Origin of the sequence: Seinonella peptonophila (assembly GCF_900129355.1) — a bacterium.
Taxonomy (GTDB): domain Bacteria; phylum Bacillota; class Bacilli; order Thermoactinomycetales; family Thermoactinomycetaceae; genus Seinonella; species Seinonella peptonophila.
In genome coordinates, this window is sequence record NZ_FQVL01000001.1 from 461,373 (window position 1) to 519,043 (window position 57,671).

Sequence of the window (57,671 nt, forward strand, 5' to 3'; positions counted from 1 at the left end):
TAAGTATTCCCCAACCAAAATCCCTGCCGCACCTGCATTTTTCATTCTCAGGGCATCAGCAGGAGCATGGATTCCACTCTCAGCAATAACGGGTTGTGCACTTGAAATCATCGGCAACAGTCGTTCCGTTGTCTCTAAGTTCGTTTCAAATGAATGCAAATTACGATTATTAATGCCGATTACATCAGCTTCACAACTGAGCGCTGCTTTTAGTTCTTGCTCATCATGAACTTCAACTAAAACTTCTAGCCCCAATTGATGAGCATGTTGAACCAAATCTTTTAGCTGTTTCTCCTCTAAAATCGCAACAATGAGTAAAATCGCATCTGCGCCCATTTGCAAACTTTCTTCGATCTGAATGGCATCGATAATGAAGTCTTTTCTTAAAACAGGCAATCCTACAGACGCTCGAACATTGATTAAATTTTCGGCACTACCCTGAAAGTAGGTGCGATCTGTTAACACAGAGATCGCAATCGCTCCTCCACGTTCATATTCAGTTGCAATTGTGATTGGATCAATCTCAGCCTGAATCACTCCTTTTGAGGGCGAAGCAGGCTTTATTTCAGCGATTATGCCAAATGAGGTAGCAAGTAAAGCAGCAGAAAGAGATCGAGGAGTATTTTTAGCTAAAGACAATACATGATCCTGCTGTCCTTTTTGTTTCAGAATATCTATTTCTTTTTGTTTTGTGGCCACAATTTTTTTAAGAAACATGTTTCACCCTCCGTGAAGATTGAATGGCTTCGATTAGTTTTGCTTTCGCTTTTCCTGTATCAATTATTTTTTGTGCCTCAGATACGCCTTCTTGAACTGAGCCCACTCGATCAGCAAGATAGAGAACAGCACCAGCATTAAAAACAACAATATCACGAGGTGCTCCGTTTTCGCCTTCTAAAACACGACGAATTATTTCTGCATTTTGCTTGGCATCTCCGCCTTTTAACGCTTCTAGAGGGTGTGAAGATAAGCCAACCTCTTCCGGTGACAGTAGATAGTTAAATATCTGACCATTACGTACCTCACTAACTCTTGTCGACCCGCTTACTGTTAACTCATCTAACCCATCTAAACTGGCGACAACTAAAGCACGCTCGACTCCTAATCCTACTAATGCCTCTGCAATAATCGGAGTGAGGGAGTGATCAAACACACCTAAAAGCTGTCGCTTAACGTTGGCGGGATTAGTCAAAGGGCCTAGCAAGTTAAAGCATGTTCGAAACCCTAATTCTTTACGAGTTGGCATTACATGTTTCATTGCTTGATGATAAAGTGGCGCGAATAAAAAACAGATATTCGTCTCTTGTAACATTTGTCTTGCCATCTGTGCATCATGAGCCACATTCATACCTAAGGCTTCTAACACATCAACACTTCCGCATTTGCTCGAAGCTGCTCGGTTCCCATGTTTTGCAATTGGTACGCCTGCGGCAGCCGCAACAAATGCAGCAGCTGTTGAAATATTAAATGTATTGGCACCATCACCGCCTGTGCCACATGTATCAACAGCATCAACCAAAGAATGCTCTACTTTGATCGCATAGGAACGCATGCCCTCAGCAAAACCTATTAATTCCTCCGCAGTCTCTTCTTTTATGCGAAGGGCTGTGAGTAGACTAGCAACCTGTACATTGGTCCATTCACCGTTCATCATCTGATGCATAAATTGACGTGCTTCCTGACGTGTTAGATGCTGCCCAGAAATCACCTTTTGAATACCCTCGTTAAACATAGCTCTCTTCCTTTCTCTTATTGGATAAGAGATAAGAGAGACAGAAGAAACGATAAAAACCAAAGCATGAGCTTTGGCTTTCTCTCCCTGTTCCTTCACTCTGCTCCTCTCAACTCAAACCCACTCATCTCTACTCTACTAAAAATCTCTAATTGTCTATAACTCTACTGGAAACATGGTTAACTGTCAATCAATTAGCGGTCTAAGTCAGGTCTCAGTACGATGGCATCCCGTAAATACACATGTTCCATTTGTTGTTGTGTACGGGTCGTGTTAACCAAAACTAATAAGCGAATACAACGTGCAAGTCCACCAGGGACATCAATTTCACTCCCACACAGGAGTGGTACAAACTTCCATCCTGCTAATTGACGAATTGCTTTTGCAGGAAATGTTGCATTTAAATCATGGGTCATTGTAATCGTTATTGAAGCAACATCTTCAGCAAACACTTCATTTTTTTCGATTAACTCCAAAAAACATTCTTTAGTAGCTTCTAATATTTGCTGAGTGTTATTTTCTTCCACGGTGATCGCACCACGAATCCCCCTTACTTTCCACTCCACGCAATGTCACCCCCATATCTGTGTTAAAACGTCTTCTACATCTGATGTAGAAATTTCATGCACAAGTTCTACTTTCCCAAGCCCTGTAGTCAATACAAAATTAAGTTTGCCATTTCTCGCTTTTTTATCGCGCCGCATCGCTTGAACTAACTCATCCATTGACCAGTTTTCATCAATGCGAGTCGGCAGACCAAACGAGTTTAATAAAGCTTCTGTTCTTTCTACAATCTCCATTGGCAAAGAAAAGTATTTTTGGCTTAATCGCACTGCGCCTGCAATGCCAATCGCAACAGCTTCACCATGCTTATAATGCTGATAATGCGAAACTGCTTCTAATGCGTGTCCTATGGTATGACCATAATTTAAGATTGCTCGAATCCCTTGTTCGCGTTCATCTTGCGATACTACTGCTGCTTTCACCTGACATCCACGATAAATCGCTTCAATCAAGTGTGTGGGTTCTAGCTGAAGAAGAGAGTCAACATGTGTTTCTAACCATGACACAAAATGGACATCCCAAATTAATCCATGTTTAATAACCTCTGTAAAACCATTTCTCACTTCACGTTCAGGTAATGTTCGCAGAGAATCAACATCAAAAACTACGAGCTCAGGTTGATGAAAAGCACCGATATAATTTTTTGCCTGTGGATGATTGACTCCTACTTTTCCGCCCACACTGCTATCATGTGCTAATAGTGTAGTGGGTAACTGAACAAAAGAGATTCCTCGCATATAACTTGCTGCTACAAACCCAGCTAGATCACCTACTACGCCGCCTCCCAGTGCTAGAATCACACTCCTACGATCTAGGCCAGCTACAATACATGCTCCAATTAACCGTTCAAGTTCTAATAAATTTTTGCTATGTTCACCTGCAGTTATTTCTGCCAAATGAACTACATATCCAGCTTCACGTAATGTTTCAACAACCGTGGAAGCATGAAGTTTTCCAACCTGATTATCAGTGATGACCATCAAACGACGATCCTCAGTAATCCCCTGTTGCAGGAGTAAAGTTGGTAAACGTGAAAAAAGCTGACTCCCAATATGAATTGGATATGACTGATCCGATAAACGAATTTCCAAGGTTCGCTCTTTCATCAAAAAGCCACCACTCGTTTACGATATTCTTCCACCTGCTCCACTAACTCATCTATGGTATCAGCAGGGAATTTTTCTAACAAAGCTTGAGCGATTTCCCAAGCAACGACATTCTCTGCTACCACACTAGCCGCAGGAACAGCACAGCTATCTGAACGCTCAATGCTAGCGGCAAATGGCTCTTTTGAATCAATATCGACACTCATCAATGGTTTATATAGTGTAGGAATCGGTTTCATAACACCACGAATGATAAGCGGCTCACCTGTTGTCATACCACCTTCAAAACCGCCAAGACGATTTGTCTTCCGATAAAATCCACGTTCTTTTGACCAAGCAATCTCATCATGAACCTGCGAACCCAATTTCTCCGCCGCCTCAAAACCGATACCAAATTCAACACCTTTAAATGCATTGATACTTACAATTGCTTGCGCAAGTCGACCATCTAATTTGCGATCCCATTGCACATGGCTACCTAATCCTACAGGAACACCTTCAACCATTACCTCCACTACGCCCCCAAGTGAATCCCCTTCTTTTTTTGCAAGATCGATCAAATCCATCATTGCTTGCTCAACAGAGCGATCCATACATCGTACAGGTGATTGATCAATTTGTTCGATCATCTGCTCCCAAGGCGTTTCTAAAATACGTTCGGCTGTCACTTCACCAATTCTCAAAACATGTCCAACCAACCGAATTTGACACAACTCTAAGATTTGCCTTGCGACTGCACCTACCGCTACCCGAGCCGCTGTCTCGCGAGCACTTGAACGCTCTAGTACATCTCGCATATCTCGATGATTATATTTTATGGCCCCATTTAAATCTGCATGACCAGGTCTTGGTCGTGAAATTCTTCGTTTTTCTTCATCTTGGGGATCAGGACTAGGGGTCATAATTTTTTGCCAATGTGTCCAATCTTTATTTTCGATCACTAATGCAACCGGAGCGCCAGTTGTTTTACCAAACCGTACTCCACCCACAATCTCAACTTGATCACTTTCAATCTGCATTCTTCTACCTCGACCATGTCCTTTTTGCCTCCGCGAAAGCTGATGGTCGATTTTTTCTTTTGAAAATGGTAATTGACTTGGTAAGCCCTCAACAATCACAGTTAATTGAGGTCCATGGGATTCGCCCGCTGTCAAGTATCTCATTTAAAATCACCTTTTCTTTATCTTTTCTTATAGGATATTTTATCGCATAAAAGCACAAAAGGGCAAAAGCACCTTTTATCATCATAACATATCTTAGCATACAGACTGCTATATAAATGAAATAATCCTTTGCTTATTTCAACACACGAAATAAAAAGATTCAGCCGATTGGCTGAATCCATTATCTAAATCACGCTTAATAAATCCATTGATCGATAGTCTTCTCATATGCCACTTTCTCTTCCTCAGAGAAGAAAAGACCAATTTCACGTTCAGCACTTTCTGGTGAATCAGAACCATGAATAATATTCATCGCTACTTGCACCCCATAATCACCGCGGATTGTTCCCGGAGCTGCATCCGCTGGATTGGTAGCGCCCATCATCTGTCTAGCTGTAGCGATCACATTTTCTCCTTGCCAAACCATTGCAAAAACAGGACCTGCTGTAATAAACTCAACTAATTCTCCAAAGAAAGGTCTTTCACGATGCTCTGCATAATGCTGCTGAGCGAGTTGTGAACTAATATGCATCAATTTCGCTCCAACTAATTGAAAACCTTTCTGTTCAAAACGTTTTACTACTTCGCCTACCAAACCGCGTTGAACTCCATCTGGTTTAACCATTAAAAAAGTCTGTTCCATCAATACTCACCTATCACTATGTATTTATTTTCCTTCCAAGACAGGAATTCTTCCAAATTGTATCAGCGATCATGAAAGGAAGCAAGTAAAGGGAGTGTTCGTTTAATAAGTTCGCTTTACGATAAACTCAGCAATTCTTTGTAAAGAATCACGTTCTTTCTGTTTCGGCAATTTGTCTAATACAGCTAATGCCTTGTGTAAATATCGATTTGCTAATTGATTAGCAAATTCTATACCACCCGATGTTTTCACGATTTCTAAAACTTCTGTTAGATTATCAGATTGTCCTTTATGCGCTAAGTAATCAACAATCTGCTTTCGTTTAACTGGATCTAGATGTTTTAATGCATAAATGACAGGCAACGTCACATTACCTGTCTTCAAATCACTTCCAGCCGGTTTTCCTAATTCTTTATCAGTTCCAGTAAAATCTAGGATATCATCTATCATTTGAAAGGCCATTCCAATATAGTATCCATAGGAACGTAAAACTTGTTCGACCTGTTCCGAAGTTTGGCTCACCATTGCTCCAAGCTGACAACTAACCATAATTAATAAAGCTGTTTTTCGTTTGATACGTTGAAGATATCGATGAATTGTTAACTCGGCTTGATAGAGATCACGAATTTGCTCAATCTCCCCTCGACACATTTCCAACATTTCATGTGAGAGAACACGATGAATTCGCTGATCCTGAAATTTACATAGCTCCTGTAACGCACAAGCAAGAATATAATCTCCTGAAAGAAGAGCAATTCGATTATCCCATTTCGCCTTTACGGTCGGCTTGCCCCGTCTTGTCTCCGCATTATCAATTACGTCATCATGAACCAAAGTAGCCATATGGATTAATTCTAGTACAATAGCAATGCTTTTGAGTTGTGCAAAAGAAGGGGAACCAAACTGACCTGAAAGCAACACAAAGACCGGACGAATTCTCTTTCCCCCAGCATGCAATAAGTGATGTGATGCTTCCTGTAACTCAATGTGATCTGATTTCAATGCCTCAAATAGTCCTGTTTCAATTTCTCGTAAATTTTTTTTCATTCCCCGATAAATGGTCTGCAAATTCATATAACTGCACTCCCCCTTTCATCATCCACAAGTAACCAGACTTCAGACTCAAATCTCCAATGTCTGAATCGGTACACTCTCTGAGAGGTAGCCCAGCTCATAAACCAATTGGAAATAAGTAGCCAATCCGTCCTGTTCTGATTTACCAAAATCATAACATAAACCATGAAAATAGGATTTCCAAAAATCAGTTGTTCCCCCTAATTTTAAGGCATACTGCACCGCTTTTTCCAAATTTTGCACGCCAAAATATTTTGCTTGAAGAAAACGTTTCGCTACCTCTGATACATCATCTGGCTGTTCATTTAGTAATTCTTTGCGCACAGCCCAAACAGCATAAGTCATCCCCAACCTTGTGTATTTCAACCATTCTTCTCCTAAATCAAATCGTTTTATCTCAGGGTGATGCCAAGCAGATAAAATCGCATCATCACCAATTAGCAATGCAGCTTTGGAGACTTTTAACATTTCATGAAGGTCTGGGGTCATCACATGATAATCCGGTTGAACGCCAACATATTTCTCTAAAATCACTTTCAATAGGTGGATAGAGGTTGCTGAAGTATTCGTTAAAGCAATTGGTTGACGATCTAAATCTTCTAGCCGATCAAAAGAAGAAAAGAGAAAAATTGAGCCAACTGCACCATGAGAACTAATTGAAATATCTGGAATCAAATCATATTTATCATAATGTTGCCCATAGGCAAAAGCTGAAACGGGTGCTATATCAATTGTTCCTTGCTGCATAGATCGATTTAGCTGTGCGGGAACAAGCGGACACCACTCAATCGATAATCCTGTTTCATCAAATGCTGTAAAGATAGGCAGTACATTTGTATATGCTATTTTTCCAATGCGAATTGTCTTCATAGTTGTCCCTTCTTAAATGCTCATTCACCACAAAATATCAACCATAGCAAATAAAAAGACGATTACGCTTAATATCCCGTTCATCGTAAAAAATGCCGTGTTTAATCTTGATAAATCGTTTGGTGATACAATCGAATGTTCATAGATTAAAATTAGAAAAGCAATGGCAATTCCAATTCCAAACCAAAGTTGTAATTCTGTCATGAGTAAAAGCGCAACTAAGCCACAAATTGTAACCAAATGCATAAGCGAAGAAATCCACAGTGCCGCACGAATTCCAAATCTAGCAGGAATAGAATGAAGACGTTCTTGACGATCAAAAGATACATCCTGACAAGCATATATAACATCAAACCCGCCAATCCAAAGTGCTACGGTGATAAAAAGGATAATAGCCGTTAAGTCAATACGACCAGTTATGGCAATCCAACCACCAAGTGGACCCGCAGCTGTGGAAATACCAAGAACAAAATGACATAACCAAGTAAATCGTTTTGTATATGAATAAAAGACTAAAATAAAGACAGCTAAAGGAAGTAAATAAACAGTTAACCAGTTCAGTTGCAGGGCGGCAAAGAACAATAATACAAATGAGAGGACAACAAATCCCCATACAAAGGTTTCTGATAATAAACCTGCTGGTAAAGCTCGATTACTTGTGCGTGGATTTTTTGCATCAATTTTGCGATCAATAATCCGATTTAGCGCCATAGCAGCACTTCTCGCACCGACCATAGCTAAGGTGATCCAGCCCATTTGTACCCAAGTTGGCAAATGCCCAGTATCCTCTAACGAACCTAAAATAGCTCCTAAATATGCAAATGGTAAGGCAAAGATGGTATGTTCAAATTTAATCATTTCAAATACTATTTTCAATTTGCTAATCAATACGTTCATGATTTACTCGCTTCTTTCTTTATGACCAATGTGCAAAGCTGCAATTCCCTTAAACAATGGAAAAACATCAACATGAGCAAAGCCAATCTCATCAACCATTTGCTGTTCTAATTCACGATAATCTGGGAACAATCGAAGAGATTCAGGCAACCATTTATATTGTTCATAGCTATTCGCAAATAGCTTCCCAAGCCAAGGTAATATTTGTTGAAAATACAAGTAGTAACATCGACGAAATAGAGGAGAGATCGGCTTAGAAAGTTCTAATGATACAACTTTACCACCTGGCTTCACAACGCGCTTCATCTCATGAAGAACTTGCAAATGATCAGGCACATTGCGTAAAGCAAAGCCAATTGTTACAAAATCAAAACTATCATCAACAAATGGAAGATGCATTGCATTTCCTTCGACGAGTTGAATCTGCTCTGAAAGTCCTAATTGTTGAATCTTTTGTTGTCCCACTGACAACATATTCTTACTAAAATCAAGGCCAACTACTCTACCAGTTTTTGAAGTTTGTGCAATCGATATTGCCCAGTCACACGTTCCACAACAAACATCAAGTGCCGAGTGACCCATTTGAACATCCATTTTTCGCATAGCAAATTTCCGCCAACGCTTATGTTGCCTAAAGCTAAGCAATGTATTCATTCGGTCATATCGATCAGCTATTGACTCGAATACTTCGTGAACATATTCTTCTTTGGTAGTCTTTGACGTTTGAGTAGGCATCTCATCTTTTCCCTCCGTCATAAATGTTGATTCACCCAAGGAGAGAGCTCATCAAAGAGGCTTTTTAATTCAGCAATTGCAGAATCATGTTCATGCTCAATTTTGTGAAATGCTGCTATCCACTTTTGGCAAACCAGCTTTCGTAACGAATCACTTATTTCCATATACCAATCTGGACGACTATAGAGGAAATAAACTAAAAGCAATGGTGGAATCACTTCATCCCAATTGTAGGAGAATATCTCCTTAACATGAAAAAAGTCGGCTAATGCCGCAAATAAACCGCTTGTAAATTTAATCAAATCATCATAAGATCCATGCGGCAAACGATTTTCACGAAGCATACTAAGGTGAAGATTTAATCGTGATTTATTGATTTCACCGACTCGATCACTAAAAAATGCAATCGCCTTTAACTCACCATGCAACGAGAAAAGTCGATAATACCGACTGCTATAATAATCACCTGCCAAGACTAGCAATTGCCGTGAGGCTGTATGGGCAGATGACGAATCTGAATGAACCGGAATTTGATCATGTACCTCAAGTCCCATTTGCAATAATGTAACCCCAATTGCAAATCTCTTTTTGCGTTCGATATCTATATCACAAGAATCTAATAATAACTGTATGACTTTCGTAAAAAACAATGGTATATTGGCTTCGCCAATCATTGATTCTACAAGAGGTTCTGTTGCATGTGATTTCAGTTCCTCTATCCATTTTTGATCTGATGTATGAACAGACATTATAATCATGTCACCCCAAAAAACCACCCATGATCAAGTAAGTATAGCATAAGCAAATGACCCCTATTGTGCGGTCATTGGTAACCATGTGAACATTTTTTGTAGATACTCCTTACTTGATAGATGGTTAATATTTTCCATCATTGGGTCTTGTCTTAATTGTGTACGATGTGCAATTAAACGAAAAGAATCGATAGGTTTCTTCATATAAATTTTCAATTGAATTGTTTCTACTTTAGAAAAGGTTCGAAATAGATTTTTCAATAATACAAAACAGTTTTGATAAAGTTCTATCTCTGAAATCTTTACAATTGGTGAAGCAGTAAAAAAAAGTGTTTCCCCTCGCCAATCCACCTCTTGCAAATTTAAATTTTCATAGTTAGAAACAAGCTCTACAAGTGTGGCTTCACTTAATTGCGTTGGCTCTCCTGACACCATTACTTCATTTGATGACTCCTGATGTTTCACTTGAAGGATTGGAATCAGTGACAATAATAGCACGAGCAATAGAGATAATACACCTGTTGTAAAAATCCGCTGAAAAAATCCCTGCATCAAAGTCACCCTTTCCCCGCTTTTTCTTTCATTCTATTCCTAGAAAGGGTTCTCTGATGCCAGATTTTCAAACGTCATTCGTTTTAATTTCTGCAAACGAGGTATAGATCGTCGCTTTACCTCTCACCTTAATTGCAGAAGTATGTTCAGTGAATTGGGCAACCATCACTTCATGCTGATCTAATTTCTCTGAGTGGTGAAACTTTGTATCCTCACCCCGTGTTAGTCCAATGACGCTCACACCATTTTCATGTGCTTTTATCACAACAAAATCCGAACTCACATTTTTACGCAAAAAAGCGTCCCGCCTTTCCTGATCATCTCATAAAATTTGATGAGGTATGATTGTAGTTTATCATAGTTCTAGAAAATAAATAAGACTCTCCCATTGGAGAGTCTTGATTGGTCGGGCTAGCCAGATTTGAACTGACGACCTCTTGCGCCCCATGCAAGCGCGCTACCAAGCTGCGCCATAGCCCGTTAATACTTGAAAATTATATATCTTTCACTTGGTAGCTGTCAAGAGAATTTTATTGCATTTTAATAAGCTTTAAAACTTCGAATCGTATGTCCGATTCTTCTGCCATTCTGCCACGTACAGCTGTAGTTACAGTCTTAGCACCTGGCTTTTTAATTCCACGCATTGTCATACACATATGTTCTGCATCGACAACCACCATCACACCATATGGATCTAATTTTTCCATAATTGATTCAGCAATTGTAGATGTTATTCTTTCTTGCAATTGTGGTCTTCTTGCAACTGTCTCAACAGCTCGTGCTAATTTCGAAAGACCTGTTACTCTACCACTGCGTGGAATATATGCAACATGTGCATGGCCATAAAATGGAACCAAATGATGTTCACATAGCGAAAAAAAAGGGATATCTTTGACTAGAACTAACTCTTCATGTTCCTCACTAAATACAACATCAAAGTGCTTTCGCGGATCCTCGTCCATCCCTTGAAATAATTCTTCATACATTCGCGCAACCCGTGCCGGTGTACCAATTAACCCTTCACGATCAGGATTCTCCCCAACTGCTTCTAATATCATTCGAACCGCTTGTTCGATTTTTTGTTGATCAACTCGCATGGAAACCCATTCCTCCATTTTTGGCAATACCATGTTGATAAAATATAATGCCTCAAATGCTATATTTCATATATTCTTTATATCCAACCTAATTTATCATGATAAAAACAGGTCCACCAAAACGGGGACCTGTTCGTACAGGGGGTTATGTAATCCAACGTACTGAAAGAGAACTAATTATTTACTGCCGCTTTTAGTTGTTTACCAGGTTTAAACGCTGGAACTTTGCTAGCAGGAATCTCAATCTCTTCTCCTGTTTGAGGATTACGAGCTGCACGTTCACGTACTTCAAAGTTACCAAAGCCAATCAGTTGAACTTTGTCCCCAGTTTGCAAAGCTCCTGAAATCGCCTCTAATACAGCTTCGACAGATTGAGTTGCCTCTTTCTTGGTCATGCTTGTAGCTTCTGCTACTTTCGTGATTAGTTCGGTTTTATTCACAACCGCACCTCCTGTTCAACTCCGTGCAACGAACATAAGTATTGCACGCAACAAAGATATAGTAATACAGACGACCAAAGGATTCAAGTATATTCTCTTGATCTATAAAAAACAATTTTATTTTTCTACAGATTGAATCAAAAAAAGCACTCTTGTTAAAGAGCGCCCTAATGATTATTTCTTTACAAAATAATCGCTATCAGCCCACCAGAACCTTCGTTAATAATCCTCTCTAAAGTCTCTTGTAGTTTATAGCGAGCGTTCTCTGGCATCATCGATAATTTCGCTTGAATCCCTTCTCTTACAATGGAATTGAGTGATCGACCAAATATATCCGATTCCCAAATTCTGAGCGGATCACTCTCAAAATCTCGCATCAAGTAATTGACTAACTCCTCACTCTGTCTTTCAGAACCGATAATGGGTGAAAACTCTGAATGGACATTTACTCGAACCATATGAATCGATGGAGCTGTCGCCTTTAACCGAACACCAAATCGTGATCCTTGTTTGATTAATTCCGGTTCATCAAGTCTCATTTCTTCAATGTTTGGTGGAGCTACTCCATAGCCAGTAGTACGAACCATTTTCAATGCTTCAGCTACTTTATCATATTCCTTCTTTGCTATACTAAATTCTTGCATGAGCTCTAGCAAATGGTCTTTCCCTTTGATCTCTACTCCAACAATTTCAGTTAAGACTTGATCATAAAGATCATCAGATGCATATAAATCAATTTCAGCAATACCTCGACCCATATCCATATCAGATAGGTTAGCCTTCTCAATAAACTCGAATTCAACAAATTGTCCAACTACTTGATCTACATCACGTAAACGACGAATATCTTTCACAGTTTCTCTGACTGAATTCTCAAAGTGATTGCGCAGCCAATGATCCTCTTCCAGAACCATCACCCATGAAGGAAGATTTACATTTACTTCGTGAACTGGGAACTCATATAGAACCTCACGGAGAACACCTAGAATATCATCCTCGTTCATGGTTGCTACACTCATGGCAAGCACTGGGATATCATACTTCTCTGCCAATTGTGATCGAAGTTCATGTACTGACTCACTGTGTGGATGACTTGAATTCACCAACATGATAAACGGTTTTCCAACTTCCTTTAGCTCTTCGACGATTCGTTCTTCTGCTTCCTCATAAGCCTCACGTGGTAGATCAGCAATCGATCCATCTGTAGTCATCACGATCCCTAATGTCGAATGTTTTTGAATCACTTTACGAGTGCCGATTTCAGCTGCTTCTTGAAATGGAATCGGCTCTTCAAACCAAGGCGTATTGATCATTCGAGGACCACTTTCATCCTCATATCCTTTTGCACCCTCAATTGCATATCCTACACAATCAACCAACCGGATATTTACATTTAAACCTTCTTCCACATGTACATTGACTGCTTGATTGGGTACAAACTTAGGCTCAATTGTCGTAATAGTTCGCCCAGCACCGCTATGAGGCAGTTCATCTACTGCTCGATTCTTCTCATGCTCGTCCGTGAGATTAGGGATAACAGCCTGTTCCATAAATCTCTTAATAAATGTTGATTTACCCGTACGAACAGCACCGACAACACCTAAGTAGATATCTCCGCCGGTACGTTCAGCAATATCTTTTAGTATATCGACTCTTTCCATGCAATGCCCTCCTTCAAGTTTCCCCTTATGCTGCTAATAAATATATGAACCGAAACTTTTAATATGATTAAAATGAGTCAAAGAATTTTGTCTCCTCTATTCATCTATCAAGTATTTCCACTTAAAAACAAAAAATGGAAACCGTGTTTATTTTGGTTTCCATTAGATTCATTTCATTAAAAACTATCCTTTTTGTAGACTTTTCATGACAGCAGGATCTTTCTTGCGTTGTAGTCGTATATGGAACCCAGTAATATGAATGGATCGGGATAATCGACCTAAGATAAATGTTGCGGGAATGACTAGCAAATCAATTAAAAACTCTCGCATCAGATCATTCCTCTCTGCTTTTGATACATTGTACGTATCTTAACTCAAGAATATTCTACTCAATGAACCTCTAAAAAGATGGGTTCACCTTTTTGCCATTGCATATTTGGAGAATAAGCAGGCACGAATAGAGATTCTTTCGCTAACCACAGCTTCATATCACTTCCATTTTGCGGCTGTTTCCCTGATTGTTGAACCATTCTCATTACAGAAAAACGATAATCGATATAGATATGACCCCATTTATCAATGATGAGGCTTAGCTGATTATTTGGATCGTATGGGTTCGAAAGATGAATGGAGTCAACTCCTAATTTTTTGTAATCAATTTCATAATAATCTTTTGAGATAGGCTTTCCTAATGGCCATTGTTTTTTTTCTTCATGATAAAGACGTACCTCTGTTTCTAATTTGCTTACCTGATCAGAAACTCTCATATCAAACAATCGAACCAAAGGTTTTCTCTCTACATCAACTAAAGCAAACAAATAATACCCACCTTTTTCAAATGCACTAGGCGGAATATCGTTTAAAAAACCGCCTAATTTCCCCAGATCAACTGTGTATTTAGTCGCAAATTTCCGTTCATCTTCTTGATATCGATAAGGCAAAACCTTATTCTGTTTCAAATATGTATCAACTGCCGCTTGGACATGATTAATGTGTTCTGGTAACTGGTTTAACTGTAATCGCTTATCTTGTGGATAGAAGCAACCAACACAAAAAAACAACAAACAAAAAATACTCAGCTTCCTCAACATTCTTCTTCTCTCCCTAAATAATTGCTTTTAGCCCAAAGAGGAAAGAGGGCAACAATAACAATCCAGCGATAATAAATAATGTGATTCGCAACCATTTTCGTTTTTGTAATCTAGCGAGTGTGACTAAAAAGTTAATCAATATTAATAATGTTATCACAATCATTAAGTTGATCATGTTATCAACTCCATTCTAAACAATCACAATGAATTCCATGTTCGCCTATCATAGACAGGGTCATTTGTCCAGTTCAGCCCTGTAGACAGATGCATAAGATAAACGGACAATAGCCCGACAAATGACAGGAGGCTTATATCGGATGAAACCAAGACAAATGCGAAGGAAGCGGATGAATCCTGCCGCACCTCTACTTACCCCGCCGTACAAACCTGAAAAAAAGGGGATCACATCATTACTTCCCAAAGTTAGTGCTGCTCAGGTTGTAAAAGCAATTAACCATCTGCTTACAGTCAGAAATACAGTTAGAACGGTAAGTTCCTCGATTCAACGTATTGAAAACTTTGTAGATTCTACATGCCAACTCTTTGAAATAGCGAATAATTTTATCGATATACCAAAAGATCAAACATCAGCCCCTGCACAAAAAAAGAATCCTGGATCAAAATTACCTTTTAAAGACGAAGAAATACCTAAAATCGATCTCCCAAACAATCCACCAGCTTCAGGACTCGGTCAGATGCTAGGTCGAATCGATCCTAAAGCCTTATTAGGCATGTTAAATCGACTACTTGGCAATACACAACAAGCCGAGGCTCAAGTCAGCACATCTATATCTTCACCATCGGATTACAACCCTAATGAATACTATGATGAATACTAACAAAAAAAGGAGGGTAGATGCAAGAAGCATCACCCTCCTTTTGATCATAATCCCTTGTCCTTCGTTTCGATGTTCAATAGCATAAATTTGACTGAAGCTATTACAAACTATGTACCAATCACGAATCTGGCAACAGGTAAACAGCCTATTTTAAGATTTACGAAATCCTCTGATCTCATCTAGTTCATTTGTTCGCCCACGATTCATCAATTCTGATACAGCTTGTTTTGGATGCTTCTTCTGAAATAAGATCGAATATAATTGATCAGCTATTGGCATCTCTACTTGATACTTCCTAGCAAGCGAATAAGCAGCTTGGGTTGTTTTAACTCCTTCTACTACCATGCCCATTTCTGTTAAAATCTGTTGCAATTCTTCTCCTCTCCCTAATAAATAGCCGGCTCTCCAATTACGGCTATGTTGACTTGTACAAGTTGCGATCAAATCACCAATTCCTGCTAGTCCTACAAATGTTAATGGATCTGCGCCCAGTTGAATCCCCAATCTAGCAATTTCAGCTAAACCACGTGTCATTAGAGCTGCTAGTGCATTATCGCCATAGTCCAGTCCTGCTGCAACACCCGAGGCCAACCCAATAATATTCTTTAAGGCTCCTCCTACTTCGACTCCGATCAGATCTGGATTTGTATACACACGAAAATAAGAATTCATCAATACACTTTGCGCTTCTTCAGCTACCTGATTTGATTCTGATGCTACTACAACCGTAGTAGGTGATCGTCGCACTACTTCTTCTGCATGACTTGGCCCTGAGATCACGGCCAATCGCTCTTTCCAATCCACACATTCTTCAATGAGTACTTCTGAGATTCGTTTATATGTCTCCAATTCAAATCCTTTAGAGGCATGTAAGATCATTGCATTCTCTTTTACATAAGGACAAACTTCCTTTGCTACAGTTCGAACAACTTGTGACGGGACAACAAACAAAATAATATCCCGATCGATAACAGCATCACGAAGTGAATGTGTTGCATGAATCGAAGCGGGTAAAATTTGATTTGGTAAATATTTTTGATTGGTATGATGTTGATCAATTTCTTCTGCTAGTTCTTTTCTGCGTGCCCATACCATCACATTACAACCATTATCCGCCAACACAGTGGCCAACGCCGTCCCCCAGCTTCCAGCACCTAATACAGCTACTCTTTTATGTACCACTAAATCTTTCTTTCCTTTCCTTGGAAAAGTTGAATCATATTTTGACGATGTTGAAAAAGGGCCAATAAAACAATAAGTAGACTCATCCAAAAATAGGAAGGAGGACCGATGTGTAAAATGAAAATCATCAAAGATAGGGTTATTGTATAAAGCAACGAACCCAAAGATACATATCGAAACAAGAGGATAACTAAAATAGCAACAACTGAAGCAACTAAAGCTGCTTGCCAAGCGATCACAAAAGAGGCACCAATTGTAGTCGCAATCCCCTTACCACCACGAAAACCAAAGAAAATCGGCCAATTGTGCCCAATAATTGCCAGGATACCTCCAAGAATCGACCATGTCGGATTATCAGTCATCCAAAGCGTTAAGATGACAGCTAAAGCTCCTTTTAGTGCATCCAAAAGCAAAACGATTGTTGCGGGTCCTTTTCCCAGTACACGTAAAGTATTGGTTGCACCAGCATTTCCACTCCCGTGATCTCGAATGTCCACTTTTTTTAATTGTTTGACTAGGATATAGCTAAAACTGATTGAACCAAGTAAATAAGAACAGAGCATAGCGATCAAGAAAAAGCTCCAATGATTCACTGGTTCTCCCCTCTCCCTCTCTAAATTCCAGTTTCATGATCGTTTATTACGTAAATGTAAACGAATCGGTGTACCTTCAAAGCCAAATGTTTGTCGCAGCTTGTTATCTAAATAACGTACATAGCTAAAATGCGCCAATTCTGGATTGTTCACAAAGAGAACAAATGTAGGCGGTTTGACGGCAACTTGTGTTGCGTATTGGATTCTTAACCGTTTACCACGATGCGACGGAGGCGGCGTTACCATGACCGCATCTTGAATCACTTGGTTTATGACAGAAGTTGATATACGCAATGCATGCCGTTCGGCAACATCCATTACGGCCGGTAAAATTTTCGTAAGACGTTGTTTGGTTTTTGCAGAAACATAAAGAATCGGGGCATAATCCATAAATGAAAAATGACCTCGAACCAACTTACTAAATTGATTCATAGTCTGATCATCTTTCGTTACCAAATCCCATTTATTTACTACAAAGATAGAAGCGCATCCAGCCTCATGAGCATATCCTGCAATTCTTTTATCCTGTTCTGCAATGCCTCTTTCCCCGTCTATAACAATTAAACAAACATCTGATCTTTCAATCGCTTTCAAAGCTCGTAAAACACTATATTTCTCAATTGATTCATACACTTTACCCTTCTTACGTACACCAGCTGTATCAATTAGCGTAAACTTTTGACCATCTTGTTCAAAATGGGTATCAACAGCATCCCGTGTCGTACCTGCAACAGGGCTCACAATTACTCTCTCTTCTCCAAGCATCGCATTAAGCAATGATGATTTACCCACATTCGGTCTGCCAATCAAGGAAACACGAATCGTATCCTCATCCAATTCCTCTTCTGTCTCAGGAGGGAATCGTTCCACAATTGCATCTAGCAAATCACCCGTTCCAGTACCATGTAAAGAAGATAGCGCAAAAATTTCTGTAAAACCTAATTGATAGAAGTCATAGCTTAGATCCAATTGTTTTGGATGATCAAGTTTATTTACACCAACCATTACTGGCTTATTGGTTCGATATAGCATTTTTGCAACTTCTTGATCAGAAGCTGTTACTCCATCGCGACCGTCAACCATAAAAAGAATCACATCGGCTTCTTCTAAAGCAAGTTCAACTTGATTTTTTATATGTGTCAAAATCTCATCTTGCTTCCCGAACTCTAAACCACCAGTATCAATCAAATGAAATTCACGTCCATTCCATTCACTACGTGAATAAATACGGTCACGTGTAATTCCAGGTTGATCTTCAATAATGGCAATACGTTGACCTGCTAAACGATTAAATATTGTTGATTTTCCAACATTCGGTCGTCCGACAATAGCTACTACAGGTAGACTCATATTACTTCCTCACTTTTTGTTTTTCCGAACATCCTTTTCATCTTATCGATTTCTCTGGCGCTTATCAACTCTTGATGAACTCCTTTCATTCCACCATAGTTGAATGGAATGAAAAAAGAGCGAAACATAACAGAGAAAAACCATATGTACAAGCAAATCGTTATCTCCTATTATTAACGGGCTTATTCGTTCATGATAGACAACTATCATAGTAAGTGAAAAGACGAATAGTGTACTAGCGATATAAGTAATCCGCAATAATAGCGACGGTAAAGTAAGTTGCGCTATGGATAACACAGTCAAACTCTCTAACAATTTAAATTCTAGATTATCCCAATCACCAGGCAAAAAAAGAAATGTTTGTAACATAAATAATCCCATAACTGTTGATAAGGAATAGGTAAAAAGAAGCTGTTGTTGTTCCCTTGTTACATAACGGATTAATAAGAGGATAGCTGTTAAGAAAAGCATTACCCCTACTGTAACTTGAACTGTTGCATCACTTGGAAATGGAGGTAAAAGTAAGGATATAAGAAGCAAAAGTATAAATAGAGGAATACTTGTTGTCTGAGCGTGCGAAAGCTCGGATAATGATTTACGAAACCAACCAAATAAAATTAAAATACTAAAGAGAAGTAGATATATACCCAAGGGAATCCTCCTCTGTTTTTGTTATTATTAGCCTAATAACTAAAAAAATGCTCTGGATTCTCCAGAGCATTTTGCAAAAAATTTACTTTAGGTTACGCAATTCTGGATAAACATCACCCAAAGTAACATTTAAACCAGAAGAAGCATTCGATTGATTTTCATTTTCTTTACTTGGTTTTTTCTTCTCTTCACGAGCTGGTGCTGCTCCTTCTACTTCTTTGATACTCAGACTAATTCTCTTTTGATCCAAAATAATGTCTAGTACCTTGACTTTTACCTCTTGTCCTTCTTTAAGTGCCTCTTGAGGAGTCGCGATATGTCGGTGAGAAATTTGTGAAATATGAACTAACCCCTCAACTCCTGGAAAAACTTCCACAAAAGCTCCAAAAGAAACCAAACGTTTTACAGTCCCAGTGATTACATCACCAACTTGAATCTCTTTGCTTACTTGTTCCCAAGGACCTTGAGTTGTTTCTTTAATGCTCAAACTAATTCGTTCCGTTTCAACATCTACATTAAGGACTTTAACTGTAACTTTATCTCCCTCAGTTAAAAGATCTCGTGGATGTTCCACACGATCCCAAGCCAATTCGGAAACATGAACTAAACCATCAACGCCACCAATATCAACAAAAGCACCAAAATCAGTTAATCGTTGTACGGTTCCTTCTAATACTTGCCCTTCCTCAAGAGAACGGAGTGTTTCATCTTTACGCAACTCAGCTTCTTTTTCAAGAACAGCTTTTCGCGAAAGAATCAATTTATTCTTCTCTGGATCAATTTCAATTACCTTTAAAGAGAGTTCACGACCTTTGTAGTCGGAGAAGTCCTCTACATAGTTTAATTCCACTAATGAAGCAGGTATAAAGCCACGAACTCCTACATCTACGACAAGACCACCTTTTACAATATCAACAACAGTTGTAGTCAATGTTTCACCAGATTCATATTTTTCCTGAAGTTCCTGCCAAGCTTTTTCAGCATCGACAGCTTTTTTGGAAACAATACATTTCTCTTCGTCATCTTGTAATCGAAGTACTCGAACCTGGACCTCATCACCTTCTGATAAGACATCGGATATCTTATCAATATGCAAACTTGATACTTCTGAAATTGGCATAATTGCATCATACTTATAACCAATATCAATAAATGCTTGATAAGTATCAACTTTAATCACTTTCCCTGTAACCACTTCTCCTTCTTGCACTGTTGGAACCTCTGATAATCCAGACTTCATTTCTTCTGACATACAAAAAAACCTCCTCGTCCTAAACTTAACAACGATTTATAATTATAAGATCGTTATCGCTTGATAATGATCGAATTACCCATTGTTGACCAGCGAATGAATACGATCCATTATTTGCTGGGTTAATTGTTCAATCTGCTCAGACGATACTTTTTTTGGCGCATTGACCGCTGTTAAGATCGGTTCACCAAATACGACTCGAACTTTACGAAATGGTCGATAGGAGCCTATCACTGCAGTTGGAATAATAACTGACTTTGTTTTAAGAGCGATAACAGCAGCACCACGATGCCCTTGTTCAATTTCTCCACTTTGAGAACGGCGTCCCTCTGGAAAAATCCCAAAGACTTTTCCACTACGCAAAGTTTCCATTGCTTCTCGTAATGCTCTTGTATCAGCTCCCCCCCTCTTAATAGGGATTGCCCGGATATTGCGAAAAAACCAGTTCCAAAAACGATTTTTAAACAATTCCGCTTTTGCCAAAAAATGAATCGGTCTTGGACAAGCACTACCCACCATAGGGGGATCTAGATTGCTAATATGATTGGAACAAATCATCACGCCACCTTCATTTGGTATATGTTCCAAGCCTTGTATTTCATAGCGAAATAATATTTTTAGGAAAATTTGGCACAAGGTCCTTAATGGGGCATATAACATAGCTTACTCTTCACCGCCCATTTTTGTGCAACAAATCGTAACAATCTCATCTACAATTTGCTGGACACTTCGCGAAGTAGTATCAATACGTACTGCATCTGAAGCTTGTCGAAGTGGGGAGATTTCGCGCGTTTGATCTTGCTCATCTCTTCTTTCAATCTCCTTCATGATAAGCTGAAGATCACCATCATAACCTCGCTTTTGCTGTTCATTCAGTCTTCGTTTCGCTCGCTCCTCTACAGATGCTGTGAGATAAATTTTCACATCGGCATGCGGCAAAACATGGTTTCCAATATCTCGTCCATCCATCACAACATGATTTTTTGATGCAATTTCCTGTTGTTTAGCAACGAGAATTTTCCGCACCCCTATAGTTTTCGCTACATTTGATGCATATTGGGAAACCTGGGGAGATCGTAATAAAGAATCAATTCGTTCACCATTGATAAGCCAACCATTTTTGTCTAACTGAAAATGTAGCTCTTTTGCAATCTGTTCAATTTCAGTATCATTATGAAAGTCTGCTGACTGGTTTAATGCTTGCCAAGCAACAGCACGATACATTGCTCCTGAATCAACATAGGTAAAACCAAGATGTTCAGCTACACGACGTGCCACTGTACTTTTTCCAGAGCCAGCTGGCCCGTCAATCGCAACAGAGTAATATTTCATAAATCGATAAGTCCCCTCCAGTGATAGCGAAAAACAATCGAGCAGGCCGTGCCTGCTCGATGGCGGATGAACTTCATTCGATTCCACTCGTTCAAAGTCAATCCTTATCGAAAAATCTCGACCGATTGATAAAAATGCAAGCTTATGTATGCCTTTGTTTGAATAGAGCTTTTATGTCCTTGCATCTTTGTATACTTTCACACAAGCAAGCAGGGAGTTGTTAGGTAATTCCGGTTTGATGGAATCACCCTAGCATCCCTGACGTCTCACGGATGAAGATCTATCGCTGCCCTAACCCGTCTCTTTTAATCTTGGTTAGACTAAGTATCTAAATGCTACCAAATGAGCGCGTGTTTGTAAACCTTCTTTCTAAAAAAAGTCAAATAAGTAAGAGAGGAAGAACCGCCCTTGATTGTGCGAAATTCTCCCTCAAAAGATTTAAACTGCTTTTTCAATTCGTTCAATCATTTCTTCATCAAGCGTTTTAGCGTTTATAAAAACCCGATACTGTTTTCCTTGCATACGCCCTAAAAACTCATAACAGAGTACTCCTTGACCTGCTTCATTGTAGATATAAGCCAAGTTACTCCGATCCACTTTTACATGACGACTTACTTTCTTGCGAGCCTCTTGTTCGGAAACAGCAGGTTTTGTTGGAATAGATGACTGTCGATTAAATACAAACTCATCTGCTTGAACTCCAATTACTTCACCATTATCAAGCGCGATTTTGATGGAAATTGCCTCTGGGTAAACTAGAACTTGATCAATTTGATGAACCATTTGTAAAGAAATAGCATGTCCTGATCGGTCATGAGAAATAATCCGCATCTTTCCATATCCATGATTACGAGCAAATTGCAACGCTTTTAGTGATGCTTGTTGATTACTCAAACGATTTTTCGCATAGGGACGTTCTTTCATCATCCAGACTAAATGACCGCCCACCACTGTCCAATCTGCATTTACTTCATGTTTACCTTTATGCCAGTAACTACTATAGGTTTGATAATCTCCCTTTTTGTTTAACGTGACTCGAATGTCACGGGTCGATTTTAACCCTAATAATTTAGCGGTTCGTTTCTTAATTTCTGCTGAGCTTACTTTAGGACCTTTTAATTTATGATATTTTTCTCTCATTTGAACATGAAGATTATTAACAGTTGGTCCCCAATCTACCTCACGGTATTGCTCAACTGTTTTATTTACTTTTTTAAAGCCATCGACAATGGTGTTATCCATTTTTTTGTTTTCTGTAGACAAAGCTGACTCTACATCCATCCAACGCAAATTCTTATTCAGTACTTGATTCTGCAAAGAACCTAATCCATTGCGAATCTGCTCTGAATGTTGATAAAGTGCTTGAAGACGTTTTCTTTCTGCTGAATCAAGAGGCTGTTTTTCAAGATTTCTAGTACTCATCTGATGAGCAAAACGACCAATATTTGCTACAAATTCTTCAGCCTTATCAAATGGCATCAATGTAAGTGGCAATTGACCAATATCTTCTTGCGCCGAATAAGCTAAACGCCAAACATTATTCATAGATTCGCCCATCTGCTTACTTGAGTTAACTGCCAGCGCTTTACCCATTTCACCTTGCATCTTATCAACATGATTGTTTAAATCATGAAAAGCTCTTTGATATTGGTTTTCTGCTTTAATCAAAATAGAATTTTTCTCTTGATTTTCTTGATATCCCCATACACCTACCGCAATGAATGCAATCGCGGTAATTGGGAATAGAATAGCAGCCAATCTTCTATACATATCCTTCACCTCTCTTCATCGACAGAAAATATGTTTTCCTATTTTCTTTACCTGTGGTCGTGACCAAATCCATTTTGATGTAGCCGTTTGTGGATTAAAGTAGTACAAACATCCAGTGCTAGGGTCCCAACCCTTGATTGCATCTAATACAGCCCTTTTGGCCGTTGCATTTGGAGTTAACCAAATTTGGCCATCTGCAACTGCCGTAAATGCGCCTGGCTGGAAAATAACACTAGAAATAGAGTTTGGAAATTTTTCGCTTTCTAATCGATTTAAAATAACGGCTGCTACAGCAACTTGCCCTACATAAGGCTCACCTCTTGCTTCTCCGTATACGGCATTGGACATCAACTTGATATCATTTGCTGAGAATCCTCCAGAACTTTTACCTGCTTGCGCTGCTTCACCCTCTTGTGTTCCTCCAAATAGAAGTACCGTACAGATTCCCCCAACGAGCAAAAACCATCTTCTGAATCGAGTCAAATCCTTCAACCCCCAATCTAACAATATTTTTTCTAGTGTTGGCGAGGGCTGAATGAATTATGTAATAAGTTCATTGCGAATTTCAAAATCATGGTCATTATCACAAAGGCACCGTTTAAAGCCTGTCTCAATTTTCCCTTTCCTCATCCGACCTTTTAATTGGAAATGTTCACCACATTTTCGACAGCTAATCCGTACAATATAAGAATTCTTTTCGTTCATTGTTTCCCTCCGAATCTTCATTTATTTTCAGGATGCCCTTTTTCTATTCCACTATGCGACCATAAAAAAGACCCCCAAAAAATGGAGGCTTCAATGAGTAATATATATCTTCAAATTGTTCAATTACTAAACCCATCCGCGGAATCGAGAAGCTTCAGCCGTTTTACGTACACCGATCATATATGCAGCTAAACGCATATCGACTCGACGAGATTCTGCGGTATTGTATACATTATCGAACGATTTCACCATAATTTCTTCAAGTTTTCTTTCCACTTCTTCTTCAGACCAATAATATCCTTGATTATTTTGAACCCATTCAAAGTAAGATACGGTTACTCCACCTGCACTTGCTAATACATCTGGCACGAGCAAAATTCCTCTATCAACTAAAATTCGGGTTGCTTCTAATGTTGTTGGTCCATTAGCTGCTTCTACAACAATGTTTGCTTTAATATGAGGAGCATTTTTTGCTGTAATTTGATTTTCAACTGCTGCAGGAACCAATATATCGCAATCCAACTCTAACATTTCACGATTTGAAATAGTTTCTTTAAATAATTTTGTCACTGTCCCATGTGAGTCACGGCGATCCAACAAGTAATCAATATCTAATCCGTTTGGATCATGTAAGGCACCATATGCGTCTGAAATCGCAATAACTTTTGCTCCTGCATCATGCATAAATTTAGCGAGATAACTTCCTGCATTACCAAAACCCTGTATAATGACCCGTGCACCTTTAATCGCTAATCCTTTTTTGCTAGCAGCCTCACGGATCATCAATGTCACACCTTTGGCTGTTGCTGTTTCCCGTCCACGAGAACCACCCAACACTAAAGGTTTACCTGTGATAAAGCCAGGAGAATCAAATTCGCGAATTCGACTATACTCATCTAACATCCAAGCCATGATCTGTGAATTGGTAAATACATCAGGTGCAGGGATATCTTTTGCAGGACCGACTAGTTGGCTAATCGCACGTACGTAACCCCGTGAGAGACGTTCTAATTCCCGGAAAGACATGGTTCGAGGATCACAGATAATCCCGCCTTTTCCACCACCATAAGGCAAATCAACAATCCCTGCTTTTAAACTCATCCAGATTGACAGCGCTTTCACTTCTGACTCAGTAACTTCCGGATGAAATCGTACACCGCCCTTCGTTGGACCAACTGCATCATTATGTTGTGCACGATATCCAGTAAATACTTTAACCGACCCATCATCCATCCTTACTGGAATCCGAACTGTAAGGACTCTGAGCGGCTCCTTGAGGAGTTCATAGACTTGTTCGGGATAGCCTAATTTATCGAGTGCTTTTTTGATTACTGTTTGCGTTGAAACTAAGACATCTAGATTTTCTATTTCTTCATTCGGTTGACTGGTTGTAACTGACGGCTGTTCCATCCTAACCACCTCTACGTGAAAACTTATTCGATATGAACCTCTCGTCATAAACGGCGAGCTTTACGTATCATTGAGTCGATCCTTCTTAGACTCTCCACGAAGGATAGTTCCTAGCCTGAGTAGATCGTCGAATTTACAAGCATCTCATTATAAAAATTACAATACTCAAACTCCGCTTGCACATCCAAGGTCACTTTACTACAATCTATCAGTTGAATCAATCTCTTAATTCGCTAAAAAAATCAAAAAAACAGCACTTCCCTGAATTGGAAGTGCTATATATCTATCTTAACCAAAATACGTTACCAATTGGTTGACTGCATCATTCGCAAATACTTCTTTCCCATATTCCTGCAATACAGCAGCTGTCACAGTAGAAGTTTCACCGAACTCGGATAAGATCGCCACAACGGTCTCTAGATGATCGGTCTCTAGATCGCTATCAAAGATGAGATAATAGTCATCTTGGTAAGCAAAAACTTTACCTCCGCGCTCCACTTGGGATTGAATACGTATTGCTGCTTGAATTAAATCTTCAAACTCAGAAAATCTAAAAATGATCTCGTCTGTCTCTTCCATAGTCACTTCTAATTCATAAATGTCTGAATGATCAAAATCACCCTGTTCATGTTCTATGGAACGACCTCGAGTTACTACTACTACCATTCCTTGTGCTGGTAAAGCAAATACTTCCACGGCAACTGGACCAGCTACCTCAAACCCCAGCTCTTGATATGCATGTTCCATCATATCATTAAAAAGTTCATGTACTTTAGGGATATCACGCCACATTTCTTCCTTCTCAATCCCGCGATCAATCAGATCGTCTAAGGTTAAAAAGAAGCGTATTTTATCTCCCCCTAGACGCTCGACACGCATGGCTTACCCTCCCTTGTTGGAGACATCCATAGACATATAATATGTGGATGAAATGAATTTCGTTACGAGATCTTTACCTCTCTATTCAGTCTATCACAATGATACACAATTTAACAAGATTGCTACAAGAAGTCCTCCATTAGAGCTGGTGTTTATGTTTCTATGCAACTTTTATCATAAACTGCATATTATATCAAACCAAAGTTCCATTGCTTTTTTCAATTTTTAAGCATTCACTGCTTACTATCTCTTTCTGTCTTGCAATTAACGGTAAATCGTTCTAAAATGATTTTTGGAAGTGAACATGAAATAGGGGTATTCTATGTAGGAGGTGAATCCTGTTACACGAAAACATGGGAACGTGGATAATTAACAATTTTTATTTTATAGATGGGTTTCGGTGTTTTTGGTAACAGAACCAATTATGCGCACTTGGGTTGATAAAGATACTTGCATTGCATGTGGTGCTTGTGGGGCAACAGCACCTGATGTTTACGACTATGATGAAGATGGCATTGCCTATGTAATTCTTGACGATAATACTGCTACAGCCGATGTTCCAGAAGAGTTTCATGATGACGTACGTGATGCTCAAGAGGGCTGCCCTACAGACTCAATTAAAGTTGAAGAATAATAACATGGCTGCCCCTTATGGTGCAGCCGATTTTTTATTTCAAATGTTTTTGGATAGCTACGATACCACCCTCAATATTGATCACATTTTCATAACCTTGTGCTTGTAAATATTCCGTTACGCTCGCACTTCTCATGCCATGCGCACACATAACATAGATATTTTTTTCTTTCTTCAGCTCATCCAAACTCCCCGGAATCTGTTGCATGGGTATATGTACAAAGCCCTCCAAATGCTCTTCCTGCCACTCACTTAATTCACGAACATCTAAATAGATTTCTCCATCCTCACTTTGCTGCTGATATTTGTTCGCAAACTCTTCTGCTGCTATTCTTTTGATCTTCTGTTGGTCCACTATACTCACCTCTCTTTTTCCTTTCATTGTAAACTTTTTGATTGAAACTATGTGCAAAACCACATACAATGACATAGAGATGTCAAATGGAATCTTTCTAGCATCTTGATACATATTGCAAGGAGGCATTACATGTCAAAGGAACTAATTGTTGATGCGTTTATCGAAATTCCCACTGGAAGCCAAAATAAATATGAATTTGACAAAGAAGCGGGTGCCTTTAGACTAGATCGTGTCCTTTATTCACCTATGCATTATCCTACTGAATATGGTTATTTAAAGCAAACACTAGCTGAGGACGATGATCCACTTGATATCCTCGTTTTGACCAGCTTCCCTACTTTCCCAGGCTGTGTGATTTCCAGTCGGGTAATTGGTGTATTGGTCATGTCCGATGACAAAGGACAGGATGAAAAAGTACTCGCTGTACCTGTAGACGATCCTCGATATAATGAGGTTCATAATTTAGATGATGTAGCACCTCATCTATTAAAAGAAATCGAACATTTCTTTAAAGTTTACAAAGACCTTGAAAATAAAGAGACTGTTATTGAAGGCTGGAAAGATGCAGAAGCCGCTCGTAAGCTCTATCATGAGTGTGTCGATCGTTATCAACAAAACCAATAAACTACCCAATTTCTGGATTTGACACGCTCATTCTTCCATGCTAGAGTAGGACTCAAAATTACACAATCAAAATCAAAGATGGAGCCAAATATCAATCAATGAACTCTCAGAGAGCCGGAGGTTGCTGCAATTCGGTAGTTCAATTGATATGGAGCACTCCGGAGTGACTTGTTGAAAGACAAGTGAGTAGACAAGTCCGGTTATGTACCGTTACAACTTGATCCCAATAAGGATCACTGAGGCAACCAAAGAGAGTATGGTTGTGAATTAGGGTGGCACCACGAGCTTCTCGTCCCTACTATAGGGGGAGAAGCTCTTTTTACGTGCTTTCGATTAAGGAGGGTAATTATTTATGGTTTTTCAAGATAAGTTTCAATTGAGAATTCCGGGACCTACACCAATCCCACCAAGTGTACAACAAGCAATGAGTCGACCTATGATTGGGCATCGTAGCAAAGAATGCTCCGCTATCATACGTCAATGTAGTGAAGATCTAGGTCACATCTTCGGCACCAACCAAACATCACTTATTCTTTCCAGCAGTGGCACTTCTGCACTTGAAGCTGCGGTGATTAATGTACTGTCTCCAGGAGATGAAGCGTTAGTCGTTACAACAGGAGTATTTGGTGAACGTTTTGCCAAAATTGTTGATCGTTATCAAATGACTTGTCATCGTCTCGAAGTTGAATGGGGAAAAGCTTGCGACCCTGAACAGTTAATCCAAGCATTACGACAGCACCCTACTGTCAAAGCAGTCTTTTTTACGTACTGTGAAACGTCCACCGGCGTACTCAACCCCATTCATACACTTGCACAGACTGTACATGAACATTCTGACGCTCTTGTTATCGTTGATGGCGTTAGCTGTATTGGAGCTGTTCCATGTCAAATGGATGATTGGGGAATTGATATTCTAGTCACAGGTTCACAAAAAGCATTTATGTTACCACCAGGTTTAGCTATGGTCGCAGTTAGTGAGCAAGCCTGGAAACGAATTGCCAACAATCCATCACCTCGCTTTTACCTTGATTTGCTTTCATATCGTGAAAAGATGGAGCAAGAAACAACTCCCTTTACACCTGCTGTTTCGCTTCTATTTGGATTACAAGAAGTGCTCCATTTATTAGCTGAAGAAGGAATGGAAGCTGTCATTCGCCGGCATCAACTGTTAAAAGAGATGACTCGAGCAGGGATTCGTGCATTGGGTTTAGAGTTAATGACAAGCGATGAAGACGCGTCACCCACTGTTACTTCAATCCTCGGTGGTGGAGATGAATGGAGTTCTGAAGCATTACGTAAAGAATTATCTGCCATTGGGGTAATTGTAGCTGGCGGTCAACAACATCTAAAGGGGAAAATTTTCCGAATTGGCCACATGGGCTATTGTGATCCGCTCGATATTTGCACCATTCTTTCTTCATTAGAAGTCTCATTGCATAAAATCGGTCGCCCCGTGTCTTTGGGACAGGGTGTTCAAGCTGCACAGGAGGTTTGGATTCATGCATAAAGTTCTCATCACAGATCCACTAAGCGATCATGGAATTGAAAAGTTATTGCAAGCACCAGATGTGGAAGTGATTCGTAAAACAAATCTTTCTCCAGATGAGTTATTATTAGAGATCGAATCGGCCGATGCGCTATTGGTGCGGAGTCAAACAAAAGTAACAGCAGAAGTAATTGCCAAAGCAGTCAACCTGAAAGTGATCGCACGTGCTGGAGTAGGTGTTGATAATATCGATATATCTGCTGCCACCGAAAAAGGGATTATTGTTGTCAATGCACCAGATGGTAACACCATTTCTACAGCTGAACATACATTTGCAATGTTAATTTCACTTTCTCGTAATATCCCTCAAGCGTATCATTCTCTTCTTCAAGGTGAATGGAAGCGAAAAGAATACGTAGGAGTAGAATTAAACAGAAAAACCCTAAGCATCATCGGATTAGGTAGAATCGGCTCAGAGTTAGCAAAACGTGCTAAATCTTTTCGGATGGATGTTGTTGCCTTTGACCCTTATCTAACAGACCAACGTGCTGTTGAGCTTGGTGTACAAAAAGCAACTTTTGAAGAGGCAATTGCAGTTGGAGATTATATTACTGTTCATACACCGTTAACAAAAGCGACAAGACACTTAATCAATCGTGATATTTTCCAACAGATGAAGCCTGGTGTACGAATTATGAATTGTGCCCGTGGTGGGATCATTGATGAAGAGGCACTGTATGAAGCGATTAATGAAGGTATTGTTGCAGGAGCTGCACTTGATGTTTTTGAAGAGGAGCCACCAAAGAATCACCCTTTGCTCACTTTGCCACAAGTAATTGCAACACCTCATCTGGGTGCTTCAACAGTAGAGGCTCAAGAAAATGTAGCAATTGATGTCTCTGAAGAGGTTTTACACATTTTAAGAAATGAACCTTTTAAAAATGCTGTTAATCTTCCTCCTATTCCAGCGGAGCTTCAACAAACATTACAGCCATATCAATCACTTGCGGAAAAACTAGGATTATTTGTAGCACAGACCCAAAAAGGTGCTCCTACACAGATAAAAATTACTTATGCTGGTGATTTGGCTGATCTTGATGTTGCTCCACTTACTCGTATGGTACTCAAAGGAGCACTCTCGCATCATTTGAGTGATGTAAATTATATCAATGCACCTGATTTTGCTAAACGTCGTGGGATACAAATTATCGAACAAAAACAATCCAAAAGCTATGGTTTTACGAACTATTTACAAGTGCAAATCGAAACAAATGAATCAAAACAAAGTGCAGCCGGAACTTTACTAAATGGCTTAGGAGCTAGAATTGTTAAAATTAATGAATACCCCATTGATGTAGTACCAGAAGGTCATATGCTCTTGATCAAACATCAAGATCAGCCAGGTGTGATTGGAAAAGTTGGTACTGCTTTAGGTGATCATAACGTCAACGTAGGAACGATGCAGGTAGGACGACAAACAATAGGTGGACAAGCTATTATGATGCTCAGTATTGATAAGCCAGCTACACAGGAACATTTACAGGCATTAGAAAAAATCTCCTTTATCCAATCAATTACAGATATTGTCCTATAGATAAATAAAACAGCTCCTCTTCATGAGGAGCTGTTTTGTTGTTTTGCTTCTAAAGGTAAAATAACAGAAAATGAAGTACCCTTGCCCAGTTGACTGCTAACATGAATATCACCGCCATGTGCAGTTACCAAATGCTTAGCGATTGATAATCCTAAACCTGTACCGCCCGATTCATTTCGTGTTCGTGCTTTATCTGCTTTATAAAATCGTTCGAAAATAAATGGAATATCTTCTACTGGAATCCCTACTCCTGTATCACTTACATTCAATTGAACATTGTTTTGTCCTATTTCATAAAGTAACGAAAGGTTTACATGTCCATCCTTAGGTGTATGCCGAATTGCGTTGCCTAACAGATTGGTTAAAACTTGTTCAATTTTATCTTCATCCCATCGAACTTCTGGAATCACTTCAGGCAGCCGTTGTTCAAGTATAATCCCTTGTTCTTTAGCCAATGACTGGAATTTTCGGGTCATCCTTACAAATAGTTCTCGAATATCAACGAGCTGAAGATCAATTGAAATGTGACCCGCCTCCATACTTGCCAAATCGAGCAATTCACTTACGAGTCTGCCCATTCGCTCCGATTCTTCATTGATCACCAAGGCTATCTCGCGCCGCTCCTCAGGGGTCTCTGCTACATCATCCTTTAAAGCCTCACTATACCCTTGTAGCATGGCTAAAGGTGTCCGTAATTCATGTGATACGTTGGTAACAAAGTCCTTTCGCAGCTTATTCAAACGACGAGCTTCTGTGACATCACGAATCACTGCCACTACTCCCCTCACTTGCTCCCGCTCGTAGAGTGGTGACATCACAACAGAGAAAATATTACCTTGAATTTCCATATCTCCTCGTTGTTGTGTACTACCCGCTACTACCTGCTGATACAGATCATCTAGTGGTTGAGGTAGATATCGCTGATCCTCTTTTCGCTGAGTTTGATTAAATAATTCAAGTAATCTTTCAGCAGGAGGATTGGTTAAAATCACTTTTCCCTCAGCATCAAGCGAAATTACGCCATCAGACATACTCTGCAATACACTGGAAATCTTCTCTTTTTCATGCGATAGCATCTGAATAGAATCTTCTAAGTGACCTGCCATGCGATTAAAAGCAATCGAAACATCGACGATCTCATCTCGCTCATGGATTCGAACCGGTAAACGAACTGAAAATTTTCCTTTTGCCATTTGCTCGGCTGCTTGTTTTAGTTGGATTAAGGGCTGTGTTATACGGGACGAAAGAAAAAAGGCAAAAACTGTTGTTAAGATAATGCCAATACTGGCTGAATAAAAGATCCACCATTTGATATCATTTTCACTCAACTGATCTTGTGCTTGATAAAGTACAATTGCACCTACTAATTGCTTACCATGATAGTAAGGGGTTGCAACCATTAAAACATCATTATGAGCTAACCAAGATGGCTCAAGCTGATTTAAATTTTTTAACAATATTTTTTTATTCAGAACAACTGTTTCACCTCGAAAGATTTGCTTTAACTGATCTTGATCCATCAAAGCTTTCTGTAATGCTACATTCATATGATTAGAAGGTGCAGCAGATGTCTCTATCTTACCTTGACGGTTTAAAATCAACACATATGTATGAAACAATTCCGAGACTTGAAACATTGTTTTAATATAATCAGCTTGCTCCTTTGGAGAGGTATGCTCTAGTGTAGTACGCATTTCAGTAGCGAGTTGTTTTAAGCTCTTTTCATGATCTAATGTATAACTTTTATCAACCTGCATATTTAAAAATAAACTAAAAAAAGAGAGGACAAGCGCAACTAAAACGATAATCGTCAGCCACAGCTTTCCGACAATGCTTCGGATAATCACTCTTTTGGAACCTCAAGTTTGTAACCCACACCCCATACAGTGGTGATCATTGCTGCTGCCTCAGGTGAAGTGCGATTTAATTTTTCTCGCAATCGTTTTACATGGGTATCAACCGTTCGCAAATCCCCAAAAAATTCATAGTTCCATACATCCCGCAACAATGTTTCTCTTGTAAATACCTTATCTGGAGTACGAGCAAGATAATAGAGCAATTCATATTCTTTCGGTGTGAGTGAGACTGTTTTTCCACCTGCTTTCACTTCATGTGCATCATGATCAATCATAAGCTCAGGAAAAACAATTACATTATGCGTCTCTGTCTCTGTCGATAAGTAAGCAGTGGCCGACGTTCGTCTCAAGACGGCTTTTACTCGATGAACCAATTCACGGGGGCTAAATGGCTTGACAACAAAATCATCAGTACCCGCTTCAAATCCTTCTACACGATTTCCTTCTTCACCTCGTGCAGTCAGAATAATGATCGGCGTAGCCTTTTTTCTTCGAATTTCATTACAAACATCGAGTCCATCCATTCCGGGTAGCATGAGATCTAATAATATGAGATCATAGTTGATTTCTGATGCTTTTTCTAACGCTGATTCACCATCAGCTGCCTCGTCAATACGGTATCCTTCACGTTCAAGATACATTCTTAACAGACGGCGAATTCTTTCCTCATCATCAACAACTAAAATATGAAATTGTTTTTCCATCTATATCACCCTTTTACGCATAAGAATGCAAACCAGCAATCACAAAATTAATGACAATCAGATTGATCATAATGACAACAAATCCTCCTACAGCCAACCAAGCGGACCGTATGCCTAACCATCCTTTTGAAAGACGTAGATGTAAGTACGCACTATAAAACAACCATGTAATCAGGGCCCAAGTCTCCTTCGGGTCCCAGTTCCAAAAACGCCCCCAAGCCTCATGAGCCCAAATCATCGCAAAAATTAACGCTCCCAAGGTAAAGATCGGAAAACCAATCGCAATCGCACGATAACTTAGCTCATCTAATAATTCATGGTTTAAGTTTTTTACAACTCGATGCAAGAGTAAACTAAGTCTCTTACGTATAATGAGGCGTATGATCAAATAAAGAAGAAGCCCACTGAAAATCGCCCAGATGGTCGTATTCAACTTACTAGCTGCTTTCTCTCCTTCAATCCATGATGGAACATTAAACAGCGGTTCTTTCCAACCACTCGATGAATTCGATACTTGACCTTTATAGGGCCCAATTAAAGGAGGCAATTTATATACTTGTTCTACTTGATTTCCATCGATCATGTGGGTAAATGTGGTCTGATAACCAACCGCTTGAGCGATAAAACTAACCATACTAAAACCTACAAACATAAGTAATATGACCAAAACCATTTCAAGATAAAATGGTTGCCGACCTTTTTCTTCCCCACCAACACGATGGAGCAGATAAATTAAACCTGCAACAAAAGCAACAGTAAACAATCCTTGTCCCAAAGCAGCTAATGTTACATGAATTCCTAGCCAATAGCTTTGCAGCGCTGGAATTAAAGGCTGTATATCCTTGGGAAAAGCAGATGCATATCCTAGCAGTATAACTGCGATTGGCATCACAAATGCTCCAAGAATTAATGTTCGATACATAAAGTAAATCACAATATAGGCTAAAACAGAAGCAAAGCATAAAAATGCTACAAACTCGAACATATTACTGGTAGGGAAATGACCACTTATGATAACTCTCATAATAATAAATACTGCCTGAAATACAACACCGATAATCGCCAACCAAATTGCGATTTTTCCCCATCGGTTCGCCTTTTTATTCGCAACCTCTGCATCCGTATTTTTCCCAGTTAAGCCCATCATAAATGATATGGATGAAAATAGATATAATAAAAATGTGCCTAACAAAAAGCTTTCCATTATCTTTTCCACTGCGTTCTCCTCCTAATCTCTCACCAACTGTATATCGAGAGGACAGCCTTTTGCAACTTGTTGAATTTCTCGTTGTAAGCTATACCAGTTTTTATTGGTATGAGCCCCTAGATAAAGTTTGTTCTCTTTGACCCGTATCCAAATGCGACGATGTTGCCAATAAAAGCCCATCGCTAAACCAATGAGACAAATGAGACCTCCCACGAAAAGAAATGGTAAGCTCTTATCCGTTCTCACCATTAAACCGCTCTTATTAACCATGACCAAGCCTGCAAGATCTATTGCAAAACGATTATCTTTTGTAATTTGATCTAGATTTTCACCTGAAATCACCCAGATCTTTTCCCCAGATTGCTGACCTGGTTCTAACACTTCAAATATCAAAGCAGGTCGATTTGGCTCCTGTGATTTTGTAATGGGTTGCTGATTTTCATCCAGAGCAAAATCGGGATAATATTCAAGTAAGCGTACTCTTAAATCACCCACCCGATATTGTTGATTAACTGCTAACTGTGTCAGTTTAACCAAAAATGCCCCTTTTTCTTGACCTGTTTTTCGGTCCATTACCTTTAAACGAATACCGCCTAATTCGGGAATTAAACTTGATTGAAAAAGCTGATAGTCCTTATACTTTAATGGGTGGTTGACAAGAATAGATTGACGATGTACAGGATGTAAATTACCATTTTGATCTGGTGCATAGATTACGGCATCTGTTTGGTATTTTTTTACAACGTTTTGATTTAGATACATTTCAGCGAATGAACGCTCATTCTTAACATAGTAATTGCTAGTGGGGATTTTTTGCATTTCTCCTTCTCGAACCCAAACAAAATCCTCAATCGCCCATCCAGGAACCCAACGAAGAAGTGCAGTTAATAAAAATATGATGAGTCCTACATGATTGATATAGGGTCCCCAACGACTAAATCTTCCTTTTTCAGCAAGTAGTGCATCTTTCTCGCGTTTTACATGGAAATTTTTTCTTTTCATCGCAGCAACCAAATCTGATAACAATTGCTCCTTCTGAGTTGGATCAATCTCCTGCTGATGTGTTACTCTTTGCCTTTCAATAAACTGAATATCTTTCATCACTTTTTGATTTTTTAATGCCTTATAAAGCGGAATAATCCGGTCTAAACTACAGATCACTAATGAAATCCCAATCATCGATAATAAGGCAAAAAACCACCAAGAATCATACATATCGGATAATCCTAAACGATAAAACCATTCACCAAGTTTTCCATACTGTTCCTGATAATAAACTTCAGGAGTCGTCGAATTGATGAAATCCTCTTGGGGAAAAATCGTGCCAATTCCTGCAACAACTAATGTAATCAAAATAAGATAGATCGCAATTTTCACAGATGAAAAGAAGCTCCAAATATGGTCGATTATTGATTTTTTTCCTGCTTTTTGTGACCATCGTGCTTTTCCTTCATAGCGCATTTCTTTATCAATAGAACTTTGTTCTGCATTGTCTTGCTGCAATGGTCGTCCGCAATACTCACACAAGATAGTACCAAGTGGATTATTATGCCCACACTGACATTTCGTATTTTCAATCATCCCGATAACTCCGATCTCACCTTGAGAAGTTATATTCGCCCCCTATTATATCCTTCTCTTTTTACATGCGATTTGAAGATTGTATGAAATTCACCATCTGATATAGTTTTATACGTTCTTCTTCTTTGCATTGACGATATGTGCCTTGCTTTAATCCCTTTAAGGTAAGAAAACCAATTTGATCACGTTTTAAACGAATGACTGGATGTCCGATTGCCTCACACATCCTTCTTACTTGACGATTTCGTCCTTCACGAATTACAATCCGTAATGTACAGATACTCTCTGTCGCTTTGATCCGCTCCACTTTTGCTGGCTGAGTCCATCCATCGTGAAGTTTTACGCCTTGTCGCAACTGTATGATCGCTTTTTGTGAAGGAATGCCCTTCACTTCTGCCACATAATGTTTTTCAATTTTATATCGTGGGTGGGTAAGTCGATTCGCTAATTCCCCGTCATTTGTAATTAATAACAAACCAGATGTATTGTAATCAAGTCTACCCACTGGATAGACACGTTCAGACACATGATGAAAAAAATCAGCCACTGTTTTTCGTCCTTGTGGGTCTGACATGCTTGTAATGACACCAATTGGCTTATGAAATAAAAAGACTTTCTTTATTTCCACTTGTAATCGTTTCTCTGCTACGAAAATCTCATCTACTAGAGGGTGCACTTTCGTTCCAAGTTTCTTAACGATTTGTCCATTTACCCTTACTAATCCTTCTAAAATTAGACGTTCACACTGTCGACGTGAAGCGATTCCAGCTTGTGCCATCACTTTCTGTAACCGTTCCAATTCCAATACAATTCTCCTTCCCCTTTACAAAGCTGACCTTGATTGTACAGCTTCTTATTTCCTGACTCAAGATACGTTATTTTTTGACACGATTTTTATAACCTAAGCTATAATGGAGTGATAAAGAATAGAATTGTGAGGTTTTTATTATGCAAAAGTTGAAATATTTCCCATTGTTTTTATTATTATGTGCTTTTTTCTTGAGTGGCTGTCAAGAACACCAAGCCCAGAAAAATCCACCGAGCAAAGAACAAGTGCTCCAACAAACGATACAAGAATTACAGAAACAGGGTACATATAAGCTTAAATATCAGCAAACCACCGAATCCCAGCTAACAAATCAAAAGAAAGCTACAACCAACAATCAATACACATTTGGTTATAAAAATGAGCAGTCATTCAGTTTATCCATTTTAGAACATCTACAATCCCCTACATATAAGAAAGAAATGAAGTTTCAAAAAAATTACCGTGTTGATGGAGAAAGCGTCTACGAAGATAACAAGCCAAAAAAATCCAGAGAATTAATTACTTATATAACAAATAATTATCTTGAAAAACAACCAATCCGTGTACCTAGCCTATTACTCGCACAATTACCACAATGGAAATCACAAATTACAATGAAACCACAAGGAAAAGAGTTTCAGCTTCACTATGAGACCAATCAGCCGGAAACAATCCAGAAATTTTTAATATTACCAGCAGGCCGAACTGTAGGAAAAGAGTTGAAAGTAGATATTACTGTTTCACCAACATTTCAGATCAATTCTGTAAAAAGCACTGCAAAATATATGAGTATCGAAGCTGCACAAAAACTTGAAGTTATGCGCAATGATACATGGAAACTAAATTAAACACATATAAAAGCACTTCTGAATAAAATTTTCAGAAGTGCTTTATGCATGAAATAAGTCTATTGAAAAATTAATGAGCAGAATAGGATGGAAAATACAAACCCAGCTAAGTCTGCCAAAAAGCCAACCTTAATCGCATAGAGAGAGTTTCGAATTCCAACTGCCCCAAAATAAACTGTTATCACATATAACGTTGTATCTGAACTACCTTGAATTGTAGAAGCTAACTTTCCAAGGTAAGAGTCGGGGCCATATGTTTTCATAATACTTTCAACAAAGGCAAGTGAACCTGTCCCCGAAATCGAGCGTAGAATTCCTACAGGAACAACTTCGCTTGGGATGTGTAACCAATTGATCAGTGGTGTCAAAAATTGTAGATAAAACTCTAGTGCTCCTGTATCTCGAAAAACCGCTACTGCAACCATCATCGCAACTAGATGAGGGATTAACTGAATAGCTGTGGGAAACCCATCTTTGGCACCATCAACAAAACTATTATAGAGTGGAACTTTACGAAAGAGACCATATAGCGGAATAGCCACCAGTAAAGCAGGAATCATAAACTTTGAGATGAGTGACATGGCTTCAAACATAGGTGACTACCTCCTCTGTCTCTTTTTCGTTTCCCGATTTCGAAAATACCGATCAACGATAATCGCAAAAGAAGTGGCACAGATCGTTGCTAATAGCGTTGGACCTATCACATCAGTAGGATTGATTGAACCATGCTTCATTCGAATTGCAATAATCGTTGTGGGAATTAAGGTTAGTCCAGAAGTATTAATCGCGAGTAGTGTACACATTGCGGGTGTGGCCGTTTTGGGATCAGGATTTAACTTTTGTAATTCTTCCATCGCTTTTAAACCAAGTGGTGTCGCGGCATTTCCTAATCCAAATAAATTTGCGCTCATATTGGAAAGTAGATACCCCATTGCTGGATGATCCGCAGGAACACTAGGAAATAGGAATCGAGCAAATGGGCCTAACAAATGGGCCAATTTTTTTAATAACCCGGCATCTTGGGCGATTCTCATAATACCTAACCAAAAAACAAGCACACTAATTAAGCCAATACAAACAGCTACAGCATCTTTAGCGCCATTTAATACAGCTTTCGTCACTAACTCGACATCGCCTTGAATAATCGCTGCCACTACACCACTTACAATCATAAAAAACCAGATATAATGAATCACTTGAATCCCCCTCTACCTGGCACCAAAAATGTTAAAAACACCTCTTTCCAGCGATAAACAAAGCTAGGTGGATCACTCCAACTACTGATAAGCGGAACGGCACCTAAATATTGACCATGTAAAAAAACACGTAGATGACCGACTACTTCATTCGAATTGTGTACGGTTTGCAGCGGATATGCGATCATAGGTTGAATTCTAAGCTGCCGTTTCTCTTGATCATCAATGGGATAGGCAAATGGCTGCTGAGTGATAATTTGCAATTGCTGTTTATTTCGATTAAAGATAGATGTATTTAAGATTTTTTCACCTTGGGGAATTGCTTGAGTAGAAAGCTTTTGAAAGCCATATTCATATAAATTTCGGTGATCATTCCAATCATCAGAAGCTCGTAATGTAACACAAACTAGATGATGTTTTCCTTTTTTAGCTGTTGTTACTAAAGTTCGTCCTGCTTTCTTTGTAAAGCCAGTTTTTACACCATCAGAAGCAGGGTATAGGGTTAAGAATTTATTTTTATTTCTGAATACCTGTTGCCAATCTTGCCCAGGCCAATCAAACTTCGCCACTTTCGATTTCACGATTTCTTGAAAAACTGGATGCTTCATAGCATAGGTTGTCAGAATCGCCATATCATAAGCTGATGAATAATGATTTTCCGAGTCAAGACCATGTGGATTAGCGAAATGACTATTAGACATTCCCAATTGTTCAGCTTTTTGATTCATTAAATAAACAAATCCATCAACTGAACCACCAATCGCTTCAGCAATCGCTACTGCAGCATCATTGCCTGAACGTAGCATGAGACCATATAACAATGCACGAAGTGGAATTTTTTGCCCTACTTTTAGATAGATCGAAGAACCTTCAACGCCAACTGCTCGCCCATTAATAGTTATTGGCTGATCAAGCTTACCACGCTCAATTGCTAATATAGCAGTCATGATTTTCGTGATACTAGCAATCTTCATTTTTTGATCTGCATGTTTTTGAAATAATATTTTTTTTGTATCCATATCATATAAAATAGCTGTCTCTGCACTTACTTCAGGCTTGGCTGCCTTTACATATTTAACTGACCCAAAACAAATAACAAAGCATACCAATGCAATAATCCATTTCTTCATTTTCTGACACCTCATCCGCGCATTCACAGTTTGTACAATATATTCGAACAAGCGGATGTTATGAAAAGAAAGATAGTATATACTAAATATTCAATAAATAAATAGCAATTCCTCCTAGATTAGTGAAAAGTATACTTATTTAGGAGGATATAATATCTAGATAACAAAAAGAGAAAAAATTAGCATTCCTTCTTGGAATCTACTACTCTTTTTTAAAGCAAAAGTTGATCATGCTTCAATTACAAATGGAACAAGTTCCTGCCGCTCAACATCAACTAAACCTAGATCGGTGATCTTTGCACGAGGAATGACTGGTAATGTGGCGACAATCAAACGATGGATCGGATTAAAACCTGGCATAATGGTTTGATTTAATTTCTCTATAAATTGATTGATTTGAGATCCTAGTCGAGTAGCAGGCTCTAAACTCATCAGTCCAGCTAATGGTAAAGCAAGCTTTGCAATCACCTCACCATTCCACACTCCGATCATCCCGCCATTCATCTCCCGCAAATGATTGGCTGCAATCGCCATATCTTTTGGATTTACACCTAGTACAGCTAAATGATGGCTGTCATGCGCAACAGTCGTTGCGACGGCGCCTGCAATAATCCCAAAGCCTGCTAACAACCCTTCAGCATGATTTTGGTTCAACCCATGACGATGCCAGACACTAATCTGACAAAGAGGAGCCTTTTTTCCTTGGTAGGCATTGAAATTAATTTCTCCATCTTGCACAGGTAAAGTTGTCTCTAAAAAATCAGTTGGAATTCCCGGAGCTGCATCATATTCGATCACTCGGACACTTACCTCTTTCACATCATCTTCTACTTTCATATGAAATTGAGATTCATCAAATCTATTTAAGCGAACCGTTTGTAAAAAGTGATCAGGAGGTGCTAACTCCGACTGCTGTTCCAGGCACATCCCGCGACTCGCTACATGTTTCCCCTCTACAAAGACATCCTGTACTTCTACTTGTTGGATATCCTTTAATAAAACCAAATCAGCTCGACGCCTAGGAGCTATGGCCCCCAGATCATACCTATGTAAACGATTTGCTGCATTTAAAGTAGCAAACCGTATGGCATGGATCGGCTCAATTCCCTCTTCTATAGCCCGCCTTACCACATGATCCATATGTCCTCGCTCCATTAAATGAACAGCTAACACATCATCGGAACAAAGTGTAACATTAGGTAAGTAGCCTAGCTCTTTGATAGCCTCAGCGATCGCAGCCATGTTCATCGAAAATGAACTTTCCCGAATCTCCACAGTCATTCCTGAACGAATTTTCTCTAGCGCCTCATCTCCTGTACGACACTCATGATCTGAGTCAGGGCCTGCTATCAAATAAGTAGAAAGCTCGTTGCCTGAAACTCTCGGTGCATGCCCTTGCGCAATTTTTCCAACCTCTTCATTCGCTTTTAAAATTCCCATCATTCTCTGATCCTCATGAATCACCCCATGATAATTCATCACTTCGGCAACTCCATCAATCTCTGGCCATTTCAGTAACTCCCGAATCACATCAGCAGTAAAATCCGCCCCAGACGTTTCAACTTTTGGAGCTGATGGAATGCAGGAAGGTGCAAGAGTTAAAACTCGTAAATCAAGATCTTTACATGCCTCCACCATATAGCGAACACCTTCTACGCCTAACACATTCGCAATCTCGTGCGGATCAGTTACAATCGTTGTCGTTCCATGTGGAAGAACAGTCTGCGCATATTGGGCTGGAGTTAACATACTACTTTCAATGTGTAAATGCGTATCGATTAAGCCAGGAATGGCATACATCTGTTGTGCATCCAAACGCTGATCCGCATCGAAATCCATTTTTTCCTGTTCAGACACATGTACAAACCATCCATCTTTGATACCGATAGATGCTGGATAGATTTCACCAGTAAAAACATTTACTAACTGGACATTTTCAATTACAAAATCAAGCGGTATATCTCCACGAGCCGCAGCCATTAATTCATTTTTCATTTTGATAGAACCCCTTTATTTGAGCCATAAAAAGTAGACCAATGGAATACATAGAATATAAAGACCAAGTGGTACCTGCTTCATTTTGCCCATTAACACATGAATTACCACATATGCTAAAATCCCAAAAACAATTCCATTAGCTAGGTTTGCGGTAAACGCAGTGATAATGACCATTAGTAATGCTGGAATGGCATCCTCGAAACTAGTGAAATCCAGATTTTTCAAAGCTGTTAGCATGCTTAAACCAATCGCAACTAATGCAGGTGCAGTCGCTGCAGTAGGAATCATTGTCAAAATCGGAGTTAAAAATAGAGTAATAAAAAAGATAATGCCTGTAAAAATAGCGGTTAACCCCGTACGTCCCCCAGCAGCCACCCCGCTTGCTGATTCCACATATGTTGTAACAGGTGTTAATCCCATTACAGAACCACCTACTGTAGCCAGACCATCTACGATAAATGGCTTTTTGATCCCAGGTAGATTACCATGTTGATCCAATAATCCTGCTTTTTCACTTACACCAAGAACAGTACCCATCGTGGAAAAAAACTCTCCCGTAAAAAAAGTAAACATAAGCGGAATATAAGCTAATTTGAGTGCGTTAACCCAGTCAACTTGAAAGATGATTGGCCCCGGATTCGGTGGTAAAGAGAGGATATGGGTAGGTAATTTGCTAAATCCAAACGGAATACTGATAAGTGTAATCACCAATATGCCATAAAGTACAGCTCCATTTACATTACGTGCCATTAATCCTAAGATAATTGCTAATCCAATTAACGCAAGTAAAACTTTAGGGTCATGAAGGCTCCCCAATTGTAAAAGTCCACTTGTTTTATTAGGTACAACGATACCAGCATTAGAAAATCCTAATGAGGCAATAAAAATCCCAACGGCAGCACCTATTGAATATTTAAGATTGACAGGGATAACTTTTGTAATCATTTCACGAATACCTAGAAAAGTTAAAATTAAAAAGACAACCCCTGAAATAAAAACCATTCCAAGTCCTGTCTGCCATGTAGCCAAACCACTTGCGACAATCGAATAAGCCATAAATGCATTTCCACCCATCCCTGGAGCAACCGCAAACGGGCGATTTGCATAAATACCCATTATAATGGAAAAAATACCAGATACGATTATTGTCGAAACTGTCACTGCACCTGTAGGCATTCCTGCTGCTTTCATAAGTGACGGTTGGATAATTATAATATATGCCATCGTTACAAATGTAGTAAATCCAGCAAGCAATTCTGTACGAATTGTTGTTTTATAATGCTGTAATTTAAATATGCGTTCTAAAAATTGTGCCACATATTCACTTCCTTCCTAGCTTCAATTCTGTCTATATCATGCTTCTGTTCATTTTTTTTATTCTGATTGAGAAAGGATTCCAACGATGAACTTATATGAGCAGCTGCTTCAGGATTCGCCAATTGTATCAAATAGTGCGAAAAGAGTTGCCAAAAGACTAGACACACTTGCACAGATAGCTCAAACGCCAGAAGGTGGGGCAAATCGCCTTGCATATTCCCCTGCTGATCGATCCGCCAAAGAACAACTAAAAATCTGGTTAAAAGAAATAGGTCTTCAAGTAGCTGAAGACGAAGTCGGAAATATCTTTGGACGTTTGGATGGTAAACATAATCATCTTCCAACAGTTATGGTTGGCTCACATCTCGACACAGTTCCAAATGGAGGGCACTTTGATGGGGTACTTGGAGTTATCTCAGCACTAGAAATATTACAACAATGGAGGCAAGATAATTTCCGGCCCAATCGGTCAATTGAACTCGTTTCATTCGCTGATGAAGAAGGGGTCAGATTTCAAACAAACCTGATTGGAAGTCATTTTTTTACAGGCAGTTGGGAATATGAAAAATTTGCTTCACTCATCGATCAAAATGAAGATTCATTCTTAAACGTACTAGCAAAAGACGGATTATCATTTAGCCAAAAAAGCCAGATTACACGTCCGAAAAAAGAGATTGAATGCTATATTGAATTACATATAGAGCAAGGGAAGGTTTTAGAATCCATTCATCTTCCTTTAGGGATTGTAAATGGGATCGCGGGATTATGTTGGTTAAAGGTAACATTTTCTGGTGAAGCAGGCCATGCAGGGAGTACACCTATGAAAAATCGTCGAGATGCTTTGAGTGCCGCTGCAGAAGCAATTCACATGATTGAAAAACTGCCCACCCAGATTAGCGATACGGCTGTAGCAACTGTTGGTCAACTTCTATTAAAACCAGGTAGCATCAATGTGATCCCAGCACAAGTTCAATTTACAATTGATATTCGAGATATCAACATTAAAAACCAACGAATGTTGAAAACAAAAATTTGGAAGCAACTTGAGCAAATAGCAGCAGAACGAAATATAATTGTGCAAATCGAAGAAACTCGTTTTGTATCGCCAACGCCCATGCACCCAAAGATCAATCAACTCATTGAAGATGTAATGGATCAATTGCAACACACACCTGTATATCTACCAAGTGGTGCTGGACATGACGCAATGGTAATGGGTAAATATTTCCCAACAGGCATGATCTTTGTTCGATGTAAAAATGGAATGAGTCATCATCCAGGAGAATGGGTTTCGCTATCCGATATCATGAGCGGAATTCAAGTGTTAGATAACGTATTGCGAAGGCTCGTTCAATCATAAAACGACTACTCTGAGAAAGTAGTCGTTTATAGGTCAACAACAAGGATCTGTATTTGACTTATGTTCTTTTGCATGCTTTCTACCTTGAAGACGTTCAAAGATTTGTGGGGCAAAATCGATTATCCGTTCATACAGATGGGAGGGAGAATCTGTTGACATTAAGCGCATCCCCTGTTCATTAACTACGATAAAAGCAACAGGAGTAATGGATACGCCACCGCCACTTCCTCCACCAAAAGGATGTTCTTGCTTAGCTTCTCCGTTTCCTTCCTGTTCATCTGAGGATGAACGTCTAGAACCACCATTTGTGGAGAATTCGCTCCCCCCTGCCGCAAATCCAAATCCAACTTTACTCACGGGTATAATCACACTTTTTCCATCAGGTGCTTCGATAGGATCTCCAATAATGGTATTTACGTCAACCATCTCTTTAATATTTTCCATAGCCGTTTTCATAAGCCCTTGAATTGGATGTTCAGCCAAACCAAACTCCTCCTTTATCAGAAATATTCGATTCATATCACAGCAGTGATAGGTTGCCCAGATATAATTTTTTTATGCAAAAAAAGGAAAGATCACTCTTTCTCTCTTCTCAATCCATTACAATTCGAAATTTATTCAAGTAATCCAATAATAAAACACCTCTATTTGGGTAATCGAAGAGGGAGTCATAATGATAAAACCAATAAAATATACCTTTTTTATAAGGCTTCATGTATAATACCTAAATACTCTATATATTCATCCTTGCTTTTTTATGGGCTTCTTTTGAACGAAGATAACCTCTTAACAAACGCAAACCCGCCTTAAGAAAGTACCCCAATCGAAAACGAAAAGTACTCCGAAAGGCAAGTGAAAAAACAGGTCTTGTGAAATTAGGGATGACATCTAAATGGGGTGATGTTTCCCATTTCACTTTTGGGTAAAAAAAACCAACTAGATTCGATTGAATTGACCAACATATACCTGTAATCACACCGGTCTCAGCCGCATCACCGGTGCCTACCTGAGTTTGAAAAGTTAGCTCTTCACAAACCACCCTTTGCAAAAAATCATGTGAGACATGCGCCATATTGCGAACTTGGTCAAGTAACCGATCCACAGAGTCTTTAAACCACTCGATTGAATCTTTTGTGATTCGTACTTCTTCTTCACGACTACTCGATTTCATCTTCAACTTCGCCCCTTGATTCAAACCTTGCCAATCAATCTTTGGAACCACATAGCGAAATTTTAACCAACGAAACCACGGTGAAATAATGAGCTCAATATGCTGTTCTTCATGATCCCAGTCAAAAATGATTTTGATCCAGATATTTGTGTACCAAATAACCCCAATAAGCGGGATGAGAATCAACAGAATGACCCAAAACAACATATCTACACCTTCTATCGAGTAATGTCTACATCCAAAATTAGACTTCCCGATTTTTCTAAATTTATTCTGGAGGGATTGCAATGGAAAGATTGATTATTCTAGCAGTAATTGGTCTTATTGCACAGCTTATTGATGGTTCCCTTGGTATGGCTTATGGAGTTACGACTACTTCTTTATTGTTTTTATATGGCTTTCCAGTTGCGCTTGCTTCGGCCTCTGTTCATATTGCAGAAGTCTTTACAACAGCAGCATCTGGTATTTCACACATTCGGTTTGGCAATGTGGATAAAAAAGTAATCTTCCGGTTAATCATACCTGGCTCAATTGGAGCATTTGGAGGAGCCATTTTCGTTAGCTCACTTCCAGGTGATATGATCAAGCCCTATGTGTCAGCCTTTTTATTACTATTAGGTATTTATGTTTTAATTAGATTTCTCTATCGAGTAAAAATCCAACCTACCCGAACCATTTCTAGCAAAATACTATATCCACTTGGTCTAATCGCTGGATTTGCAGATGCAACTGGTGGTGGGGGATGGGGACCGATCACGACCCCCATTTTACTAAGTCGCAATCAGATGGAGCCTCGGAAAGTGATTGGATCAGTGGATACAAGTGAATTTGCTGTAGCATCTTCTGCATCGATCGGTTTTTTACTCTCTTTGGGCTTTTCTCATATCAGTTGGCTTTGGGTAAGCGCGCTAATCGCGGGGGGGATCCTTGCCGCACCTATTGCTGCTTGGTTAGTTCACATCATGCCAGCAAGAATTCTAGGCGTTCTTGTGGGGGGCATTATTATCGTGACAAATTTGAAAACGCTGTTAGAAACCTTTTCAGTGGAACCGATTGGACAATGGACTGTCTATTCCATCGCCATTGTCATCTGGTTTATAGCACTTGCTTATTCAATCATTATTCACCGTCGAACCAACTCTGAACATGGGAGCGAAAAAGCATAAAAATAACCGATTGCTCACACAATTAGGAAGCATCGGTTTCATCCTGTTCTATTTCTTTTTTTGTTTTGGATACGCCAAGCCTATGTATTAAATCTTGCTTATCTGTTTCCCATTCTTGCCAATTAAAAATTGTATGCGGAGAAGGCAATTCGTCTATGTGATTTAAGCCAAAATAACTCAAAAACTCTTGAGTTGTTCCATAAAGTCGTGGACGACCGACCCCCTCTGCACGCCCTACAGCACAAACTAATTTTTTCTGCTGCAATTTTTGCAGCACATGATCACTTTTCACCCCACGTATCTCCTCGATTTCAATCCTAGTAATCGGCTGGCGATAAGCGATAATCGCTAATGTCTCAAGTGATGATCGAGATAACTTGGCATGTCGAGGAGTTCTTGCCATTCGTGCGAGATACGGATAGTGCTCAGGTAATGTCGTAATTTGATACGTTTGTGCCACTTTGATAATTTGCATACCCCTTTGCTGTTCTTTCCAATCTACTCGTAATTCATGAACGAGAAGATCGATTTTGTTTTTATCTGTTTCTAAAACTTTTGCCAATTCTTTATTTGTCAAACCCTCTTCACCAGCAGCAAAAAGTAAACCTTCTAAGATAGATTTCAACTGTAAAGACTCATCCATGAATGAGCACCCTTTCTTCCTTACCGATCCATGTAATCTCTAATTCTTTAAAGGGATGTGTCTGCACACAATAAACTTGCTTTCCTCTCATCAGTTCAAGCAAAGCCAAGAATGTTGTGATGATTCGCTCTCTTGTTAAGACAGACCAAGTACACAGGTCAGTAAAAAAAACTTTCCTTCTTCTCTTTAAAAATTGTACGATTTCTTCCATTCGATCACTCACTGATATCTCTTCACGAATCAACTTCGTTGTCGGCTCAGACTCTTGACGCTTATTTTGCCTTAAAATCTCTTCGAATGCTGATAAGATAGCATCTAAAGAAGTCCCCTTTAAAGGATGTATCTCTTTGGCATATGCTGATAAATCGATTGGCGCTCGACCAAAAAGTCGACTTTGCTCTGCCTCTCTCTCAGCTAAAACTTGTCCAAGGCGTTTATATCTCTTATATTCTAGTAGGCGTTCAATCAGTTGCTCTCGTGGATCACTCCACTCTTCCAGTTCACCATCTAGCAACGTTTCATTACTAGGTTTTGTTGGAAGGAGCATCCGGCTTTTAATGGCGAGCAAAGTAGCGGCCATAACGACAAATTCACTCGCAATCTCCAGTCGTAACTCCTTCGCTTGATCCAAAATTTCAATATATTGATTGGTAATCTCCGTAATTGATATTTCATAGATATCAACCTCGGATCGCTCGATCAAATGAAGTAACAGATCAAGCGGTCCTTCAAATTGATCTAGTTTTACTTGTACATCCATTCCAATACCACTGCTTTCCTTACCACAACAAGTATTATATATTAAGTGATCGATTTACGATTTAGTACTTGCATACAAAGATAACATAGAATTGCAAAAAAGATCGAGATTAAAGTTGTATGCAGAAGAGCTGCTAAAACTTGTCCCCCAGTAAAAACAGTAATAACCCCACTTGCTGCTTGTAAAATAATAAACACGAATGCAGCGTTAACACCATGAACTAAGTCTTTTCTTTGACGATACTGGTTCCATATCCAAATCGCTACAATCAAAACAAATAAAACTAACGAAATCGCCGCAAAACGATGTAACATATGGATACCAGACGGCGTTACAAAGTTAGGCAACCAATGAGAACCACAGCCTGGAAATTGATAACCACAACCCATTGTAGCATGAGCATGTCGAACATAAGCCCCTGTATAAACGACTAAATAAGTGTAGATGGCTAATCCCCAAACACCTACTTGTAAACCCCGATGAACGGGTAAACGTGTCTTTTCATCAGCTTTATTCATTTGAAAGAGATGAACAGCAAGTAATACTACACTTGCAAATGAAATCAAAGAAAAACCAAAATGTAACGCCAATGCTGCCTGTTTTGCAAAAGTATCTTCAAAAACAACCGTTAATGCACCTAATGCCCCTTGTAGAATCACAAAAAAGAGGCTTAAAAATCCCAATGTTTTTACCTTTCGATCGCTGCGATATCGAATCCATGTAGCAACCGTTAATACCAGAATAAGAAACCCAACCGATCCTGAAATAATCCGATGACTATATTCAAAAACAGTTTCAATCGGCAATGACTGAGGAATCAGTTGACCATGACAAAATGGCCATGAATTCCCACAGCCTTTGCCTGAACCAGTTTTTGTAACAATAGCTCCCATCAACAACATCAGATAAGCACCAAAAGCAGTTACCACTGATAAGTACCTGAGTAGACGATCTAGCATATCTTTCCCCTCGTTTTCGCTCATTTCGACGTTAACTATAACATAAACGAAGGGATCTCAACTGTTAGTGGAACGAAACTGGCACAAAATTTCCACATCCTAGCATAGCTCAACAGACTGACGTTTCTTTAAACGTTTGGGAATTCGATCATGTGAAATTAAATCCTCATATGATTCACGTTCTACAATTAACTCTGCTTTTCCATCCGAAACTAATACCATTGCAGGCCTGCGTAATCGATTATAATTACTTGCCATTGAATAATTGTATGCGCCTGTAGACCCTACAGCAAGCAAGTCACCTGTTTTTACTGTTGGCAATGAAATATCCCAGATTAACATATCTCCTGATTCACAACACTTTCCAGCAATTGAGACAAGCTGTTCTTTGGATTCACTGGCTCGATTTGCTAATATCGCATCATATTCAGCTTGGTAAAGGGCAGGACGAGGGTTATCTGTCATCCCTCCATCAACCGACACATAAGTACGAATTCCAGGAATCTCTTTGATGGTTCCAATTGTATAAAGAGTTGTTCCAGCTTCCCCTACCAGATAACGTCCAGGTTCTAACCATACTTCTGGATATTCAGGAAAGCGTGCGAAAGAGTGTTTAATATTGGCTGCAATTGTCTGAACAAACGCTTCTGGTGTAGGCGGATAATCATCTTCCCGATAGCGAATACCAAAACCACCACCAACATTGAATAATTTACATGGAATCGATTCTTCGTTCCATAATTGATATGCAAAATGAGCCATTTTTTCAATCGCAACACTAAAGGCTTCAAGTTCAAATATCTGAGATCCAATATGACAATGATATCCTTCCAACTGCAAATACGGGGAACGATGCGCTTGTCTGGCGGCTTGATGAGCAAGTCCACTCGTAAGCGCAAAGCCAAACTTAGAATCTTCCTGCCCTGTCTGAATATAAGCATGTGTATGCGCCTCTACACCAGGTGTAATCCGTAGCAGAACAGATACGATTTGCTTCTTCTCACGAGCTAACGTTTCCAGTAATTCCATCTCAATAAAATTATCGACTACAAAAAGACGAATCCCCATTGAAAGGGCCATCTCTAACTCATCAATCGATTTATTGTTCCCATGAAAATAAATACGTTTACTTGGAAATCCAGCCTGTTCGGCTGTAAAAAGCTCGCCTCCGGATACTACATCCAAAAAGAGACCTTCTTCATCAACGATACGACATATAGCTAAAGTAGACAATGCTTTACTCGCATATGCTACTTGCATTGAAAGCCCGCTTTGTGCTGCCGCTTGTTTTAGTGCTTTCATTCGTTCTCGAATATAACGCTCATCTAATACATAGAGTGGTGTGCCATATTGCTTCGCCAGTTCGACTGTGTCACAACCTCCTATCTCTAGATGTCCTTTATCATTAATACGACTCGATCCATGTAGATACATAATGGGGTTCCCTTTCTCTATCAATGTATGATCAATCAATATGTATCACTATACGACAGTAACGCAGAGAAGTGAATAGACAAATTATACAAACAGTATCATATATTGCTTTTTTATCCTACATGGAAAAATAGCCATTGAAACAAGGAGCCACAAACTTTTCCTAAAACCATAGCGACCAGTAAATAGGCTAAATACATATGCATCCCAAGGCGTTTAGCTAAAATCGGAATGACATTCATTACCTCTGTTAAAGCAGCAGCTAATAAACCGATAAAAATCCCCATGAACAATCCAAGTATTAATAGAAAGTATGGTGAAGCATGCAATGCTAAATCAAAAAAGTCCCAAACTGTAAAACTGATAACACCTAGAATAATCGCCCACTCATAAGCATATAGCGCTGATGGACTTCTGGATAGTTGAACTAACCTTGGAATGATATCTAGTACAGTGATAAAAGCAACAAAACCGCCCCCTACTGCAATTCCTCCTGCAAAGCCCAACAATATAGCGATCAAACTATGAATGAGGAACATGACCTTTTTTTCCCATCTGTTTCTTTTCGTGGTCAATCATATATTGGTCAATTGTTTCTTGATAGAGAAACATTTCTAATTCCATCGGACTCGGTTCTTCATTAATTCTCCTATTAAGAAATCGATTAAAAAAAAGTATCATTCCCAAACCAATCCCTAATGAATATGGAATTTGCAACAATAAAGGGTACTCCAGCTTATTTCCTGTTAACAAATAATAAATTCTTTGATGAACTTCTTTCATACTAACATCTGTATGAAAATTAATAATTGCTAATCCAGCACCAATAAAAATAATGATCCAAACTCCTACAACTAAGAAAAGTTTTGGAACACGAGATTCTAATTGAACTTCAATTAGAGTCTGAGCCACCCCAATAGGCCGAATCTCCACTTTTGGCAACTGCTGTTGTAGAAGTTTACAGATCTGTAAAGCATCAATCACATGATAATTTCCGCCCTTGGTGGAGATCGTGGCAATAGGTAGAGTATCGAGATTTAGTAGGTTATGTGAAGAAGATAATTCACAGATGTCACCCAAACATAATTGCTGACCGTTTTTTACCCGTATGCGCTTTTTCATCCGAAAATAAATGGTTTGATTGCTCATAGGGGTCATTCCCTTCTTTAAACATCGAATTTATTATGCTTATCTTTAAAAGAAAAATACCTGAAGCCGATTGGGGTTCTCATCCCTTTGGCATTCAGGTTTACTCTTTCGCCTCTAAGTCTTCTCTCATCCGGTCAATAATCTTTTTTTCCAATCGAGAAACTTGAACTTGTGAAATCCCTAGTCGCTGTGCTACCTCTGTCTGGGTTTGATCTTTAAAAAATCGAAGAAAGACGATTAGTTGTTCCCTAGGTTGTAAACGACTAATCGCATCTTTTAAAGTTAATTTTTCAAACCAGATTGATTCAGATTCTTCTGAAATCATATCCATCAATGTGATCGGGTCACCATCATTTTCATAGACTTTTTCATGGATCGAAGTGGGTAGTCGATTTGCCTCTTGGGCAAAAACGATTTCTTCTGCTTCCACACCAATTGATTCTGCAATTTCATGTATGGTAGGCTGTCTTTCTAATTCCTTTACTAATTCGTCTCTGGCCTTTCTTACTTTATTCGAAAGCTCTTTTAGAGAACGGCTTACTTTGACCATTCCATCATCGCGAAGAAATCTTTGAATCTCTCCAATGATCATTGGGACAGCATAGGTCGAAAACTTTACCTCATATGTAAGGTCAAACTTATCAACCGCTTTTAAAAGTCCAATACAACCGATTTGAAATAAATCTTCTGAATCATAACCACGATTTAGAAAGCGTTGAACAACTGACCAAACTAATCGAATATTATGATTCACGAGTCGATCACGAGCGCTGCGATCCCCGGTTTGACTCTGTTTAATCAAGTTACGAACTTCTTTATCCGACAAGTAAGGATGGCGACTATTTCGCACATCTGCTTCCATATTGCGTGCTCCCTAATTCGCCATCGTTTGTTGATGGTTTTTTAAGTATTTGACCATATAAATGGAGGTTCCTTGATTAGGTTTTGAATGAATAGTAACTTCATCCATAAAATTTTCCATAATCGTAAAACCCATACCGGATCGCTCTAACTCTGGTTTAGATGTATAAAGCGGTTGACGAGCTTCACTAATATCTTGTATACCAATACCTTGATCAGTAATCTGGATACGAATGCGATCACGTTCTAACTCTACACGTATGTAAACAACTCCATCACCATTTTCTTCATATCCATGAATAACCGCATTCGTAACAGCCTCAGAAACAACTGTTTTGATATCTGTTAGCTGTTCAACTGTCGGATCAAGTTGGGATACGAAAGCAGCAACAGCAACGCGAGCAAAAGACTCATTTTGCGATAAGCTGGAGAAAGATAACTCCATTACATTTTTTTGATAGGGACTCATGAGGCCACCCCACAGGCTTGAACAGCATCTTGTTCATGATCATAAATTGACAAAATACGAAAGAGACCTGACATTTCCATCAATCGATAAACAGAAGGTCTGATGGAACAGAGAGTCATCTTCCCTCCTAATTGCGTTACATGTTTATATCTCCCTAGAATCACACCTAGCCCTGAACTGTCCATAAATTCTAATTCAGCAAGATTCAGAACAAGGTGTGAATAAATCTCTTTTTTTAGCTCTGCTTCAATCTGATAACGTACTGTCTCAGCTGTATGATGATCCAGCTCACCTGCTAGACGTACGATCAGTACATCACGAGCATGTTTCACCTCAAGTGATAGGCTCATAACTGCTCTCCTCTCCTATTTTTCACCTATATCACTTCGAGTTGTTCCCTATATTTTCCTTCTTCAATCCTTCTTTTGTAGAAATAGATCATTACATGCTCTTTTTAGCAAGTCCCAAAGCCCTGCCTCTTCAATATTGATGTGACTACGCAAATCGACTTGATCTACTTGTTTTCCCTGGTGATATACTACCAACTTCCCAACAAGCTCATTTTTGCGAATCGGGATTTGCTCTTTTAACCACTTGATTGAGTATTTAAATTCTTTTGGGGAATGACCCTTTCTTACCAAAATACTAATATCTCGATCCGCATAAAGCGTTAATTTACGAACTTGTGCTTTCTGCAACTCTTTTATTCCGATTTTTTGCCCTTTCCGAAAGAGCAGAACAGAATCGTATGTAGCAAATGCATGATCCAGCATACCTGCTACTTCTTGATTGCGTGTTTTAATATCGGGTTCTCCCATAACAACAGCAATCGGACGGAATTGCCCACGTTTAGCAGTTGCAGTCAGACAATACTTAGCTTCTTGTGTAAAGCCTGTTTTTAATCCATCTGCATTTGGATAAAATTTGATCAATTTATTGGTATTGACTAACCAAAAAGGTTTTTTGCTTCCCTTACGCAGATGGTCTTCATATATACCTGTATATTGAGTAATGGCTGGGTGTGTTAGCAACTCACGAGCAATTAACGCCATATCATAGGATGATGATAAGTGTCCATTTTCAGGTAGACCATTTGTATTGACAAAATGTGTGTCTTGGCAACCAAGCTGTCTAGCACGCTGGTTCATCAATGCTATAAAACGCTGTTCGCTTCCAGCAATTCTTTCAGCCATCGCAACTGTGGCATCATTTGCCGATGCAATCGCGATTCCTTTTACAAGATCACGAACATTCATCCTTTCACCAGGCTCTAAAAAAATCTGAGTGCCCCCCATTGAAGCTGCTTTTTCACTCACTTGTACCAAGTCAGTATATTTTAACTGTTTCTTTTCAATGGATTCCATTATCAAAAGCAAGGTCATAATTTTCGTCATACTAGCTGGTGCTAATTTTTCATGACTGTTTTTCTCATATAGGATTTTCCCACTGTTTGCATCGATTAAAATGGCAGATCGAGCGGATGCAGCCAACTGCCCACTTACCCCCTGCGCAAAATTTGTGATAGGTAGCATAACCAATTGTAAGATCACCAATATTGTCATGGTTATGAGGCGAATGATCATGATTAAACCTCCTCTTCAAAGTCAACATTATTGTGAACGGGTAAGAGGAGGATTATTCCAATTCATAAATATTTTATCTATGGATGTTCGATTTTCCTTATAATCCCTTGAACAAGAGCCATAAATTGATCATGAACTCGCTCAGCCGTTTCCATTACTTCAGTATGATGTAAAGGCTGATCTAGAATTCCCGCAGCCATATTCGTAATGCAGGAAATCCCTAAAACATGAATTCCAGCATGATGTGCAACAATTACTTCTGGAACAGTCGACATCCCTACTGCATCTGCACCCCATTGGCGAAACATACGAATCTCAGCAGGTGTTTCATAAGATGGACCTAACACGCCTACATAAACCCCTTCTTCTAAAGTGACTCCCATCTCTGAAGCAACTTGTTTCGCTTGTTGTCTTAACGCAGGACGATAGGCATATGTCATATCTGGAAAACGTAGACCCACCTCATCATCATTGGGTCCAACAAGGGGATTTTGACCCATAAAATTAATATGATCCCGAATCAGCATCAAAGCTCCTGAGGCAAATTCCTGATTAATGCCGCCTGCTGCATTTGTTACGATCAATGTATGAATCCCTAACTTTTTCATCACTCGAATCGGAAATGTGACTTGCTCCATCTGATGTCCTTCATACAGATGCACACGCCCTTGCATAATGAGAACTTGCTTTCCTTCTAGTTCACCGAAAACAAATTGTCCAGCATGACCTTCTACTGTTGACTGTGGAAAATGTGGGATTTGGTTATAGGGAATGATTGTCGGTTGTTTAATTAACTGAGCAAGATCGCCTAATCCACTTCCTAAAATCAGGCCAATCTCTGGTTTTTTGTCCAATTGCTTTTCAATTGAACTTACTGCAGCCGTGATCTGATCAGCTATCTGTTTCATAAAAATGACTCTCCTCTTTCGATGATCTAAACTCTTTGCTAACTACCTATTATACTCTACTTTATTGAAAGATTATTTATTTTAATTGTTGATAAAAACTTATGCCAATATTTGGTTTTTCAACTTGGAACCATTCAGCTATCGTTGCTCCTACATCTGCAAAAGTGGTTCGAATGCCTAGATCACAAGGTTTTTGAATCCAAGGTGCATAAACAAACAAAGGTACATACTCCCTGGTGTGATCAGTTCCATGAAAAGTAGGATCATTGCCATGATCTGCTGTAATGATTAACAAATCATTTGCTGCTAAAGAGTCAATCACTTCAGGTAGTCTTTTATCAAATGCTTCTAATGCTTGTTTATAACCCTTTGGATCACGTCGGTGACCATACTTACTATCAAAATCAACAAGATTTACAAAGAAAAAGCCTGTTTCCATTGTATGTAATGCTTCAACTAACTTGGTTATCCCATCATCATTGGAAGTAGTATGTATAGACTGGGTAATCCCACTATTAGCAAAGATATCTGGTATTTTACCAACCCCCACCACTTCAATGCGCTTATCAACCAAATGGTTTAAGACTGTATGGGCAGGAGGTTTAACAGAATAATCGCGCCGATTCGCTGTTCGCACGAAGCTTCCTGGCTTTCCTTTGAACGGGCGAGCGATCACACGAACAACTCGATGTTCATCCGCCAATGTAAGTTTTCGTGCAATTTCGCAAACTTGATATAATTCCTCAAGCGAAATCACGTCTTGGTGTGCCGCAATTTGCAATACGCTATCAGCCGAAGTATAGATGATAAGGTCACCTGTTTCTAACTGATGTTTGCCCCATTGTTCAATGATAGCCGTACCCGAAGCTGGAACATTCCCTACCACTTTTCTACCTGTTGCTTGTTCAATTTGATGAATCAATATATCAGGGAACCCTTGTGGATATGTTTGGAAAGGCTTGTCCGTATAGATCCCCATCAACTCCCAATGACCAGTTGTTGTATCTTTTCCTCTCGAAATCTCGATCATCCGACCATAACTGGCCTTTGGCTGCGAAACGGCTACAATCCCTTTCATCTGTTCAATATTACCCAGTCCAAATTGTTCAAGATGAGGTAAAGAAAGTCCTCCTTGACTTTCCGCAATATGCCCCATTGTATGACTTCCCAGATCTCCAAACTGATCCGCGTCGGGTAAAGCCCCAATCCCAACGCTATCTAACACAATAACAATTGCTCTACCTCGCTGTTCCATTTACAACACACACTTCCTATTGATCTTTTATTCTCCTAACCAATAAAATAGCCATATACGTTCACCTACTTGTTTGAAAAGCTCTTGTTGATCCTGAATTGGAGCCATTACTTTTACTGCTCCATCACTTGGTTGATTTTCTGTAGGTAAAAAATAGCGAAAACTGAACGATATCAATTGATAAAATAAAAAAACAAGCACTAAAAAGAATAACATACGTTTCCAAAAAATGTTCACAAAAGTCCCCTCCCCATGCTAATAACCTATGGGGA

64 protein-coding genes, 1 tRNA gene, 1 pseudogene and 1 other annotated feature (1 of these 67 only partly in view) are annotated in these 57,671 nt (G+C 39.2%); of the genes and pseudogenes, 8 read left to right on the forward strand and 58 right to left on the reverse strand.

Annotated elements, in window-relative coordinates; all coding sequences use genetic code 11:
- From trpC to BUB71_RS19370, 20 genes are all read right to left on the reverse strand, one after another.
- Window positions 1-717 carry the 5' portion of an indole-3-glycerol phosphate synthase TrpC gene (gene trpC, locus BUB71_RS02190; RefSeq protein ID WP_073151263.1) on the reverse strand. It extends 54 nt beyond the left edge of the window, so only the first 717 of its 771 coding nucleotides appear in the window; its start codon is at window positions 715-717; the stop codon falls past the left edge of the window.
- The gene (trpD, locus tag BUB71_RS02195; protein WP_073152704.1) at window positions 707-1,732 is read right to left on the reverse strand and encodes an anthranilate phosphoribosyltransferase; all 1,026 of its coding nucleotides are present in this window, start codon (window positions 1,730-1,732) and stop codon (window positions 707-709) included. The genes trpC and trpD overlap by 11 nt, the downstream gene beginning before the upstream one ends.
- A gap of 194 nt (window positions 1,733-1,926) precedes the next feature.
- Window positions 1,927-2,298, reverse strand: a complete 372-nt coding sequence (gene aroH / locus BUB71_RS02200; protein ID WP_073151266.1) for a chorismate mutase — start codon at window positions 2,296-2,298, stop codon at window positions 1,927-1,929.
- 6 nt (window positions 2,299-2,304) lie between these two features.
- Complete coding sequence (gene aroB, locus BUB71_RS02205) at window positions 2,305-3,402, reverse strand: 3-dehydroquinate synthase (protein ID WP_073151269.1); 1,098 nt, start codon at window positions 3,400-3,402, stop codon at window positions 2,305-2,307.
- Window positions 3,402-4,565, reverse strand: coding sequence for a chorismate synthase (aroC, locus tag BUB71_RS02210; RefSeq protein ID WP_073151273.1), 1,164 nt, complete (start codon window positions 4,563-4,565; stop codon window positions 3,402-3,404). Before aroC ends, aroB begins: the two co-directional genes overlap by 1 nt.
- Before the next feature lie 196 nt (window positions 4,566-4,761).
- Entirely contained in the window at window positions 4,762-5,208 is a 447-nt protein-coding gene (gene ndk / locus BUB71_RS02215) for a nucleoside-diphosphate kinase (RefSeq protein ID WP_073151276.1), read from the reverse strand.
- Between the two features lie 102 nt (window positions 5,209-5,310).
- On the reverse strand, window positions 5,311-6,282 hold the full coding sequence (locus BUB71_RS02220; protein WP_073151279.1) for a polyprenyl synthetase family protein: 972 nt from the start codon (window positions 6,280-6,282) through the stop codon (window positions 5,311-5,313).
- Between the two features lie 48 nt (window positions 6,283-6,330).
- Window positions 6,331-7,152: a menaquinone biosynthetic enzyme MqnA/MqnD family protein gene (locus BUB71_RS02225; RefSeq protein WP_073151282.1), complete on the reverse strand. Its 822-nt coding sequence runs from the start codon at window positions 7,150-7,152 to the stop codon at window positions 6,331-6,333.
- Window positions 7,153-7,176: 24 nt separating this feature from the next.
- The gene (locus BUB71_RS02230; protein WP_073151285.1) at window positions 7,177-8,049 is read right to left on the reverse strand and encodes a UbiA-like polyprenyltransferase; all 873 of its coding nucleotides are present in this window, start codon (window positions 8,047-8,049) and stop codon (window positions 7,177-7,179) included.
- Between the two features lie 3 nt (window positions 8,050-8,052).
- Window positions 8,053-8,805, reverse strand: coding sequence for a demethylmenaquinone methyltransferase (locus tag BUB71_RS02235; RefSeq protein ID WP_281248156.1), 753 nt, complete (start codon window positions 8,803-8,805; stop codon window positions 8,053-8,055).
- Entirely contained in the window at window positions 8,802-9,533 is a 732-nt protein-coding gene (locus tag BUB71_RS02240) for a heptaprenyl diphosphate synthase component 1 (RefSeq protein ID WP_073151287.1), read from the reverse strand. Before BUB71_RS02240 ends, BUB71_RS02235 begins: the two co-directional genes overlap by 4 nt.
- Window positions 9,534-9,596: 63 nt before the next feature.
- Entirely contained in the window at window positions 9,597-10,088 is a 492-nt protein-coding gene (locus BUB71_RS02245; protein WP_073151290.1) for a hypothetical protein, read from the reverse strand.
- Window positions 10,089-10,155: 67 nt separating this feature from the next.
- Entirely contained in the window at window positions 10,156-10,383 is a 228-nt protein-coding gene (mtrB, locus tag BUB71_RS02250) for a trp RNA-binding attenuation protein MtrB (protein WP_073151293.1), read from the reverse strand.
- 108 nt (window positions 10,384-10,491) lie between these two features.
- Window positions 10,492-10,568, reverse strand: a tRNA-Pro gene (locus BUB71_RS02255).
- 50 nt (window positions 10,569-10,618) lie between these two features.
- A complete protein-coding gene (gene folE, locus BUB71_RS02260) occupies window positions 10,619-11,185 on the reverse strand; it encodes a GTP cyclohydrolase I FolE (RefSeq protein ID WP_073151296.1) in 567 nt (188 codons plus the stop codon).
- Window positions 11,186-11,358: 173 nt separating this feature from the next.
- Complete coding sequence (locus BUB71_RS02265) at window positions 11,359-11,625, reverse strand: HU family DNA-binding protein (RefSeq protein WP_073151301.1); 267 nt, start codon at window positions 11,623-11,625, stop codon at window positions 11,359-11,361.
- 182 nt (window positions 11,626-11,807) lie between these two features.
- The gene (gene spoIVA / locus BUB71_RS02270; RefSeq protein ID WP_073151305.1) at window positions 11,808-13,286 is read right to left on the reverse strand and encodes a stage IV sporulation protein A; all 1,479 of its coding nucleotides are present in this window, start codon (window positions 13,284-13,286) and stop codon (window positions 11,808-11,810) included.
- Window positions 13,287-13,469: 183 nt separating this feature from the next.
- Window positions 13,470-13,616: a hypothetical protein gene (locus BUB71_RS19365; RefSeq protein WP_175552256.1), complete on the reverse strand. Its 147-nt coding sequence runs from the start codon at window positions 13,614-13,616 to the stop codon at window positions 13,470-13,472.
- Between the two features lie 59 nt (window positions 13,617-13,675).
- A complete protein-coding gene (locus BUB71_RS02275) occupies window positions 13,676-14,377 on the reverse strand; it encodes a hypothetical protein (RefSeq protein WP_073151308.1) in 702 nt (233 codons plus the stop codon).
- 13 nt (window positions 14,378-14,390) lie between these two features.
- Entirely contained in the window at window positions 14,391-14,552 is a 162-nt protein-coding gene (locus BUB71_RS19370; RefSeq protein ID WP_175552257.1) for a hypothetical protein, read from the reverse strand.
- 142 nt (window positions 14,553-14,694) lie between these two features.
- On the opposite strand from BUB71_RS19370, the gene BUB71_RS02280 reads away from it, so the two are divergent.
- Window positions 14,695-15,216, forward strand: coding sequence for a hypothetical protein (locus BUB71_RS02280; protein ID WP_073151312.1), 522 nt, complete (start codon window positions 14,695-14,697; stop codon window positions 15,214-15,216).
- Window positions 15,217-15,366: 150 nt separating this feature from the next.
- Here BUB71_RS02280 and BUB71_RS02285 read toward each other — a convergent pair whose 3' ends face one another.
- The 12 genes and pseudogenes from BUB71_RS02285 to BUB71_RS02340 all read right to left on the reverse strand — a co-directional run bounded on the left by BUB71_RS02285 (window position 15,367) and on the right by BUB71_RS02340 (window position 26,340).
- The gene (locus BUB71_RS02285; protein WP_073151316.1) at window positions 15,367-16,398 is read right to left on the reverse strand and encodes an NAD(P)H-dependent glycerol-3-phosphate dehydrogenase; all 1,032 of its coding nucleotides are present in this window, start codon (window positions 16,396-16,398) and stop codon (window positions 15,367-15,369) included.
- Complete coding sequence (plsY, locus tag BUB71_RS02290) at window positions 16,398-16,991, reverse strand: glycerol-3-phosphate 1-O-acyltransferase PlsY (RefSeq protein WP_245815492.1); 594 nt, start codon at window positions 16,989-16,991, stop codon at window positions 16,398-16,400. Before plsY ends, BUB71_RS02285 begins: the two co-directional genes overlap by 1 nt.
- Window positions 16,992-17,024: 33 nt before the next feature.
- Complete coding sequence (gene der, locus BUB71_RS02295; protein WP_073151320.1) at window positions 17,025-18,341, reverse strand: ribosome biogenesis GTPase Der; 1,317 nt, start codon at window positions 18,339-18,341, stop codon at window positions 17,025-17,027.
- Window positions 18,342-18,383: 42 nt separating this feature from the next.
- Complete coding sequence (locus BUB71_RS02300; protein WP_073151323.1) at window positions 18,384-18,992, reverse strand: hypothetical protein; 609 nt, start codon at window positions 18,990-18,992, stop codon at window positions 18,384-18,386.
- Between the two features lie 82 nt (window positions 18,993-19,074).
- Complete coding sequence (rpsA, locus tag BUB71_RS02305) at window positions 19,075-20,244, reverse strand: 30S ribosomal protein S1 (RefSeq protein ID WP_073151327.1); 1,170 nt, start codon at window positions 20,242-20,244, stop codon at window positions 19,075-19,077.
- A 75-nt stretch (window positions 20,245-20,319) separates the two neighbouring features.
- Window positions 20,320-20,904, reverse strand: coding sequence for a lysophospholipid acyltransferase family protein (locus BUB71_RS02310; RefSeq protein ID WP_073151330.1), 585 nt, complete (start codon window positions 20,902-20,904; stop codon window positions 20,320-20,322).
- Between the two features lie 3 nt (window positions 20,905-20,907).
- Entirely contained in the window at window positions 20,908-21,576 is a 669-nt protein-coding gene (cmk, locus tag BUB71_RS02315; protein ID WP_073151333.1) for a (d)CMP kinase, read from the reverse strand.
- 438 nt (window positions 21,577-22,014) lie between these two features.
- Window positions 22,015-23,346, reverse strand: coding sequence for a germination protein YpeB (ypeB, locus tag BUB71_RS02320; RefSeq protein ID WP_073151336.1), 1,332 nt, complete (start codon window positions 23,344-23,346; stop codon window positions 22,015-22,017).
- Between the two features lie 15 nt (window positions 23,347-23,361).
- Window positions 23,362-23,724, reverse strand: a pseudogene (locus BUB71_RS02325) (cell wall hydrolase); the annotation flags it as partial.
- Window positions 23,725-23,886: 162 nt separating this feature from the next.
- A complete protein-coding gene (locus BUB71_RS02330; protein ID WP_245815494.1) occupies window positions 23,887-24,051 on the reverse strand; it encodes a hypothetical protein in 165 nt (54 codons plus the stop codon).
- Between the two features lie 126 nt (window positions 24,052-24,177).
- The gene (locus BUB71_RS02335) at window positions 24,178-25,461 is read right to left on the reverse strand and encodes a Glu/Leu/Phe/Val family dehydrogenase (protein ID WP_073151345.1); all 1,284 of its coding nucleotides are present in this window, start codon (window positions 25,459-25,461) and stop codon (window positions 24,178-24,180) included.
- 288 nt (window positions 25,462-25,749) lie between these two features.
- A complete protein-coding gene (locus BUB71_RS02340) occupies window positions 25,750-26,340 on the reverse strand; it encodes a genetic competence negative regulator (RefSeq protein ID WP_073151349.1) in 591 nt (196 codons plus the stop codon).
- A 424-nt stretch (window positions 26,341-26,764) separates the two neighbouring features.
- Here BUB71_RS02340 and BUB71_RS02345 point away from each other — a divergent pair, with 424 nt between their 5' ends.
- Window positions 26,765-26,974: a ferredoxin gene (locus tag BUB71_RS02345; RefSeq protein ID WP_073152715.1), complete on the forward strand. Its 210-nt coding sequence runs from the start codon at window positions 26,765-26,767 to the stop codon at window positions 26,972-26,974.
- A 34-nt stretch (window positions 26,975-27,008) separates the two neighbouring features.
- Here the strand turns inward: BUB71_RS02345 and BUB71_RS02350 are convergent, their stop codons facing one another.
- Window positions 27,009-27,329: a rhodanese-like domain-containing protein gene (locus BUB71_RS02350; protein ID WP_175552258.1), complete on the reverse strand. Its 321-nt coding sequence runs from the start codon at window positions 27,327-27,329 to the stop codon at window positions 27,009-27,011.
- Between the two features lie 132 nt (window positions 27,330-27,461).
- Between BUB71_RS02350 and BUB71_RS02355 the strand changes: the two genes are divergently transcribed.
- The 3 genes from BUB71_RS02355 (at window position 27,462) to serA (ending at window position 31,036) form a co-directional block, all read left to right on the forward strand.
- Entirely contained in the window at window positions 27,462-27,956 is a 495-nt protein-coding gene (locus tag BUB71_RS02355; RefSeq protein WP_073151352.1) for an inorganic diphosphatase, read from the forward strand.
- A 66-nt stretch (window positions 27,957-28,022) separates the two neighbouring features.
- Window positions 28,023-28,256, forward strand: a binding site (T-box leader).
- Between the two features lie 52 nt (window positions 28,257-28,308).
- Window positions 28,309-29,463 carry a pyridoxal-phosphate-dependent aminotransferase family protein gene (locus BUB71_RS02360; RefSeq protein WP_073151355.1) on the forward strand — a complete coding sequence of 385 codons (1,155 nt, stop codon included), beginning with the start codon at window positions 28,309-28,311 and terminating at the stop codon, window positions 29,461-29,463.
- Window positions 29,456-31,036, forward strand: a complete 1,581-nt coding sequence (serA, locus tag BUB71_RS02365; protein WP_073151357.1) for a phosphoglycerate dehydrogenase — start codon at window positions 29,456-29,458, stop codon at window positions 31,034-31,036. The genes BUB71_RS02360 and serA overlap by 8 nt, the downstream gene beginning before the upstream one ends.
- 20 nt (window positions 31,037-31,056) lie before the next feature.
- Here serA and BUB71_RS02370 read toward each other — a convergent pair whose 3' ends face one another.
- From BUB71_RS02370 to BUB71_RS02390, 5 genes are all read right to left on the reverse strand, one after another.
- On the reverse strand, window positions 31,057-32,883 hold the full coding sequence (locus BUB71_RS02370) for an ATP-binding protein (RefSeq protein WP_073151359.1): 1,827 nt from the start codon (window positions 32,881-32,883) through the stop codon (window positions 31,057-31,059).
- Window positions 32,880-33,596 (reverse strand): response regulator transcription factor, encoded by a 717-nt coding sequence (locus BUB71_RS02375; RefSeq protein WP_073151362.1) that lies wholly within the window; start codon window positions 33,594-33,596, stop codon window positions 32,880-32,882. The genes BUB71_RS02370 and BUB71_RS02375 overlap by 4 nt, the downstream gene beginning before the upstream one ends.
- 13 nt (window positions 33,597-33,609) lie before the next feature.
- Window positions 33,610-34,812: a c-type cytochrome biogenesis protein CcsB gene (gene ccsB, locus BUB71_RS02380; RefSeq protein WP_073151364.1), complete on the reverse strand. Its 1,203-nt coding sequence runs from the start codon at window positions 34,810-34,812 to the stop codon at window positions 33,610-33,612.
- Window positions 34,813-34,824: 12 nt separating this feature from the next.
- Entirely contained in the window at window positions 34,825-36,384 is a 1,560-nt protein-coding gene (locus BUB71_RS02385; RefSeq protein ID WP_073151366.1) for a cytochrome c biogenesis protein ResB, read from the reverse strand.
- Window positions 36,385-36,445: 61 nt separating this feature from the next.
- The gene (locus BUB71_RS02390; protein ID WP_139278956.1) at window positions 36,446-37,189 is read right to left on the reverse strand and encodes a pseudouridine synthase; all 744 of its coding nucleotides are present in this window, start codon (window positions 37,187-37,189) and stop codon (window positions 36,446-36,448) included.
- Between the two features lie 143 nt (window positions 37,190-37,332).
- Between BUB71_RS02390 and BUB71_RS02395 the strand changes: the two genes are divergently transcribed.
- Entirely contained in the window at window positions 37,333-38,040 is a 708-nt protein-coding gene (locus tag BUB71_RS02395) for a hypothetical protein (RefSeq protein WP_073151369.1), read from the forward strand.
- Window positions 38,041-38,099: 59 nt separating this feature from the next.
- On the opposite strand, the gene BUB71_RS02400 is transcribed toward BUB71_RS02395, so the two are convergent.
- The 5 genes from BUB71_RS02400 to BUB71_RS02420 form a co-directional block, all read right to left on the reverse strand.
- On the reverse strand, window positions 38,100-38,633 hold the full coding sequence (locus BUB71_RS02400; protein WP_073151372.1) for a spore maturation protein: 534 nt from the start codon (window positions 38,631-38,633) through the stop codon (window positions 38,100-38,102).
- A gap of 6 nt (window positions 38,634-38,639) precedes the next feature.
- Window positions 38,640-39,236 (reverse strand): nucleoside recognition domain-containing protein, encoded by a 597-nt coding sequence (locus tag BUB71_RS02405; RefSeq protein ID WP_073151375.1) that lies wholly within the window; start codon window positions 39,234-39,236, stop codon window positions 38,640-38,642.
- A complete protein-coding gene (locus tag BUB71_RS02410) occupies window positions 39,233-40,366 on the reverse strand; it encodes a D-alanyl-D-alanine carboxypeptidase family protein (RefSeq protein ID WP_175552259.1) in 1,134 nt (377 codons plus the stop codon). The genes BUB71_RS02405 and BUB71_RS02410 overlap by 4 nt, the downstream gene beginning before the upstream one ends.
- 228 nt (window positions 40,367-40,594) lie before the next feature.
- Window positions 40,595-42,361 (reverse strand): adenine deaminase, encoded by a 1,767-nt coding sequence (gene ade, locus BUB71_RS02415; protein WP_084730951.1) that lies wholly within the window; start codon window positions 42,359-42,361, stop codon window positions 40,595-40,597.
- A 15-nt stretch (window positions 42,362-42,376) separates the two neighbouring features.
- Window positions 42,377-43,681 (reverse strand): NCS2 family permease, encoded by a 1,305-nt coding sequence (locus BUB71_RS02420; protein WP_073151384.1) that lies wholly within the window; start codon window positions 43,679-43,681, stop codon window positions 42,377-42,379.
- An 85-nt stretch (window positions 43,682-43,766) separates the two neighbouring features.
- Here BUB71_RS02420 and BUB71_RS02425 point away from each other — a divergent pair, with 85 nt between their 5' ends.
- On the forward strand, window positions 43,767-45,041 hold the full coding sequence (locus tag BUB71_RS02425; RefSeq protein WP_073151387.1) for a M20 family metallo-hydrolase: 1,275 nt from the start codon (window positions 43,767-43,769) through the stop codon (window positions 45,039-45,041).
- 33 nt (window positions 45,042-45,074) lie between these two features.
- Here the strand turns inward: BUB71_RS02425 and ytfJ are convergent, their stop codons facing one another.
- Both ytfJ and BUB71_RS02435 read right to left on the reverse strand, forming a co-directional pair.
- The gene (ytfJ, locus tag BUB71_RS02430) at window positions 45,075-45,524 is read right to left on the reverse strand and encodes a GerW family sporulation protein (RefSeq protein WP_139278957.1); all 450 of its coding nucleotides are present in this window, start codon (window positions 45,522-45,524) and stop codon (window positions 45,075-45,077) included.
- A 250-nt stretch (window positions 45,525-45,774) separates the two neighbouring features.
- Window positions 45,775-46,419 (reverse strand): DUF2953 domain-containing protein, encoded by a 645-nt coding sequence (locus BUB71_RS02435; protein ID WP_073151394.1) that lies wholly within the window; start codon window positions 46,417-46,419, stop codon window positions 45,775-45,777.
- 80 nt (window positions 46,420-46,499) lie between these two features.
- Between BUB71_RS02435 and BUB71_RS02440 the strand changes: the two genes are divergently transcribed.
- Complete coding sequence (locus BUB71_RS02440; protein ID WP_073151397.1) at window positions 46,500-47,378, forward strand: sulfite exporter TauE/SafE family protein; 879 nt, start codon at window positions 46,500-46,502, stop codon at window positions 47,376-47,378.
- Between the two features lie 22 nt (window positions 47,379-47,400).
- Here the strand turns inward: BUB71_RS02440 and scpB are convergent, their stop codons facing one another.
- The 13 genes from scpB to BUB71_RS02505 all read right to left on the reverse strand — a co-directional run bounded on the left by scpB (window position 47,401) and on the right by BUB71_RS02505 (window position 57,636).
- Window positions 47,401-48,021, reverse strand: coding sequence for an SMC-Scp complex subunit ScpB (gene scpB, locus BUB71_RS02445; protein ID WP_073151401.1), 621 nt, complete (start codon window positions 48,019-48,021; stop codon window positions 47,401-47,403).
- On the reverse strand, window positions 48,014-48,781 hold the full coding sequence (locus BUB71_RS02450; RefSeq protein WP_073151404.1) for a segregation and condensation protein A: 768 nt from the start codon (window positions 48,779-48,781) through the stop codon (window positions 48,014-48,016). The genes scpB and BUB71_RS02450 overlap by 8 nt, the downstream gene beginning before the upstream one ends.
- 41 nt (window positions 48,782-48,822) lie before the next feature.
- Window positions 48,823-49,740 carry a COX15/CtaA family protein gene (locus BUB71_RS02455; RefSeq protein ID WP_073151408.1) on the reverse strand — a complete coding sequence of 306 codons (918 nt, stop codon included), beginning with the start codon at window positions 49,738-49,740 and terminating at the stop codon, window positions 48,823-48,825.
- A gap of 99 nt (window positions 49,741-49,839) precedes the next feature.
- Window positions 49,840-51,174 carry a diaminopimelate decarboxylase gene (lysA, locus tag BUB71_RS02460; protein ID WP_073151411.1) on the reverse strand — a complete coding sequence of 445 codons (1,335 nt, stop codon included), beginning with the start codon at window positions 51,172-51,174 and terminating at the stop codon, window positions 49,840-49,842.
- A 113-nt stretch (window positions 51,175-51,287) separates the two neighbouring features.
- Window positions 51,288-51,713: a stage V sporulation protein AB gene (locus BUB71_RS02465; RefSeq protein ID WP_073151414.1), complete on the reverse strand. Its 426-nt coding sequence runs from the start codon at window positions 51,711-51,713 to the stop codon at window positions 51,288-51,290.
- Window positions 51,697-52,323: a stage V sporulation protein AA gene (locus BUB71_RS02470; RefSeq protein ID WP_073151416.1), complete on the reverse strand. Its 627-nt coding sequence runs from the start codon at window positions 52,321-52,323 to the stop codon at window positions 51,697-51,699. Before BUB71_RS02470 ends, BUB71_RS02465 begins: the two co-directional genes overlap by 17 nt.
- A gap of 100 nt (window positions 52,324-52,423) precedes the next feature.
- Window positions 52,424-53,185 (reverse strand): RNA polymerase sporulation sigma factor SigF, encoded by a 762-nt coding sequence (gene sigF, locus BUB71_RS02475; protein ID WP_073151418.1) that lies wholly within the window; start codon window positions 53,183-53,185, stop codon window positions 52,424-52,426.
- Window positions 53,186-53,197: 12 nt separating this feature from the next.
- Window positions 53,198-53,653 (reverse strand): anti-sigma F factor, encoded by a 456-nt coding sequence (gene spoIIAB / locus BUB71_RS02480; RefSeq protein ID WP_073151421.1) that lies wholly within the window; start codon window positions 53,651-53,653, stop codon window positions 53,198-53,200.
- Entirely contained in the window at window positions 53,650-54,003 is a 354-nt protein-coding gene (gene spoIIAA / locus BUB71_RS02485) for an anti-sigma F factor antagonist (protein WP_073151424.1), read from the reverse strand. The genes spoIIAB and spoIIAA overlap by 4 nt, the downstream gene beginning before the upstream one ends.
- A gap of 63 nt (window positions 54,004-54,066) precedes the next feature.
- Complete coding sequence (locus BUB71_RS02490; protein WP_073151427.1) at window positions 54,067-55,236, reverse strand: D-alanyl-D-alanine carboxypeptidase family protein; 1,170 nt, start codon at window positions 55,234-55,236, stop codon at window positions 54,067-54,069.
- Window positions 55,237-55,313: 77 nt separating this feature from the next.
- Complete coding sequence (locus BUB71_RS02495) at window positions 55,314-56,144, reverse strand: purine-nucleoside phosphorylase (RefSeq protein ID WP_073151430.1); 831 nt, start codon at window positions 56,142-56,144, stop codon at window positions 55,314-55,316.
- Window positions 56,145-56,220: 76 nt separating this feature from the next.
- The gene (locus tag BUB71_RS02500) at window positions 56,221-57,399 is read right to left on the reverse strand and encodes a phosphopentomutase (RefSeq protein WP_073151434.1); all 1,179 of its coding nucleotides are present in this window, start codon (window positions 57,397-57,399) and stop codon (window positions 56,221-56,223) included.
- A gap of 27 nt (window positions 57,400-57,426) precedes the next feature.
- Window positions 57,427-57,636, reverse strand: a complete 210-nt coding sequence (locus BUB71_RS02505) for a DUF4227 family protein (RefSeq protein ID WP_073151438.1) — start codon at window positions 57,634-57,636, stop codon at window positions 57,427-57,429.
- Window positions 57,637-57,671: the final 35 nt, after the last annotated feature.

Coding starts and splice junctions, on each gene's coding strand:
- folE (WP_073151296.1), bottom strand. CDS start 11,185: ATGCGAGTTGATCAACAAAAAATCGAACAAGCGGTTCGAATGATATTA.
- aroB (WP_073151269.1), bottom strand. CDS start 3,402: ATGAAAGAGCGAACCTTGGAAATTCGTTTATCGGATCAGTCATATCCA.
- BUB71_RS02450 (WP_073151404.1), bottom strand. CDS start 48,781: ATGGATGTACAAGTAAAACTAGATCAATTTGAAGGACCGCTTGATCTG.
- spoIIAB (WP_073151421.1), bottom strand. CDS start 53,653: ATGAGTCCCTATCAAAAAAATGTAATGGAGTTATCTTTCTCCAGCTTA.
- BUB71_RS02470 (WP_073151416.1), bottom strand. CDS start 52,323: ATGAGCAATCAAACCATTTATTTTCGGATGAAAAAGCGCATACGGGTA.
- BUB71_RS19365 (WP_175552256.1), bottom strand. CDS start 13,616: ATGCGAGAGTTTTTAATTGATTTGCTAGTCATTCCCGCAACATTTATC.
- BUB71_RS02490 (WP_073151427.1), bottom strand. CDS start 55,236: ATGATCATTCGCCTCATAACCATGACAATATTGGTGATCTTACAATTG.
- spoIIAA (WP_073151424.1), bottom strand. CDS start 54,003: ATGAGCCTATCACTTGAGGTGAAACATGCTCGTGATGTACTGATCGTA.
- BUB71_RS02225 (WP_073151282.1), bottom strand. CDS start 7,152: ATGAAGACAATTCGCATTGGAAAAATAGCATATACAAATGTACTGCCT.
- BUB71_RS02495 (WP_073151430.1), bottom strand. CDS start 56,144: ATGAAACAGATAGCTGATCAGATCACGGCTGCAGTAAGTTCAATTGAA.
- BUB71_RS02400 (WP_073151372.1), bottom strand. CDS start 38,633: ATGTTTGAAGCCATGTCACTCATCTCAAAGTTTATGATTCCTGCTTTA.
- BUB71_RS02220 (WP_073151279.1), bottom strand. CDS start 6,282: ATGAATTTGCAGACCATTTATCGGGGAATGAAAAAAAATTTACGAGAA.
- BUB71_RS02245 (WP_073151290.1), bottom strand. CDS start 10,088: ATGCAGGGATTTTTTCAGCGGATTTTTACAACAGGTGTATTATCTCTA.
- BUB71_RS02310 (WP_073151330.1), bottom strand. CDS start 20,904: ATGTTATATGCCCCATTAAGGACCTTGTGCCAAATTTTCCTAAAAATA.
- BUB71_RS02500 (WP_073151434.1), bottom strand. CDS start 57,399: ATGGAACAGCGAGGTAGAGCAATTGTTATTGTGTTAGATAGCGTTGGG.
- ade (WP_084730951.1), bottom strand. CDS start 42,361: ATGAAAAATGAATTAATGGCTGCGGCTCGTGGAGATATACCGCTTGAT.
- trpD (WP_073152704.1), bottom strand. CDS start 1,732: ATGTTTAACGAGGGTATTCAAAAGGTGATTTCTGGGCAGCATCTAACA.
- BUB71_RS02235 (WP_281248156.1), bottom strand. CDS start 8,805: ATGACGGAGGGAAAAGATGAGATGCCTACTCAAACGTCAAAGACTACC.
- aroC (WP_073151273.1), bottom strand. CDS start 4,565: ATGAGATACTTGACAGCGGGCGAATCCCATGGACCTCAATTAACTGTG.
- lysA (WP_073151411.1), bottom strand. CDS start 51,174: ATGTATCTACATGGATCGAGTCGTATTAATGATAAAGGACATCTAGAG.
- BUB71_RS02385 (WP_073151366.1), bottom strand. CDS start 36,384: ATGATTGAAAATACGAAATGTCAGTGTGGGCATAATAATCCACTTGGT.
- BUB71_RS02455 (WP_073151408.1), bottom strand. CDS start 49,740: ATGCTAGATCGTCTACTCAGGTACTTATCAGTGGTAACTGCTTTTGGT.
- ypeB (WP_073151336.1), bottom strand. CDS start 23,346: ATGTATAGAAGATTGGCTGCTATTCTATTCCCAATTACCGCGATTGCA.
- BUB71_RS02410 (WP_175552259.1), bottom strand. CDS start 40,366: ATGAAGAAATGGATTATTGCATTGGTATGCTTTGTTATTTGTTTTGGG.
- rpsA (WP_073151327.1), bottom strand. CDS start 20,244: ATGTCAGAAGAAATGAAGTCTGGATTATCAGAGGTTCCAACAGTGCAA.
- spoIVA (WP_073151305.1), bottom strand. CDS start 13,286: ATGGAAAGAGTCGATATACTAAAAGATATTGCTGAACGTACCGGCGGA.
- BUB71_RS02375 (WP_073151362.1), bottom strand. CDS start 33,596: ATGGAAAAACAATTTCATATTTTAGTTGTTGATGATGAGGAAAGAATT.
- cmk (WP_073151333.1), bottom strand. CDS start 21,576: ATGAAATATTACTCTGTTGCGATTGACGGGCCAGCTGGCTCTGGAAAA.
- BUB71_RS02440 (WP_073151397.1), top strand. CDS start 46,500: ATGGAAAGATTGATTATTCTAGCAGTAATTGGTCTTATTGCACAGCTT.
- BUB71_RS02280 (WP_073151312.1), top strand. CDS start 14,695: ATGAAACCAAGACAAATGCGAAGGAAGCGGATGAATCCTGCCGCACCT.
- BUB71_RS02335 (WP_073151345.1), bottom strand. CDS start 25,461: ATGGAACAGCCGTCAGTTACAACCAGTCAACCGAATGAAGAAATAGAA.
- BUB71_RS02360 (WP_073151355.1), top strand. CDS start 28,309: ATGGTTTTTCAAGATAAGTTTCAATTGAGAATTCCGGGACCTACACCA.
- BUB71_RS02355 (WP_073151352.1), top strand. CDS start 27,462: ATGTCAAAGGAACTAATTGTTGATGCGTTTATCGAAATTCCCACTGGA.
- BUB71_RS02330 (WP_245815494.1), bottom strand. CDS start 24,051: ATGAACGAAAAGAATTCTTATATTGTACGGATTAGCTGTCGAAAATGT.
- scpB (WP_073151401.1), bottom strand. CDS start 48,021: ATGGATGAGTCTTTACAGTTGAAATCTATCTTAGAAGGTTTACTTTTT.
- sigF (WP_073151418.1), bottom strand. CDS start 53,185: ATGGAAGCAGATGTGCGAAATAGTCGCCATCCTTACTTGTCGGATAAA.
- BUB71_RS02340 (WP_073151349.1), bottom strand. CDS start 26,340: ATGCGTGTCGAGCGTCTAGGGGGAGATAAAATACGCTTCTTTTTAACC.
- BUB71_RS02465 (WP_073151414.1), bottom strand. CDS start 51,713: ATGTTCCTCATTCATAGTTTGATCGCTATATTGTTGGGCTTTGCAGGA.
- BUB71_RS02395 (WP_073151369.1), top strand. CDS start 37,333: ATGCAAAAGTTGAAATATTTCCCATTGTTTTTATTATTATGTGCTTTT.
- BUB71_RS02345 (WP_073152715.1), top strand. CDS start 26,765: ATGCGCACTTGGGTTGATAAAGATACTTGCATTGCATGTGGTGCTTGT.
- serA (WP_073151357.1), top strand. CDS start 29,456: ATGCATAAAGTTCTCATCACAGATCCACTAAGCGATCATGGAATTGAA.
- BUB71_RS19370 (WP_175552257.1), bottom strand. CDS start 14,552: ATGATCAACTTAATGATTGTGATAACATTATTAATATTGATTAACTTT.
- BUB71_RS02435 (WP_073151394.1), bottom strand. CDS start 46,419: ATGTTGTTTTGGGTCATTCTGTTGATTCTCATCCCGCTTATTGGGGTT.
- BUB71_RS02275 (WP_073151308.1), bottom strand. CDS start 14,377: ATGTTGAGGAAGCTGAGTATTTTTTGTTTGTTGTTTTTTTGTGTTGGT.
- BUB71_RS02230 (WP_073151285.1), bottom strand. CDS start 8,049: ATGAACGTATTGATTAGCAAATTGAAAATAGTATTTGAAATGATTAAA.
- BUB71_RS02240 (WP_073151287.1), bottom strand. CDS start 9,533: ATGTCTGTTCATACATCAGATCAAAAATGGATAGAGGAACTGAAATCA.
- ndk (WP_073151276.1), bottom strand. CDS start 5,208: ATGGAACAGACTTTTTTAATGGTTAAACCAGATGGAGTTCAACGCGGT.
- BUB71_RS02425 (WP_073151387.1), top strand. CDS start 43,767: ATGAACTTATATGAGCAGCTGCTTCAGGATTCGCCAATTGTATCAAAT.
- der (WP_073151320.1), bottom strand. CDS start 18,341: ATGAGTCTACCTGTAGTAGCTATTGTCGGACGACCGAATGTTGGAAAA.